The sequence below is a fragment of the Dyella sp. genome, assembly GCF_035503745.1.
Classification (GTDB): Bacteria; Pseudomonadota; Gammaproteobacteria; order Xanthomonadales; family Rhodanobacteraceae; genus Dyella_B.
In genome coordinates, this window is record NZ_DATJTC010000005.1 from 1 (window position 1) to 55,107 (window position 55,107).

Below are 55,107 nucleotides of genomic sequence, written 5' to 3' on the forward strand. Positions count from 1 at the left end.
CGGCCACCACCAGCGGCGCTTGCGGGGCGGCGTCGGCATCGGCCGCACCACCCGACGGCCGTGCTTGAGCGCGCCGGCAAACCCCCACCACAGCCGCCACGCCAGGCGCGTCCGGCGCGGCGTCATTTGCCGTGCGACGCGCCGGATCACAATGCCCGGTGGCAGCGCGTACACGCCCCAGCGCCACCACGCCGCCGCCTGCCGGTACGCGTGCTCCCAATCCTCCGCCTCGGCCTGTGTGCCCCACATGGAGCCGAGCACGACCATGTGGAACGGCCGCTTCCCCCAGCCGTGGGCGCAGTGCTGCGCGAAGCGCCGATCGGGATCCACGGACTGGCCGATGTAGACGAACCTCCGCACGTCATCGAACACCAGCGCGTACAGGAATCGCTCCCGCCGGTGGTACTTCTCCGAGCGGCCGTAGGGCGTTCCTGCCATGCGGATCTCCCACTAAGGCCCCGGTGGTCACACCGGAGCCGCAGCGTCAGCGATTACCAGCCGTAGCCGATGCCGACCCCAATGGAGCGCTCGCTGCCGGCGATCGCGCCCTGGATGGACCAGGACACCGCCTTGCTCTCGGAGATGTGGCGGTAGCCCACCGCGATGCCGTTGTGCCCACCGGACAGACCCAAGCCCACGGCGAAGGAGTTGGGCATTTCTCGGAAGTTCGAGGCCATGGACGCGGAGGCCGCGCTGGCCGCCATGACGCGGGAGATGCGGTCGTTGAGACCCGACACCGCTTGATCCGTGTACGCCTTGGCCCAGTTTTCGGACTGGCGCACCGCACCGTACAACTGCGCCCCATTCACGGCATCCGTCGAGGTCGGCGAAATGACGCCGGGGGCCACGTTGGTGATGGTGGTGCCGTTCGCGCCCTGCAGCGTCACTGTGGAATCGGTGCTGTCGTCGTAGTGCACCGCGTTCGGATCGGTGCTCGACACCGGGCCCGTCGGTCCGGTCGACGTGGTGCCGTCCAGCCCGTAGAGGAAGTTCAACGCCGCGCCGACGTTGTTGAAGGAATGCGCGCCGAAGGTGTAGTTCGGGTTGACGATGGCCCCGGAGTTCATGCCCGCGCCGCTGCCGAAAATGCCCAGCGCGCCGGTCAACTGCGAGACGTTGACCGCGTCGTTGGGAGCGACACCCGCCGCGACGTTGGTGATGCGCGTGGTGAAACCGAGCCCGGCGTTGCCGACCGACAGTGTGTCGGCCTGATTGCAGGCGGCGAGGGACCCGATGGCGGAGCACCCGTTGTCGGCCGAAGCGTTGGCACCGATCGCGAGACCACCACCGGTGCCAACCTGCGCACCGGTCCCAATGCCAATGCCGCCGGCGCCCTGCACGTTGACGCCCTGGCCGAGCAGGATCGTGTTCGCGGCGTTGGTCGTGGAGCCGGTGCCGATGAGGACGCTGTTGGTGCCGGTGTTGGTGTTGCCCGACCCCATCACCACGGCGCCGGAGGCCGACACGGTGTTGTTGTTGCCGAACACGCTGGCGCCGTCCAGGCCGTTGGTCAGCGTTCCCCCGCCGTTGACGTTGTTGTTGACGCCGAACACCGAGTCGTCGAACCCATTTCCCGTGGAGTTCGCGCCCACCACGGTGGACTGAAACCCGTTGGCCGCCGCGCCGTTGCCGATGCCCACCGCGTTGGTGCCCGGCGCGACCGCGCCGCCGGCGGCGTACGAGTTGGTCCCCGTTGTCTGCGCCAGCAGCGCGGTGGGGGCGAGCAGCGCCAGCAGACCGGCGCACACAAGAGATCGACGAAGGACGTTCATGACGGGGTGGTTCCAGGGGAGGGGATCCATCCAGCCAAGCAGATTCCGACGCGGCGTCAAGGCTTGCGGTCAGGGCCGCATGTGCTGGCGTGGGCTAACGATCCAAAAGAGAAACCCCCGCCGGGAGGAGGGGGTTTCCAATGGGCGGCGCACCCCGCGGTGTCACCCCAGTTTCGTCCGGGAACCAAGCGGACGAGGACGTCGTGTGTTGAGCCGGCCCACATCCAACGTAGCAGGCTTGGCCGGTGCCGCAAGACACCCGGTTGGCCACACGCGGCTCCCATGGCGTTTCGGCCGATCAGCGGTATGTGTTGACGACACCCGTCACGCGCCGGAGCCGACGATGCCCACACTGCCCTCCTCCTTCGGTGACGCCCTACGGTGGGCCGCGCACCAGGGCCATGCCGACATCCTCGCTGTGTTGCTGGCCACCGCCGATGGACGGCGGGCGATCGACGAGACCGACCACCTCGGACGCACCGCGCTCCTGATCGCCGCCGAGCGCGGGCAGGCCGTAGCGATGCAAACCTTGTTGGACCACTGGGCCGATCCCAACATCGCGGACCTGGTCGGGCGCACGCCCGAGCACATCCTGCAGGGCCACCTGATCCAGGTGCAGCCCGACCAGGAGGAGGCGCAGGCCGACCTCGAGGCCCTCATTGCGGCCACCCCGGCCGACAACGCCGAAACCTCAGCGGCCGGGGAGCGGGTCCGATACCTTATTAATAGGGGCGCTCTGCCGGGCCGGTGGCAGGCGCGCGGCGGAACCTGCCTGCACGAAGCCGTGGCGCGCGGCCAGCGCTCAATCGTGCGGGCCCTCTTGGAGCACCCCGACAGCATCCAGACGTCCCTCAAACAAGACCGGTTCGACCGGTCCCCTCTGCTCCTGGCCGTCGAGGTGCACGCGACCGACGAACTTCTGGATGACCTGATGTTCCGGGGCGGGGCGCACACCCAACTTGCCGACGCCGTGGCCGCGGCCACCACCCTCGGGGCGCCGGCGCGGGCGGCGCGGCTGCAGCGGATCCTGGAGCGCGATCAAGCCGAGGAGCGGCGGATGGCGCTGGAACTGATGGCCGTGTGAGCGGGGCTCACATGATCGGCCCGCGTTTTCGCGGGTGATCGGAGGTCAGGTCCGCAACACCCTGAAGTATGGCGGCCTCATCCAGGCTGACGAGCGCGCTCACTTCCGACAAAATATCCTGCAGGACGACCCGACTGCGCTCCATCCACTTCAACATGCGCGGACCAATGTTGGTCATGCGCGATCGGCGGCCGACCGGGACCAGCGCGGGAGGAAGAACAGGGCGATCATCGGGGCGGCTTCGCTCGTCGAGGGCGCGCGCCAACGCGTCGATCGGAACCAGCCACCGCTTCTCCCCTTTGCCTTTTCGGATGCCGGGGATCAGCGTTCCGGCGTCGAGTTTTTCCCGGATCGATTCGACCCGTTTTTTGGTGGCAGCGGCGTCGCCATGAATCGCTTGCGCGATCTCTTTGGGCGTGAGGGCGACGCGACCGGGAAAGCGCTCGCGGAGGATGTCCAACGTGCTCATGGGAGCAGTGTAACAGCGGGTGTCGGGGACACGGCCGGGGACACAAGAGGTGGATTTGAGGGCAAAACCGAGCGTTTCGGTGCGTTTGGCCGGTCCGGACTCTGAGTACAAAAAACCCCGAAAAACGGCTGTTTTTCAGGGTTCTTTGGGTCTTTCGATTGGTCGGGGTGACATGATTCGAACATGCGACTTCTACGTCCCGAACGTAGCGCTCTACCAGGCTGAGCTACACCCCGTGGGAGCCGCGTATCTTATCGGGCCACAAGGAGCTTGGCAACAGGGCCGGCCCTGGCGGGAGCGGGTATGCGCGCTTGCCGGCGGGTAGGGCAGATGGGTGCATCTGCTACGCTATGCGGCTGCCGTCGCCCGGCATTTTTCTTTTGCTAGCAGAGGATTCCATGGCGCTTACCCCGGCCCGTACCATGCCCGGCGTGCTCGAGCTGCTTCCGCTCGACCAGATCGCTTTCCAGCGCATGCTCGACGTGATCCGTCGCAACTATGAGCGCTTCGGTTTCCTGCCGGTGGAGACGCCGGTGATCGAATATTCCGACGTGCTGCTGACCAAGACCGGCGGCGAGACCGAGCGCCAGGTGTATTTCGTGCAGTCCACCGGCGCGCTGGAACAGGGTGAAAAGCCGGAGCTCGCCTTGCGCTTTGACCTCACCGTGCCGCTTGCCCGCTACGTGGCCGAGCACGAGCACGACCTCAGCTTCCCATTCCGCCGCTACCAGATGCAGCGCGTCTACCGCGGCGAGCGCGCGCAGCGCGGCCGTTTCCGCGAGTTCTACCAGTGCGACATCGACGTGATCGGCAAGGACAGCCTGTCCACCCGCTACGATGCCGAGTTGCCGGCGGTGATCTATAGCGTGTTCCGCGAACTGAACATCGGCGCGTTCACCATCCAGTTGAACAACCGCAAGCTGATGCGCGGTTATTTCGAAAGCCTGGGCGTCACCGATCCGGAGCAGCAGACCCTGGTGTTGCGCGAAGTGGACAAGCTGGACAAGCGCGGCGCCGACTATGTGCGCCAGACGCTGACCGGCGAAGGTTTCGCGCTCAGCGCGCAGGCGGCACAGAAGATCCTCGACTTCGTGCAGGTGCGCTCGACCTCGCTGCAGGATGCGCTGGACAAGCTCGACGCGCTGGGCGAGGGTCCGGCGTTGATGGAGCAGGGTCGTATCGAGCTGAAGGACGTGCTGAACCTCATCCATGCCTTCGGCGTGCCGGAAAGTCACTACGCGCTGAACCTGTCCATTGCGCGCGGGCTCGACTACTACACCGGTACCGTCTACGAGACCACGCTCAACGATCATCCGCAGATCGGCTCGATCTGTTCCGGCGGCCGCTACGAAAACCTGGCCGGCCAGTACACCAAGTCGCACCTGCCGGGTGTAGGCATCTCGATCGGCCTTACGCGCCTGTACTGGCAGCTGCGCGATGCGGGCCTGGTCAATACCGCGCGCAGCACGGTGGATGTGCTCATCACGCAGATGGATGCCGCGCAGATGCCGGCCTATCTCGCGCTGGCCGGCGAATTGCGCGCGGCGGGCATCGCCACCGAAGTGGTGCTGGACGGCGGCAAGCTCGGCAAGCAGTTCAAGTATGCCGATCGTGCAGGCATTCGCTTCGTCATCGTGCTGGGCGAGGATGAAATAGCCAAGAATGTGGTGACGGTCAAGGATCTGCGGCGCGAAGACCAGTTCGAGGTTGCACGCGGGGAACTGATCAAGACGTTGCGCGTCGAACTGGCGCAGGCGGAAATCGGCAGCTGACCGGTAAAGCCGATGACGTAATCGCGTCAACGCACACATGGGTTGCGAGCGCGGTTGCCCCAAAAAATCAGCGGACGCATTGACGACGTCCCCATCGTCAATGCGATCAATAACACAATGCCTGCGAGGGCACGGAGTACGCATGACCGCCAATTCGATCCTGCTGGATGGCAATAGCCTCAGCCGCCAACAACTCGTCGCCGTCGCCCGCCAAGGATATGGCGTGCGGCTCGATCCTTCGCAGTTGGAGCGCGTCAAGCGCGCGGCCGATTTCCTGGCCGACAAGGTGAGCTGCGGCGAACCTACCTACGGTGTCACCACCGGTTTTGGCAGCAATGCCGACAAGCTGCTCGGCGCCTATCGCCTGCGCGACGAATTGCCCGGCGGCAATCCGCACAAGCCCGAAGGCACGCTGCTGGAAGAGCTGCAGCACAACCTCATCACCACCCACGCGGTTTGCGTGGGCAAGCCGTTTGCCGCCGAAGTCGTGCGCGCAATGCTGGTGATCCGCATCAATACCCTGATGCGCGGGCATTCGGGCATTCGCGTGGAAACGCTCCAGGCGCTCACCGCGCTGCTCAACCACGATGTGATTCCGGTGGTGCCGGAAAAAGGCTCGGTCGGCGCGAGCGGCGACCTGGCGCCGCTGTCGCACCTGGCCATCGTGCTGCTCGGTGGCGGCGAGGCGTTCTACAAGGGCGAGCGTCTGCCCGGTGCCCAGGCGCTGCAACGCGCCGGGCTGCAGCCGATCCGCCTGTCGTTCAAGGAAGGCTTGGCGCTCAACAACGGCACGGCGCAGATGCTGGCCACCGCGGCGCTAGCGCTCGATACGCTGGAATATCTGCTTGGCGTGGCAGATCTCGCGGCATCGATGACGCTGGATGCGTTCGCTGGCCGCAGCGGTGCATTGCGCGCCGACGTGCATGCCCTGCGCCCGCATCCGGGACAGGTGCAGACGGCCGACCATGTGCGCGAACTGTTGCAGGGTTCAACCCTGGTCGATATCCCGTACCACCTGGTGCCGCGTTTTCGCCAGTGGAGTGCCGAGGCGTGGAGTACGCCGCAGGATCAGGCGCTGAGCTTCGACATCGGCTGGGACTGGGTACCCGCCAACCAGCGCCATGGCCGCGAGGCGTTCTACAGCCGCTTCCTGCCGTTCAAGGGCGGAAAAAAACACCAGCCGCAGGACGCATACTGCCTGCGCTGCATGCCGCAGGTGCACGGTGCGGTGCGTGATGCCTGGGCGCAGGCCTGCCGCGTGATCGACATCGAGCTGAATGCGGTGACCGACAACCCGCTGATTTTCCCCGACAACACCGATGCCCAGCACATCGAGGAGCAGGTGATTTCCGCCGGCCACTTCCACGGCATGCCGCTGGCGCTGGCGATGAGTTATGTAAAGGCGGCCATTCCGGTGCTGGCGTCGATCTCCGAGCGGCGCCTCAACAAGCTGGTCGATCCGGCCACCAATGACGGCCTGCCGGCCTTCCTTACCGGCAACGAGGACGGCACCGATTCGGGCTTCATGATCGTGCAGTACACCGCCGCGGCGCTGGTCAACGACCTTGCCACCCGCGCGCATCCGGCCAGCGTGTATTCCGTGCCGACCAGCGCGAATGCCGAAGACCATGTCTCGATGGGCGCCAACGAAGCGCGCCACGTGCTGGAGATGACCGAAGACCTCAGCCACGTGCTGGCGCTGGAGCTGTACACCGCCGCGCAGGCGCTGGACTATCGCCAGGAAATGCTCAACGCCGCCCGCCGCCTCGCCGCGCGCGGCGATTGGCAGGCGCTGGCATCGAAAGTCGCCAATGCGCCGCGCGAAGACAACCCGCACTACGCGCAGTTCGTCGAGGAAGTGAAGCAGTTGACGGCGGCGCTGGCCGGCGTCGGCGATTTCCACGCGGGCGGCGCGGTGCGCAAGGCGTACGATACCTTGCGCGGCCACATCGGCTTCATGCATCGCGACCGCGCGATGGACGGCGACGTGCGCACCGTTTGTGAGCTGGTGCAAAAACGCCTTTTCCCCAGCACCTAAACAAGCTCACGCCGGGCGGGCGGCGCGCATCACGCACAACGCCGCCCAGCCCAGCCAGAGCAGGATCAGCACGATCGCCAGTTTCTCCCACAAGCCGTTGGGAAGCCCCGGCACCAAAACCTGAAACCACAGTACCGAGGTGGCCGCCCAGGCAAGCACGACGCCTGCGCGGCCGCCTTTTTTCATGCGCGGGTCGCCAAGCCAGCGGCTGGACAGCAACAGCATCGCGAAGCTAAGCCACAGAAACGTCGCGGGCGAGGCGACCTGGTGGATCGTGCGGGCCAGATCGCCGAGCCTGGTCTGCCGGAACAGTTCGGTCGCCGCCACCACCGGCAAGATCAATCCCGCCGCCGCGAACAACGTTGCGGCCAGTCCGCTGCGTAGCGAGGCGGCGGTGGCGTGAAAACTCGCCCAGGCAAAGCCGAGCAGGGCCAGCGACATCAGGTAGTAGACCACCTGCACGCAGACACTGCCGGGGCCGTACAGATAAGTGCTAAGCGGAATCCGGATCCAGTTCAGGTCGGTGCGCCAGAACTGTGCTGCCGTGCAGACGCCCAGAAAGGCAAGTACGGCCAGCAGCATCAAGCCGGCCAATGCGCGGATAGCCCAAGACCTTCCGATGGCGTTCATGGTACCGACCTGTGGTGGAGAGGGGGCGCAAGTCTTTGCCCCGGCTGGGTATTGTACGGAGGGATGGCAAGCTTGCCGAGCGCGTCCCGGTGTCGTATCATGTGTTCCATTGTATTAACGCATTAGCACATTATGAAACGTCGATCGATCGATCCCGAAACGCCGGACGAATCCGCCAAGATCAGTCTGTGCCGCGCCTTGCTATCCATGAAAAACGTGGAAGAGATGGACGCGTTCCTCAACGACCTGTGCACACCCGCCGAGTTGGAAGTGCTGGTCGATCGCTGGCGGGTGGTGCCATATCTGCTTGAAGGCGTGTCGTATCGCGAGATTCACGAGCGCACCGCCGTCAGCATCACCACCATCGGCCGCGTGGCGCGCTATCTGAATCAAGGCAGCGGCGGGTATCTTGCCGCCGGGGCACGCGCGGCGCGCAGTCGCGCCACGGCCAAACGGGTGCGGGCATGAAACCGCGCGATCGTCTGCGCATTGCCATGCAGAAGTCAGGGCGCCTGACCGAGCCCGCGCTGGATCTGCTCAAACGTTGCGGGCTCACCTTCCGCCAGAGCCGTGACAAGCTGTTCTGTTTTGGGGAAGGCGAACCGGTGGACCTGCTGCTGGTTCGCGATGACGACATCCCCGGCCTTATCGCACAAGGCGTGTGCGATCTGGGCATCGTCGGCCGCAACGTGCTGGACGAATTCAAGGGTGCCGCGACGAATGCCGCCGCCATGCTGACCGAGTGGCGTCCGCTGGGCTTCGGTCGCTGCCGCCTGTCCATCGCCGTGCCGCATGACATGCATTACAGCCAGCCACGCGATCTGGATGGCCTGCGCATTGCAACCTCTTATCCTGCCTTGCTCAATGGGTGGCTCAACGCGCAGGCCGTCAACGCCGCCGTGGTGACGCTGGCAGGTTCGGTGGAAATCGCACCCAAGCTGGGCACGGCCGATGTCATCTGCGATCTGGTGCAAAGCGGCGGCACGCTGGTCGCCAATCAGCTGCGCGAAACCGAAGTGCTGTTGCAAAGCGAGGCCGTGCTGGCCGGTCCGGAGTCGCTGCCCACCGACGAGCGCGGCGACATGATCGAGCTGCTGCTCAAGCGCCTGGATGGCGTGATCCAGGTGCGCGAATCGCGCCTGCTGCTGCTGCAAACCTCTCGCACGTCGCTGGATGCCGTCACCCGGCTGTTGCCGGGCGGCCCGCAGCCGACGCTGCTGCCGGTGGCCGGGCAACCGGACCAGCTGATGCTGCAGGCCTTGTGCGCCGGCGAAGTGAGCTGGCGGCAATTGGAAGAAATCAAGAAAGCCGGTGCGCGCGAGATGTTCGTGTTGCCGGTGGAAAAAATGCTTGCGTAACGAGTTGGCTTGAATGAAACGAATTTCCTGGAATACTCTGGACGAACCGTCGCGTCGCACCGCACTGGCAAGGCCCGCGCAATCCCGGGCGGAAGAGCGGCGGCACCGTGTCCAACAGATCATCGCCCAAGTACGCGAACGCGGCGACGCAGCCCTGCGCGAACTTTCCGCTCGCTACGACCAGTGCGCGCTTGAGAGGCTTGAGGTCGATGACGCTGAATTCGCCGCGGCCGAGACAAAGCTCGCTCCGCAACTGAAAGCGGCGATCCGCGAGGCGGCCGGGCGCATCGAGGCCTTTCACCGCGCAGGTGCGCCGCAGGCCGTTGCCGTGGATACGGCCACCGGCGTAAGGGTCGAGCGTGTACTGCGTCCGATTCAGCGCGTGGGGCTTTATGTACCGGCAGGCAGCGCGCCATTGCCTTCCACGGCGCTGATGCTGGGCGTGCCCGCGCGCATCGCCGGTTGTCGCGAAGTGGTGCTTTGCTCCCCGGCCCGCGCGGATGGTACCTGCGATGAAGCCGTGCTGTTCGCCGCACGCGAAGTGGGCGTGCACCGGGTGTTCAAGCTCGGCGGCGCGCAGGCAATTGCCGCCATGGCCTATGGCACCGAGAGCGTGCCGCGTTGCGACAAGCTGTTCGGTCCGGGCAACGCGTGGGTGACCGAAGCGAAGCTGCAAGTCTCGGGCGATCCCGATGGCGCGGCGATCGATATGCCGGCCGGCCCGTCGGAGGTGCTGGTGGTTGCCGATGCGCAAGCCAATCCGGTATTCGTGGCGGCCGATCTGCTGTCGCAGGCCGAGCATGGTCCCGATTCGCAGGTGATCCTGGTCAGTCCATCATCGAGCCTGCTCGACAAGGTGTCCGCCGAAGTGGCGCGGCAATGCGCGGAGCTGCCGCGCGGGGCCATCGCGGAACAGGCGCTGGCGCAGAGCCGTCTGATCGAGGTCCAGTCGCTTGCGCAGGCGATCGAAGTCAGCAATCGCTATGCGCCGGAGCACCTTATTTTACAGACGGCGGCGGCACGCAGCCTGCTCGATCTTGTCCAAAGTGCGGGTTCGGTGTTCGTCGGTGCCTGGACGCCGGAGTCCGTCGGCGACTATTGCAGCGGCAGCAACCACGTATTGCCAACGTACGGCTATGCACGCAGCTACAGCGGCGTTTCCGTGGCCAGCTATCAAAAGCAGATCACTGTGCAAGAAGTCGATCCCAATGGCCTGCGCGCCATCGGCCCATGCACGGCAACACTGGCAGCGGCCGAACAACTGGAAGCGCACCGCCGCGCGGTGACCTTGCGCCTGGCGGCATTGGGTGTGCGGCTATGAGCGTGCTGGATCTTGCCAGGCCGGAAATCCGCACGCTGCAGCCGTACTCCTCCGCTCGGATGGAGGCCGGTGGCGGCCAGATCATGCTCAACGCGAATGAATCGGCGTGGCAGCCGGTCGGCGATATGGGGCTGGGCTGCAATCGCTATCCCGATCCGCAACCGGCAGCGCTCGTGCAGGCGCTGGCGCAACTGTATGGCGTCAAGCACGAGCAGCTATGGGTGGGGCGCGGCAGCGACGAGGCGATCGATCTGCTGGTGCGCGCTTTCTGCCGGGCCGGCGCGGATGCCATCCTGATCCAGCCGCCGACCTTCGGCATGTACGCGGTCAGCGCGCGCATCCAGAACGCGGCGGTGATCGAAGTGCCGCTCAAGGCGGATTTCAGTGTCGACGCGCAAGCGCTGCTCGCTGCCGTAACGCCCGCGGTCAAGTTGATATTTCTGTGCACGCCGAATAATCCGAGCGGCCGCTCGATTCCGCGCGCGGACATCGAACATCTTGCGGCACAACTGGCTGGAAGGGCGCTGGTGGTGGTGGATGAGGCGTATGTGGAATTTTCCGATCAGCCAAGCGTGGCCAATCTGATCGACCGTTACGAAAACCTGGCTGTCCTGCGCACCTTGTCCAAAGCCTGGGCGCTGGCGGGTGCGCGCATTGGCAGTCTGCTGGCCCATCCTGATGTCATCGCCCTGATTCGCCGCATCATGCCGCCCTATCCGCTACCGCTTCCTTGCGTGGCAGCGGCGCTGGCGGAACTGGCGCCAGCGGGACAGGCCACGGCGCGCGAAAACGTGGCGATCGTGCGCGAACAGCGCGCGATCATGCGCAGTGCGCTGACCAGGATTCCGGGCGTTCGCGAGGTGATGCCGTCGGACGCCAATTTCCTGGCCGTCCGCTTCGACGACGCAGGAACCGTATATCAGCGCCTGCTGCAGGCCGGCATCGTGGTGCGCGATATTCGTCGTTATCGCCAACTGGAAGACGCATTGCGCATCACCATGGGTACACCGGAGGAAAATGCGCGCGTGCTTACCGTGCTGAGCGAGGCCAGGGCATGAGCCGAAAGATTCTTTTCGTCGACCGCGACGGCTGCCTGATCGAGGAACCCGCCGACCAGCAGATCGACAGCTACGAGAAGCTTTCGCTGCTGCCGGGTGTTGTCGCGGCCCTGCAGCGCATCGTGGCGGCAGGCTATGAGCTGGTGATGGTGACCAACCAGGACGGCCTGGGCACCGAGCGGTTTCCGCAGGCGCATTTCGACGGCCCGCACGATTTGATGCTGCGCATCCTCGCCTCGCAAGGCATCCGGTTTCGCCAGGTGCTGATCGATCGCAGCTTCCAGCACGAAGGCCTCGATACGCGCAAACCCGGCATCGGCATGATGCGCTCCTACCTCGCTGACGACAGCTGGATCCGCGCCGAGTCGGCGATGGTGGGCGATCGCCCAACCGATCTGCAATTTGCCGCCAATCTGGGCGTGCGCGGCTTTCGCGTCGGCCGCGACGGCATCGGTTGGGACGACGTCGCGCATCAACTGCTGGACCGTCCGCGCGTGGCCGAAGTGGTGCGCCATACCAAGGAAACGCGCATTACCGTGCGCGTGGATCTGGATCGTCCCGCTGAACCGGTGGTGCACACGGGTCTTGGCTTCTTCGATCACATGCTTGAGCAGATCGGCAAGCACGGCGGCTTCGCCCTGCGGATTGACTGCGATGGCGATACCAAGGTGGACGAACATCACACCATTGAGGACTGCGCGCTGGCGCTGGGCCAGGCTTTGCGTCAGGCATTGGGCGACAAACGCGGTATCGGCCGCTATGGATTCACCTTGCCGATGGACGAGTCGCTTGCCAGTGCCGCGCTGGATCTTTCCGGTCGTCCCTACCTGGTTTTCGACGGTGCATTTACGCGCGAACGAGTCGGTGACATTCCCACCGAACTGGTACCGCATTTCTTTCGCTCCTTATGCGACACCTTGGGCGCCAATCTGCACTTGTCGGTGAAGGGCGATAACGCGCATCACATGGTCGAGGCGTGCTTTAAGGTCACCGCGCGCGTGCTGCGCCAGGCGATTCGCCGCGAAGGCAGCGAACTGCCCAGTACCAAGGGGATGCTGTCGTGAGCGTGGTCCTGGTCGATGCCGGCGGTACCAACATCGGCTCGGTGCGCTACGCCTTGCAACGGCTGGGCGTGGATGCATCGCTGACCTCCGATGTGGCGCAGATCCGGATGGCCGACAAAGTGATCCTGCCCGGCGTGGGTGCGGCCGGGCCGGGCATGGCGCGATTGCGCGAGCTTGGCCTGGTCGAGGCGATCCGCGCGCTGACACAACCGGTGCTTGGCGTATGCCTGGGCATGCAGCTGCTGTGCACGCATTCGGCCGAAAGCGATACGCCGTGCCTGGACGTCATTGCGGCCAAGGTGTCGCGCTTCGTGGAGGCGCCCGGTCTGTGCGTTCCGCACATGGGCTGGAATCGTCTCTCGCCAGTGGCCGCCCATCCGCTGACCGACCATCTGGAAGAAGGCGACTGGGCGTATTTCGTGCACAGCTATGCCGTTCCTCTGGGCGATTACACGCTGGCCAGCGCCGATTACGGCGGCGGTTTTTCCGCAGTCATCGCCCAGGGCAATTTCCATGGCATGCAGTTTCACCCGGAGCGCTCGGCGCGCGTCGGCGCCAAATTATTGAAGAACTTCCTCGAACTATGACTTTTGACGTGATACCCGCCATCGATCTGCGCGGCGGCCAGGTGGTCCGCCTGCGGCAAGGCGATTACGCGCAGGAAACTCGTTACGCGCAGCATCCGCAGCACATCGCCACGCACTATGCCGACGCCGGCGCAAGCTGGTTGCATGTGGTTGACCTGGATGGCGCGCGTTCGGGCGACCTGGCCAACCTGGCGGTGATTGCATCGCTGGCGAAGGCCGGCATGCGCGTGCAGGCGGGCGGCGGTGTACGCGCGGAAGAAGACGTGCAGCGGTTATTGGACGCGGGCGTGTCGCGCGTGGTGGTTGGCAGCGTTGCGATCCGTGAACCGGAGCGAGTCGCCGCATGGCTAAAAACTCATGGCGCCGAACGCTTTACCATCGCCCTGGATACCCGCCGGCGCGATGGCCGCTGGAGCCTGCCCAGCGCAGGCTGGACCGAGGATGAGACACGCACGCTCGACGAACTGGCACCGTGGTACGCCGCACAAGGAGCGCGTCATCTGTTGTGCACGGATATCGAGCGCGACGGCATGCTGGCCGGCTTCAATCTGGATTTGTACCGGCATCTGGCGCAGCTCGCGCCGCAGCTCGCGGTGCAGGCGTCGGGCGGAGTGCGTTCGCTGGACGATATCCGCGCCGCGCGCGATGCCGGCGCGCGCGGGGTGATTCTCGGCCGCGCGCTGTTGGAAGGGCGTTTCACGCTACAGGACGCGTTGACATGCTGAGTCGCCGCATCATTCCCTGCCTGGACGTGCGCGATGGCAAAGTCGTCAAGGGCGTGCGTTTCCGCGATCATGTCGTGATGGGCGAAATCGTCGAGTTCGCCTTGCGCTACCGCGACGAAGGCGCCGACGAACTGGTGTTCTATGACATCACCGCCAGCCCCGAGGGACGCAGTGTCGATCGCGGCTGGGTGGAGCGTGTGGCGCGCGTGATCGATATCCCGTTCTGCGTGGCCGGAGGCATTCGCTCCGTGGAAGAAGCACGCGCGGTGCTGCATGCGGGCGCCGACAAGATCTCGGTGAACTCGCCCGCGCTGGAACGCCCCGAACTGGTGGACGAATTGGCGGACGCATTTGGCGTGCAATGCGTGGTGGCAGGCATCGATTCGATGCGCGACGCCGATGGCGAATGGCGCGTGCGCCAGTACACGGGCGATCCGTCCAAGACGCGTTCGCTGGCCCGGCGAACGATCGACTGGGTAATCGAGGTACAGCGACGCGGTGCCGGTGAGATCGTGCTCAACTGCATGGACAGCGACGGGGTGCGCAAAGGTTACGATCTGCCGCAGCTCAGTCAGGTACGGGCTGTTTGTCGCGTTCCCTTGATCGCGTCGGGTGGTGCCGGTGCGATGGAACACTTTGGCGATGCGTTCATGCAGGCGCACGTCGATGGCGCGCTTGCCGCCAGTGTCTTTCACAGCGGAGCCATCGTGATACCCCCATTGAAACGGTACCTGCAGCAGCAGGGCGTGGTGGTTCGCCTGCAGGAGTGCGCCGAACATGCATGACATCACCCATGATTTCAGCCGTCTGGACTGGAACAAGTCGGATGGATTGCTGCCTGCCATCGTGCAGCACTGGCTGAGTGGGGAAGTGCTGATGCTCGGCTACATGAACGCCCAGGCGCTGGCGCGCACGCAGGAACTGGGCCAGGTGACCTTCTATAGCCGCAGCAAGCAGCGTCTGTGGACCAAGGGCGAAAGCTCCGGCCATGTATTGCAGCTCAAGTCGATCCGCATCGATTGCGATGCGGACACATTGCTCGTGCAGGCCCAACCCAATGGTCCGACCTGTCATCTTGGCACCCGCAGTTGCTTCGGCGATGCTGCCAGGCCTCCGCTGGGGTTTCTGGCCGAGCTCGATGCCCTGGTTGCCAGCCGCAAGGCACAGCTGCCCGAAGGCAGCTACACCACCCAATTGTTCAAGGACGGTACGCGCCGCATCGCGCAGAAGGTGGGCGAGGAGGGTGTCGAGACGGCGCTTGCCGCGGTGGTGCAGGGCGATGAGGAGTTATTGGGCGAAGCGGCCGATCTGGTTTTCCATCTCACCGTGTTGTTGCGCGCACGCGGCCTGGGCCTGGACGATATCGTGCGCGTGCTTGCCGCGCGGCATGGTTAAACGCGTTGCGTCGAACTCACTGGGCGGCTGCGGGCGCGCTGCTCGCCGATGCCGGCGGTGGCGCGAACGGCACCGCCGCGCCGGGTTTGACGTCTCGCCGCCACATTGCCAGTTGCTGCACGATGCCTTCGCCGATATTGATCTGCGGCTCGGATGGCGTGAGCTTGTCCTGCTTTTCCCAGCCTTCGATGTCGGTTTTCGCGTACTGGAACGCGTCGACGAAATCGTCGGTGCGGTTCATGGCGTCGACCAGCCATGCCTTGCCGAAGTAGGTGATATCCGAGTCGCTGCCGCAGCCGAATGAACTGCGATCGGTGCGCGCGGCAGTCAGCACCAGCGTGCCCGCGCTGTGCAGATCCGGAATGAAGCCGCCGGAATAGCACGCGTTTACCACCACCACCTTCCACTTGAACGGATGCTTCTTGAGGATGCCGGCAAGATCGGGGGCGCCGATCTGATCCAAGGGCAGCGGATCCATGTCGACCAGCAGGTTGTGATCCTCGTCGCCATGCGAAGTCAGGTACAGCACCAGGATGTCCTGGTCCGGCTTCATCACAGTCCAGAGACCGTCGAGTGCGCTTTCCAGGTTGCTCCAGTCCGCCAGCGGATGGGTTTGCAAGGTGGTGGGGTTGTTTTCCAGCACCAGCGCATGTGCGGTCGGACCGAAGCGCTTGGTGAACAGTTGCGCGGCGTATTCGGCTTCGTTGCGGAACACGTCCTCGCCGCCGTCGCCGGCGAAGGTGAGCAGGTAAAGGTTGGTTTTGCCGGGCACGCGCGGGCCCAGCTGCGACAAGGCTGTGTGCATCATCCCTGGCTGGGCGTAGAAGACCTGTTCTGGCGAGGGCCCTTGGTTGGGCCAGTTGTCGTTGCTGTCGCTGCTGTCGTCCGAATCGCTGCTGGAGCTGGAAGTCGCAGGGTTGTTTGCCGTGCTGGCGCCGGAGGCCATGTTGGTGGCCGAAGCGACGTGTGAAGGCGAATGCCGGCCGACCAGCGTCATCAGCAGCACACCGGCGGCGAAGGCGAGCAGGGCGGTTAGTAGGGTGCGCATGGAGGGCTCAGGGTTGGATGGCGTCGAAGTCGGTGTAGGCGGTGTGCCGGGGTTGGGCAGGCGGCGTTGACGGCGAACGCAGCAACCACCCTGTCTGCAGGCCGGCGGCAGCGGCGGCATCCAGTTCTTCCACGATATCGGAGAGGAACAGCACCTGCTCCGGGCGCGCGCCGATCGCCTCGACGATGCGAAGGTAGGATGCCTTGTCCCGCTTGGCACCGGTCTCGGTGTCGAAATAGCCGGCGAACAGCGGCGTGAGATCGCCGGCCTCGCTGTAGCGGAAAAACAGCTTCTGCGCCGGCACGGAGCCGGAGGAATACACGTAAAGGTTCAGCCCGTCGCCGCGCCATGCGCGCAGGCGGGCGGCAACCTCGGGATAGACGTGGGCACGGTACTCGCCGGCCTCGTAACCGTCCTTCCAGATCATGCCCTGCAGGGCCTTCAGCGCGGTGGATTTGCGGTCCTCGTCGATCCAGCGCAGCAGTAGCTCGATGATTTCCTGGCGCGTGGCCTCGACCAGGCCGGCCTCCTTGGCGGCCTCGTGCAGCCAATGCTGCACCGCGGGATCATCGGTATGGGTCTCGATGTAGGCGGGCAGCCGCTTGCGCGCATAGGGAAACAGCACGTCCTTGACGAAGCTGATGGAGCTGGTGGTTCCTTCGATGTCGGTAACGATGGCGCGTATGGCGGTCATGGGGGCGGTCAGGGGAGCGGGCTCCCAAGCTTAACCTGCCCCCGGTCGCGCGCAAGTTGCAGTGGTACTGAAATCAGCCAGATAGGGGAGCCGGTGCCCGTTCACCCGAACGATCGGGTCTATTCGCCCGCCGTTCGATCCCATGGTTCGGCCGTTTACGGACGGACACCCCTCCGCTCTTACTCTTGGCTGGCGCGCGGCGAACTGCGGCGCGGACCACGGTGATGGCGTGGAACGCGCCCTGGTACGCCTTGGACGGCTCAGGCGGCCGTGGCCAGGGGCTTCATGCGGGGGAACTGTCCGGCAATGTCGGACCCGGTGAAGTTGGCCACCCAGCCTTCCTTGTTGGTGAACAGGCGGATCGCCACGAAGTAGGGCGCTTCGCTCATGTCAAACCAGTGGCGGGTGCCGTCCGGCACGCCGATCAGGTCTCCCTGCTCGCACAGCACGTCGTAGACCTTGTCCTGGATATGCAGGGTGAACTGGCCCGCACCGGCGACGAAGAAGCGCACCTCGTCCTCGCTATGGGTGTGCTCGCTGAGGAATTTCTGGCGCAGGGCGGCACGGTCGGGGTGGTCGGGCGTCAGGCTGATCACGTCCACGGCCTGGTAGCCCTCTTCGGCCATCAGCCGATCGATGTCGTTGCGGTAGGCCGCAATCACCTGATCCTGGCTGGCGCCGGGAGCAACCGGCTGGCTGGCTTCCCATTGCTCGAAGCGCACGCCGACCTTGCCCAGCTCGCGCGCGATGCTCGCGTGGTCCTCGTGCACCGAGGTTGGGGTTTGCGGTTGTTCCACATCGAAAATGCGCAGACGGCTCATGCGTTCAGTCTCCTCAAATCGAGTTCGCAGCCGAGCAGGAATTCCAGCGCTTCCAGATGGCGTTGCGCCTCGGCCATGTCGCGACCCCAGGTGTAGATGCCGTGGCCATTGATCAGATAGGCGTGCAGGGGCTTGCCGGCGTCGAGCAAGGCGTCGACCTGCGCCACGAGTTCGGGCATGTGCTGGGTATTGGGAAAGACCGGAATGTCCAGCACGCTTTCGTGGGTAGCAAAGCCGTGGATGGCTTTCTGCAGTTCCCACCCTTCCAGCCGGATCACACCATCCCTGGCAAAGAGTCGGGACGCGACGCTTTGCGTGCGCGAATGGGTATGCAGCACCGCATGGATGCCTGGCCAGCGCCGGTATACCTGGGTATGCAGTTCGGTTTCCGCACTCGGGCGCGATTCGGTGCCCACGGCTTTGCCGTCCATGTCCACCAGCATGATGTCGTCGCGCCCGAGCTTGCCCTTGTCGCGGCCGGAGATGGTGATGGCAGCGTGATCGGCGTCCACGCGCATGGAGAAATTGCTGCTGGTCGCGGGCGTCCAGCCATGCTGTGCAAGTTCGCGCGCGGCGGCGGCGATGGCATCTGCGCGCTCGTGGAAAAGCGTTGCGGGAATGGTGGAGGGCAGGACTTGGCTCATGGTAAATGGACGTCCAAATGAAGTACGACTATAACATGGGGCGAAGAAACGGAAATGCGAGCTATTCGCGAAAGCGGGTGGAGCGGCCGGACGGCGTTACGATGCCGGCGGTCGCCGCATCCTGCGGCGCGCGCATGGGATATGAGGATTGTTATGTCCGGGCATGAAGATATCGCGTCACGTCGTCGTTTCCTCAAGCTGGCTGCCGGTGGTGCCGTGGCGGCTGTTCTGGTCGGTGGGTTGCCGCGCGTCTCGCGCGCTGACGATCTGCCGCACCTTTCCGAGACCGACCCGACCGCCAAGGCGCTGGGTTACGTTGAAGATGCGACCACAACCAAGAATCCCAGGCACAAGGTTGGCGACACCTGCGCCAATTGCCAATTTTATTCTGGCGCGCCGACCGGTTATGGCCCGTGCCAGCTGTTTCCCGGCAAAGCGGTGAGCGCGAAGGGCTGGTGCATCTCGCACACCGCCAGGCAAGCCTGACGAGGCAGGTATCGGACCCTTTTGCAAAGGCCGGCCATGCGCCGGCCTTTGTGTTGTGGGCAAAAGAAAAACGCCTGTACGGGACAGGCGTTTGATAAAAAACGAAGGGGTAATGCTGAAAAGGTGCTACCCGGACGCGTCAGGCTGAGGAGCTGACTCGCCTGACGCGCCGGGTCGCGATCCGGGGCCCACTGCCAAGTGATCAACCCGGGCTGGTGATGATACTCCGGTTGTTCGGAGTGGGGCGAACCGCGATCGGAAATTTGTGATGACCGTTTTAATTATTTATATAAATCAGCAATTTACGTAAAAATCCTAAAGCGTGACGTTGAAGTCATTAAAAGACTGTTCGCGGCAAATTGACCGCAGATGGCGCCATATTTCCACTTTTCCCGGAAGATCGCCGACGATCAAGCTTTTCCGGAGCTATTGGCAAGACGCAGGCGACTATGGCGAACCCCATAGGAGAAATAAATCGCAAACCCAATCACGGTCCAGACGATCATCAGCGCCCAGTTGAACCAGTCGAAGGTGACCAGCAGGGCAGCACAGCTCAGCACGCCGGCGATGCAGATCACATGCGCCCACGGCACGCGGAAGGTGCGCGGCAGGTCCGGCGAGGTGTAGCGCAGGATCAGCACGCCAGCGCAGACCGCAACGAAGGCGATCAGCGTTCCCATGGACGTAAGGTTGGCCAAGAGATCGAGCGGGAACACCGCCGACAGCGCGGCGATGCTGACGCCGGTGATCAGTGTGTTGATATGCGGCGTGCGGTGACGCGGGTGGATGCGATTGAACACCTGGGGCAACAGGCCGTCGCGCGACATGATCATGAAGATTCTCGGCTGCGCGATGATCATTACCAGGATCACCGATGAAAGGCCGATCATCGCGCCGATCTCCACGATCAGGCGCAGCCAGCCAAGCTCCGGATGCGCCTTGATCGCCGTCACCACCGGCTCGTCGGTGCCCAGCTGCGTGTACGGAATGAGTCCGGTAAGCACGGCGGCCATCGCCAGGTAGAGCACGGTGCAGATTACCAGCGACACCAAGGTGCCGAAGGGCAGGTCGCGCTGCGGGTTCTTGCATTCCTGGGCGGCCGTGGACGTCGCCTCGAAGCCGATATAGGCGAAGAACACCATGCCGGCGCCGCGCAGGATGCCATCCCAGCCGTACTTGTGATTACCTTGTGCGGCAGGAATGAACGGATGCCAGTTGGCGGGATTGATGTAGCGATAGCCGGCCACCACCACCACGATGATCAGGCCAACCTTCAGCAGCACCATCATGAGGTTGATGCCGGCCGATTCGCGAATACCGATGTAGCACACCCAGGTCAGGGCCAGCACGATCGCCACCGCGGGCAGATTCAACAGATGCCCGGTGGAGACCAGTTCGCCGTTGGTATACGCAAATGGCGCGTCAGTAAGCGTGACGGGCAGGTGGATGCCGATATGGTCGAGCAGGCTGAGGAAATAGCCCGTCCAGCTCGTGGCCACCGCAGACGCCGAGATGCCGTATTCCAGCACCATGTTCCAGCCGATGAACCAGGCCACCGATTCGCCGAGGGTGGCGTAGGCGTAGGAATAAGAGCTGCCGGAAATGGGAATCAGCGTGGCGAATTCGGAGTAGCACAGCGCGGTAAAGCCGCTACAGATCGCCGCAAGAATGAACGAAATGAGCACCGCTGGCCCCGCGTGATCCGCGGCGGCCTGTCCCGTCACTACGAAAATGCCGGTGCCGATCACGGCGCCGATACCTAATGCGGTGATACCCCAAGGGCCCAGTGTGCGGCGCAGACTGGGACCGTGGGTACTTTCGTCATCGGAAAAATCGATTTTGCGGGCGAATAGCTGTTTGAGCATAGCGCTTCCGGATATGAAGCCGGCACGGTGTGTTCACCGTGCCGGCGGACGTCAAGCGATCATACGAGAGCCTTAGGCCGATTCGGTGCCGTTGGCGAGATGGCTCTTGCGATGGCCGTACAGGTAGTAGATCACCAGGCCGACGATACCCCAGCCAAAGAACACCTTGAGGGTGGTGGTGGGAAGGTTGACGAACAGCAGCAGGCATCCGAACACCGCCAGCGGGCAGACCACCCACACCAGCGGGGTGCGGAACGGGCGCTTGCGTTCAGGCTGCGTGACGCGCAGAACCATCACGCCGATGGCCACCATCATGAAGGCGAACAGCGTGCCCGAGTTGGTGATGTCGGCCAGCTGGCCCACTGGGTACAGCGCGCCGAAGATGGAGACGAAGATGCCGGTGATCAGGGTGATGACGTGCGGCGTGTGGAAGCGCGGATGGATCTTGGAGAGCGACTCGGGCAGCAGTCCGTCGCGCGCCATGGTGAAGAAAATGCGCGTCTGGCCGTAGGTCATGGTGAGGATCACCGACGGCAGGGCAATGCTCGCGGCTGCACCGATCAGATCGCCCCAGCCGACGAAATGCAGCATGCGCAACACATGTGCGAGCGCCTCTTTGCTGCATACCAGTGCGTCGGACGCCTTGCATGCGGCGGCCATTTCCGGGCTGCCCGGCTGCAATGCCACGCCGCTTGCGCTGGTGATGGGTTGGGCGCCCACCGAGCCGATGGCGCCGTAGCTCACCAGCAGGTAGTAGATCGTGCAAACGCCGAGCGAACCGATCAGGCCGATAGGGATATTCCGATTGGGATTCTTGGTTTCTTCGGCGGCGGTGGACACCGCATCGAAACCTACGTAAGCGAAGAATATCGAGGCTGCGGCGCCCAGCACGCCGATGCCGCCCATCGGACTGCCCCAGCCGTTGGGGACGAAGGGATGGAAGTTGGTTTCCTGCACTTTCGGCAACGCGAGGATGATGAAAATGGTCAACGCAAATACCTTGATGAGCACCAGGCAGGCGTTGACCACCGCCGATTTGGAGGTGCCCACCACCAGCAGGAACGTGATCACCAGGCCGATGAGGAACGCCAGCAGGTTGAAGGCCCCGCCATCCATGGGGCCAGTGCGAAGGAATTCAGGCAGGCCCATGCCGTGAGCGGCGAGCAAGCCGTTGACGTAACCCGACCAGCCCACGCACACGGTACTGGCCGCGATCGTGTATTCCAGCACCAGCGCCCAGCCGACGACCCATGCCATGCCTTCGCCCAGCACACCATAGGTGTATGTGTAGGCCGAGCCGGCGACGGGCACCATCGAGGCAAGTTCTGCGTAGGCCAGTGCGGCAAGCCCGCAGACCACGGCTGCGATCACGAACGAAACCATCATGCCGGGGCCGGCTTTCTGTCCCGCCTCGGCGGTAAGTACGAAGATGCCGGTACCGATAATGGCACCAATGCCCAGCATCGTGAGCTGGAACGCGCCAAGCTGTCGAGTGAGCGCCTTTTTTTCGGCGGTGGCAATAATCTGGTCGAGTGGCTTGACGCGTTTGAATAGCATTTAGTGCTCCCCGTGAGGACGGTGCCTCGTTTATCGAAAACGTAGTGGAATCAGCCCGAAGGCCCGAGGCATCCGCGAACCATAGCCTAGCGGGGGGCGGAGGTACAAGCTGCATTGCGGCTGAACCTGCGGCCGTGCGTACCGGCAGCGACATGCTCGCTGCCGGATGGCACTTGCATCGTGTGGAAGATGTTGCGACGTGCGTCAGAAGACCATGTTGATGGCTGCCATAGGCGTAAAGAACGCATCGTTATTGCGCCCGGCGAAGCTCAATTGCACGCCGCCGATGACGCCGATGCGATCGTTGAAGTTGTACTCGACCGCTGGCGCCAAGCTGAAAACGTCGCGCGAGGGGCTGCGGCTTTCCCACAGCACGGCGGTTTTGCCCTGGCCTTGCATGCCACGGACCTGGGAGGCGGCATCTCGGTCATAGGCGAGATCCATGGCCAGCACCCAGCGCTGATTGATGCTGTATTCCACCGCGGTGGAGACTTCCAGCGAACTACCCAGGCGGGCGTTGCCGAGAAAGCCCCTTGGTGTGCCGTAAGCGCTCATGCCTCGCACCGTCACCGGGTCGGGCGGAAGGCTGTAGGACACGGTCGCGCGAAAGCGCATGGGTCGCCCATTGGGCAACACCACATATTGCTGCAACAGCGCGGAGAAGGTGTCGACGTTTGCACCATTGCCGATGGCGTTCAGGGGATCCTGATCGACACGGTCGTACGTGCCGGTGGGAAAACGATGCGTATAGGCTAGCGACACGGCGGGATTTTTACGGTCTTCGCCCGGTGACAGCAGCATGTATTGGGCGCCGACGGTCGTGTCGGTGGCTTGAATGCCATCCGTATGCGCGCCACCTGACATGGCATGGGCGCCGCCGATGCCCAGCTTCAGTTGCAGGCGACCGGTGACGCCGTAGTAGATCGGAATCGACGTCTGCCACTGGCGTACGCCCGGCGACACCGAATGGCGGTTGCCTTGTTCGTCGTAGAAAGCGTTGCTCTTGTAGTAAAGCAGGTAAGGCTCGATCAGCCACGTGCCGGCGGGAAGCGTTACCGCGTTCGAGGTAAGCAAGGGACCGGTAAAATAGGCAGGTGAATCCTGCGCGATCGCATGGCTTGCGAAGGCAAGGGACGAGAGCGAGCATGCGGCGAATAAACGGGTACGGCACTTGCGTTGCATCATCGGATAGACACGCGTTGAGTGGAGCGCTAAAGCTACTCATTCGATCCAAGGTGTCATATCGTAGGATTCTCTAATCCATGTCAGATCTAGTTGTAATAATTGTCCTATGAAACTGCGCTTGTCGTTGCATCGCTATGTGCAAGACCACAGTATGGATCCGCACGCGCGTGCTTGCGTGAGTTTTCTCGATGAATCGCTAAATCCATTCGATCGCGACCATGCACATGGGCATTTCACCGGTTCCGCATGGTTGGTGGATGCGAGCGGCGAGCGCGTATTGCTGACGCATCACCGCAAGCTTCAACGCTGGTTGCAGTTGGGAGGCCACGCCGATGGCGAGAGCGATCTTGCTGCGGTTGCATTGCGCGAGGCCGGTGAGGAATCCGGTTTGCGGGGACTTCGCGTCGAGCCGGAAATTTTCGATGTCGATCGGCACTGGATTCCCGAGCGCAAGCACGAGCCGGGACACTGGCATTATGACGTGCGCTATGTCGTGCGTGCAGGCGACAGCGAAGACTTCGTCGTCAGCGACGAATCGCTGGAGCTGGCCTGGGTATCCATCGACAAGCTGGCGCATGCACCGGATACGGATGAGTCGTTGCGCCGCATGGCGCGCAAATGGCTTATGCGTTCGGGTTGAGTATCAGCCGTAGCGCGCGGGCGCCGGGTTGAGGTGTCCGCACGCCTTGCAGGTGCGCGCTTCCCTGGAGGCGTAGAAACGATCGAACACCGGCGGAAAGTCGGTCTCGATGTTTTGCAGGGTGAAGTATTCCTCGTACAGCTTGTGGTTGCATTGCTCGCAGAACCACAGCAAGCCGTCTTTTTCGTGGGCGAGCCGGCGACGCTCGATGACCAGGCCGATCGAGTCGGGCATGCGTTGTGGCGAATGCGGTACGCGGGGCGGAAGGTAAAACAGTTCGCCGGCGCGGATGGGGATGTCGCGTGCGACGCCGTCGTCCTGTACTTTCAGCACCATCTCGCCTTCGAGTTGGTAGAAAAATTCGGGGCCCTCATCATGGTGATAATCGGTGCGGGCATTGGGGCCGCCTACGATCATCACGATGAAATCGCCGTCCACGATGCACCGGTTGCCGACCGGCGGTTTCAGTAGGTGGCGGTGTTCGCCGATCCAGCGTTGAAGATCGAGCGGCGGCAGCAGGGACATGCGGCAGGTCCGGCTAACAAGGCAGCCGCCACCATAACCCCGACGGCGTGCTAGAGGGAAGATGCCGCGCCCGCGACGTCGCTGACCGGCAGGAATTGCAGGAATTGACCGCCCATAAAGCTTTGTCCGTAGTCGATGACGGCGCGACGGTATTTTTCGGCGGTGAACTCGGCAACTAGGTCGGTGCGTCCGATGATCGTACCGAACAGACGCTCGAAGCTGAGGTTGCGGCCGTGGTCGGAAACTTCATTGGAAAGCAACAAGGGATGCCCGGCGGAATCCTTGCGCTGGGCCAGCAGCCACATGGCGATTTCCACGTTGCGCGCGGCATTGTAGACGCGCTGCGCGTCCAGCCCATCGATCAGGTATTGCACGCGTTTGCCGCCGTGCGCCGCGATCAGCATGTCGCCGATGCCATAGATCAGCGTACCGACGCGGTCGCCCTGAAAGTGCGGATCGAGCGCCAGTTCCATTGCCTTGGTGTCACGTACCTCCAGGCCGGGTAGGGCGGTGTGCTCGTCAATGGCGCGGCGCACCCGCGCCATGGCTTCCTCGCGGCTGTTTGCACCGCTCTTTTTCCATTCCCCGGGGTTGCGCTTGTAGAGCTTGTCCATCAGCAGGTAGAGCGCGTCGAGGTTGTCGCGTATTTCCAGGTTGGCCATCCGGTTGGGGTCGGACTGGATCAGTTGGCCTTTGGTCAGTTTCGAGGCGTGCACCATGTGGCCGTTGATGGCCGGGGTTGGTTTGCAGCCTGCGCAGACGAGCGCGAAAAGTACAAGGAGCCATGTTGAAAATGTTTTCATGCCGTATGTGCCCGTTCATGCGCGCATACGAAAATGCACCGCTCGTCGCGGTGCATTGTGTCCATACTTTGATGGCGATCCTTATCGGTGTTTGCCCCGCCGTGATGAAGGCCAATGCCTACGCGGGGCTCAGACTTCCAGCGTGGCCAGGTCGCCTTTCTCTTCCAGCCAGTTCTTGCGATCGCCGGCGCGTTTCTTGGCCAGCAGCATGTCCATCAGCTTGGCGGTGCCGTCGCTGTCTTCCACGGTGAGCTGCACCAGCCGGCGCGTATCGGGGTAGATGGTCGACTCGCGCAATTGCGCGGGATTCATCTCACCCAGGCCCTTGAAGCGCGTGACGGTGACCTGCCCCTTGATCTTTTCGCGCTCGATGCGCTGGAGCATCGCGGTTTTTTCGTTTTCGTCCAGGCAATAGAACACCTGCTTGCCCACGTCCACGCGAAACAGCGGCGGCATCGCGACGAACACGTGCCCTTCGCGCACAAGTGCGGGGAAATGGCGCAGGAACAGCGCGCTGAGCAGGGTGGCAATGTGCAGCCCGTCGGAGTCCGCATCTGCCAGGATCACGACCTTGCCATAGCGCAGGCCGCTCAAATCGTCCTTGCCCGGATCGCAACCGATCGCCACGGCCAGGTTGTGCACTTCTTCGGATGCCAGTACCGAGGTCGATTCCACTTCCCAGGTATTGAGAATCTTGCCGCGCAACGGAAGGATCGCCTGGAATTCCTTGTCGCGCGCCTGTTTGGCGCTACCGCCGGCCGAATCGCCTTCGACCAGGAACAGTTCGGTGCGGGTGAGGTCGGTCGCGGTGCAGTCGGCGAGTTTGCCGGGCAGGGCCGGACCCTGCGTGATTTTCTTGCGCACCACTTGCTTGGCGGCCTTCAGGCGCGCGCTGGCGCGTTCGATGGCCAACTGCGCGATGCGTTCGCCCAGATCAACGTGCTGGTTGAGCCACAGGCTGAAAGCATCGTGCACCACGCTTTCCACCAGCGCGGCCGCGTTGCGCGAGGATAGGCGTTCCTTGGTTTGTCCGGCGAACTGAGGATCCTGCAGCTTGGCCGAGAGCACGAAAGCCAGCCGTTCCCACACGTCTTCCGGCGCCAGCTTCACGCCGCGCGGAAGCAGGTTGCGGATATCGCAAAATTCGCGCACCGCGTTGGTAAGGCCCGTGCGCAGGCCGTTTACGTGCGTGCCGCCTTGCACGGTCGGGATCAGGTTGACATAGCTTTCCTGCACCAGCTCGCCTTCCGGCAGCCAGGTGAAGGCGACATCGAGGCCTTCGGTGTCGCGTGCCACATGGTGCACGAACAGGTCCGCGGGCAAGCATTCGGCGCCGTCCAGTTCGCCGCGCAGGTAGTCGCGCAGGCCGTCTTCGTAGTACCACTCGCTGACTTCGCCGCTGGCTTCATCGAGCAGCTTCACATTCAGGCCCGCGCACAGCACCGCCTTGGCGCGCAGCAGGTGCTTGAGCTTGGACAAGGAAATCTTCGGCGAGTCGAAGTATTTCGGATCGGCCCAGAAGCGCACCGTGGTGCCGGTTTTCTTTTTGGGGACACTGCCGATGGTTTCCAGCGGGCTGGCACGATCGCCGTGGGCGAAGGTCATGCGGTGTTCGCTGCCGTCGCGGCGGATGGTCACTTCCACCTTGGTCGACAGCGCGTTCACGACCGATACGCCCACGCCGTGCAGGCCGCCGGAGAAGTTGTAGTTCTTGCCGGAGAATTTGCCGCCCGCGTGCAGGCGGGTGAGGATCAGTTCGACGCCGGGAATGCCTTCTTCGGGATGGATGTCCACCGGCATGCCGCGGCCGTCGTCGGTCACTTCCACCGAGCCGTCGCTGTGGACCACCACTTCGATGGACTTTGCATGGCCGGCCAACGCCTCGTCGACCGAGTTGTCGATGACTTCCTGCGCCAGATGGTTCGGGCGCGTGGTGTCGGTGTACATGCCCGGACGGCGCTTGACCGGGTCAAGGCCGGAGAGGACTTCGATATCGGCGGCGTTGTAGCGACTGCTCATGCGGAGGTGCGGACTTCCATGGAAGTTAAGCGTGGGAGGATGGGTTGCGCTTGGACCCAGGTCAAGCGCATGCCCTTACAGGTTCAAAGCGGCGCGCAATGTTTTTCCAGCCAGGCGAGGTCGGCATCCTCCACCAGCGGCGCGACAGCCGCGCGCACGGTGGCGTGGTAATCGTCCAGCCAGGCCCGCTCTTCGGGGTTCAGTAGGCCCGGCTCCAGCACGCGCCGGTCGAAGGGACACAGGGTAAGGGTTTCGAAGGCGTAGAACTCGCCGAATTCGCTCCGCTCGGCCTCGACCACCACCGCCAGGTTTTCGTGGCGGATGCCGTGGCGTGCGGGTTTGTAGAGTCCCGGTTCGATCGAGCTGATCATGCCCGGCTCCAGCGCCACCAGCGTGCCGCCCGAAATCGGCGGGCGAATGCCGTGGGGGCCTTCATGCACATTGAGGAAGTAACCCACGCCGTGCCCGGTGCCGTGACCATAATCCATGCCCGAGGCCCACAAGGGCGCGCGGGCGAGGGCATCGAGTTGCGGGCCGCTGGCGCCTTTGGGAAAGCGCGCACGGGACAGGGCGATCATGCCCTTCATGACCAGGGTGGCGTCACGGCGCTGCTCGGCGGTGGTCGGGCCCAGTGCCAGCACGCGGGTGATGTCGGTGGTGCCGCCCAGGTACTGGCCGCCGGAGTCGACCAGCAGCAGGCCGTGGCGTTGCAGGGTGTTGTGCGATTCGGGCGTGGCGCGGTAGTGCGGCAGGGCGCCGTTTTCCATGTAGCCGGCAATGGTGGAAAAGCTTTCGCCGACGAAGTCCGGCTGCGCGGAGCGTTCTTCGCGCAACAGGGTGTCCACGTCCAGTTCGGTCTGCGCCATGCCCGCCGCGAGGCGCTCTTCCAGCCGTCGGAACGCGCGCACCAGCGCCGCACCGTCGCGTCGCATGACTTCGCGGATGTGGTTCAGTTCCGTGGTGCTCTTGCAGGCCTTCAATGCTGTCGACGGATTCGCAGCCTCGATGCGCTTGGCCAAAACCCCGGCCGTCTGCAGTACCGAGCTGACGACGCGGCCGGCGTCGAACAGCAGCGCATCGCCGGCGCCCAGTTCGCCCAGGGCACTGCCCAGGGTGGTGTAGCTGGCGACCCGGATGCCGTCGGCGGCCAGCGCGCCGACCAGGCTGTCGCTCAACTTGGCGCGGTCAACGAACAGCGTGGCCTGGCCCTCCGTCTCGACCAGCAGGTGCGCCAGGAACACCGGATTGCATTCGACATCGCTGCCGCGCAGGTTGGTGAGCCAGGCGATGTCGTCGAGACTGGACACCAGATGATGCGTGGCGTGCTGCTTGCGCAAGGCATTGCGCAGTTTCTCGAATTTATCGGCGCGCGGCGTACCGGCGTAGGCGAGCGGATGCTCGACCACCGGTGCCTTGGGCAGCGCGGGGCGCTCGGGCCAGATGCTGCCAGGCAGGTCCAGATCGACGCGCAGCTTGGCTCCGGCCGCTTCCAGCAGGCGTTCGATCTGGCGCTGGGTGGCCACGGAAACGCTGTCGCCGGCCACCGCGACCACTTCGCCCTGGTGCATGTGCTGCTGCAGCCAGGTGAGATGTTCAGGGGCGTGGGCGATGCGCTGCTTCATCAGCGCAATGCCACTACCGGCAAGTTGCTGTTCGGCTTGCGAGAAGTAGCGCGAGTCGGTCCACAGCCCAGCCTCGCTGGCGGTGACGAGCAAGATACCGGCCGAACCCGTGAAACCCGACAGCCACTCGCGCGCCTGCCAGTGGGCGGGCAGGTATTCGGACAGGTGCGGATCGGCGGTGGGAACCAGGCAGGCGGCGACACCATGCTTGACCATGGCTTCGCGCAAAGCGGCTACGCGTGCGGGAATCGGGTGGCTCATCGGCGCATGGTAGCAGGGTGCCGTGTCGTTGCCGCGTGCGTGCGATGGGGTGCTTTTCGCTTGCGTTATCGCGCAGATCCCATCGCGCAGATCGATCCTTGGCACGTAGCGGGCTTGCGAACGTCGGCGAAAAAATGATAGGCGGTATCGAAAACCGCGACATCTTGTCCCTGGGCTGGTCAATGCTTGTTGCGGCGCGATATTCTATGCAGGTCGTCCCCGCGACAAATCCTATCAGCCTGTCTAAGAGTCGTTCGTGAACAAGCGTGCCTTTGTGTCCGCTTTGCGCTGGTCGTGCGCAAGCGTTGCCGTGTTTCTCAGCGGTTGCAGTTTGGATGTTCTCTCGCCCAAGGGCGATATCGGGATGCAGGAAAAATCCCTGATCCTGATCGCCACGGGTTTGATGTTGGTGGTGGTGGTGCCGGTCATTGCCATGACCCTGTTCTTCGCCTGGCGTTACCGGGCGTCCAATGTCAAAGCCACCTATGCACCCAAATGGTCGCATTCCACGGCCATCGAGGCGGTGGTGTGGACCATCCCGTGCATCATCATCGCGATCCTCGCCACGTTGACGTGGCGCACCACGCATGCGCTTGATCCGTACAAGCCGCTGCAGTCGCAGGCCAAGCCGATCACCGTGCAGGCGGTGGCGATGGATTGGAAGTGGCTCTTCATCTATCCGGACTACGGCGTGGCCAGCGTCAACGAATTGGCGTTTCCGACGAATGTGCCGGTGCATTTTGAAATCACCTCCGATTCGGTGATGAATGCGTTCTTCATTCCACGCCTGGGCAGCCAGATCTACGCGATGGCGGGCATGGATACGCAGCTCAACCTGATCGCGAACGAGCCGGGCCGCTACGCGGGACTGTCGTCCAATTACAGCGGCGCGGGTTTCTCGGACATGCACTTCACCGCGATCGCGACCTCGCAGCAGGGCTTCGCGGACTGGATCAAGAAGGCCAAGGCCAGCACCGGCAATCTTGACGATACGACTTACCACGCACTGGCGCAGCCAAGCGAGAAGGTGCCGGTGTCGTACTACGCCAGCGTCAGGCCGGGCCTGTTCCAGGGCATCATCAACCAGCACATGGGCGATATGTCGATGGACAAGATCGGCGCGCCGTCGCCGTCGCCTACGCAAGCGAACGCGATTCCATCGCCCAACGATCACGCCAAGGCTTCGGAGTAGGCCATGTTCGGAAAACTTTCTCTATCGGCCATTCCTTTCAATGAGCCGATCATCATGGGCACCCTGTTGATGGTGTGCCTGGGCGGTGCCGCACTGCTCGGCTGGGTAACCTACCAGCGCAAGTGGGGCTACCTGTGGAGCGAATGGTTCACCACGGTGGACCACAAGCGCATTGGCGTCATGTACGTCATCATGGCGCTGGTCATGCTGCTGCGCGGCTTTGCCGACGCGCTCATGATGCGCGCCCAGCAGGCGATCGCCGCCTCCGACGCGGCCGGTTACCTGCCGCCTCACCACTACGACCAGATCTTCTCCGCGCACGGCGTGATCATGATCTTCTTCGTCGCCATGCCGTTCGTGGTGGGGTTGATGAACCTGGTGGTGCCGTTGCAGATCGGCGCGCGCGACGTGGCTTATCCGTTCCTCAACTCGCTCAGTTTCTGGCTCACCGCTTCGGGCGTGGTGCTGGTAATGCTGTCGATGTTCGTGGGCGACTTTGCCGCGACCGGCTGGCTGGCCTATCCGCCGCTGTCGGAGCTGAAGTTCAGCCCGACCGTGGGCGTGGATTACTACATCTGGGCCCTGCAGCTGTCAGGCCTGGGTACGACGCTCAGCGGCATCAACTTCGTCGTCACCATCCTGCGCATGCGCGCACCCGGCATGACGCTGATGAAGATGCCGGTGTTCACCTGGACGGCGCTGGTCACCAATATCCTGATCGTGGCCGCTTTCCCGGTGCTGACGGTGGCGTTGGCGTTGCTGGCGGCCGATCGTTATCTGGACATGCACTTCTTTACCAACGAGCTCGGCGGCAACGCCATGCTCTACATCAACCTGATCTGGATCTGGGGCCACCCGGAGGTGTACATCCTGATCCTGCCGTGCTTCGGCGTGTTCTCCGAGGTCGTGTCCACGTTCTCGGGCAAGCCGCTGTTCGGCTACAAGTCGATGGTGTACGCCACGGCGGGCATCGGCGTGCTGTCCTTCGTCGTGTGGCTGCACCACTTCTTCACGATGGGCTCGGGTGCGGACGTCAATGCCTTCTTCGGCATCACGACGATGATCATTTCGATTCCCACCGGCGTAAAGCTGTTCAACTGGCTGTTCACCATGTATCGGGGCCGCATTCGCTTCACCGTGCCGATGCTGTGGACGGTGGGCTTCATGGTCACCTTTACCATCGGCGGCATGACCGGCGTGCTGATGGCCGTGCCGGGCGCGGACTTCGTGCTGCACAACAGCCTGTTCCTGATCGCGCACTTCCATAACGTGATCATCGGCGGCGTGATCTTCGGCTGCATGGCCGCAATCAACTACTGGTTCCCCAAGGCGTTCGGCTTCAAGCTGGAAGAGCGCTTTGGCCGCTACTCGTTCTGGTGCTGGCTGGTCGGCTTCTACATGGCCTTCATGCCGCTGTACGTGCTGGGCCTGATGGGCATGACGCGCCGCATGAACCACTACGCCAACCCGGCATGGCAGCCGTACCTGGTCGTGGCCGCGGTCGGCGCCGGCATTATCGCGCTGGGCATCGGCTTCACCATCCTGCAGATCGCGGTAAGCATCCGCCATCGCGCGGAGAACCGCGACCTGACCGGCGATCCGTGGGGTGGCCGCACGCTAGAGTGGTCCACCAGTTCGCCGGCGCCGTTCTACAACTTCGCCGTTGTGCCGCACATTGAAGAACTGGATCAGTTCCAGGCCGACAAGGAACACAAGCGCGCCTATCAGCTGCAGACCCAGTACGCGGACATCCATATGCCGCGCAACACTGGCGTGGGCATCTTCATGGCGGCGTTTGGCACCGTGCTGGGTTTCGCCATGGTGTGGCATATCTGGTGGCTGGCGATTTTCGGCCTGGTCGGCATGGTCGCTTCGTTCATCAGCCGCGCTTACGACACCGACGTGGATTACTACGTGCCGGGCGCCGAAGTGCTCAAGACCGAACGTGCACGCCTGGTGCCGCTGCGCAAGCTGATCGAAAACGTGGATCCGGCATCGGCCGGCCAGAAGGTGGCTTAATCCATGAGTACTGCAATAACCGCCAACCACGGCGACGTCGCGCACGGCGGCGCCCACGAGCATCACGACGATGGTTCCAAGACCCTGCTGGGGTTCTGGATCTACCTGATGAGCGACTGCCTGATCTTCTCGGCACTGTTCGCCTCGTTCGCCGTGCTGTGCAACGCCACCGCCGGTGGCCCGATCAGCAAAGAGCTGTTCGAGCTGCCCTATGTGCTGGGCGAAACCATGCTGCTTTTGTTCAGCAGCTTCACCTTCGGCGTGGCGATGCTGAACATGCACGCCGGCAAGCGCAACAAGGTGATCGCCTGGTTGATGATCACGTTCCTGTTCGGCGCGGGCTTCATCGCCATGGAAGTGCACGAGTTCGCGCATCTCATCCATGAAGGTGCCGGCCCCAGCCGCAGCGCGTTCCTGTCCTCCTATTTCGTGCTGGTCGGCACGCACGGCCTGCACGTCAGCGCGGGCCTGATCTGGATCGTGGTGATGATGCACATGGTCGGCAAGTTCGGCTTGAACGATGCCGTGCAGCGCCGCCTGTCCTGCCTGAGCCTGTTCTGGCATTTCCTGGACGTGGTCTGGATCTGCGTGTTCACCATCGTCTACCTGCGGGGAGTGCTCTGATGTCGGCCCACCACAGTCATGCGCATGCCGCGGACCACGCGCATGCCGATCACGGTACGCTGAAGTCCTACGTCATCGGCTTCGCACTCTCGATCATCCTTACCCTGCTGTCGTTCGGCTGCGTGATGTCCGGTGCGGTGCCGCACCATCTGGTCATGCCGGGCATCATGGTGCTGTGCGTGGCCCAGATACTGGTGCAGCTGATCTTCTTCCTGCACCTGAGCGCCAAGCCGGGGCAACGCGACAATCTGTCGATCGGCGTGTTCACGGTGCTGATCATCGCGATCGTCGTGGTCGGCTCGCTGTGGGTGATGCACAACATGAACATGTACATGATGCATCCGGTCTCCCACGCCATGTCGTCCAGCATCGGTTGATGCCTGTACGTTGTTGCCTGGCACACGGAGTCCCCAAAAACCCTTCCGACTGGAAGGGTTTTTTTATGGGCATCGCGTGCATGGGCAGGGGTTTTGCAAGCGGGGCGGTGCCGGCCTCAAGCGGCATCGATGACAGCGCTACCCCTTCACTTTGCCGCGCACCGAAGCGTCGTGGCCGACGGGACGCCCGGCCGATCGGGTTCGGCAGATCCAGATGGAGGGCAGGGAGCGTCAGCCATGGGGGCGGCTTGAGGTGTAATATGGGTGGCTAGGTGATATATTGTCCTATAGTAACTTTTTGAAGCATAGTAACCAAAATGAAACCAGGCACCGGTTTGCCACGGAAGAAATCAGCCGAGGCGTCTCAGCTCGTCGTTGATGAAAACTGCCCTCCCAGGCGCATCCACGATGTCATCGGCCCCAAGTGGACATCGATGGTCATGTATGTGCTCAGCTTTGGTTCTTTGCGAACGGGAGCGTTGCAGCGCGCGTTGCCGGGTGCTTCGAAAAAGATGCTGTTTCAGACGCTGCGCGAACTGGAAATGGATGGGCTGATCAATCGAACGGTCTTCCAGGTCGTGCCCCCCATGGTGGAGTACAGCCTGTCGGAGTTGGGGCAGCGCTTTGTCGAGCCTTTGATGGCGCTTTACGAGTGGGCGGAAAAGAACAGCGCGCTTCTGGACGAGTTGGAGCAAAGGCAAACGGCCCGGACGGCGCAAGAGCGCTAATGCCTTGGCGTGAATCATGTTCTGCGGGATGGCATCGCATGGCCCGGCGATGCATCGGACTTTGCCCCCACTTTTAAGCGACACCCAAGTTCAGAACGGATCTGTTTCCCTCGCGCGTGAAGACCTGCGCGGGCTATGCCGGCAGCTCTCGCAGTTGGAACGATCTGCCGCTAAAATGCCGATTTCCAGCACGGCTGCTTTCCATGACCCCCCTGATTTTCGTCACTGGCGGTGTGGTGTCCTCGCTTGGCAAGGGCATCGCGGCGGCGTCGCTTGCGTCCATTCTCGAGGCCCGCGGCCTCTCGGTCACCATGATGAAGCTCGATCCCTATATCAATGTGGATCCGGGCACCATGAGCCCCTTCCAGCATGGCGAGGTCTACGTGACCGACGACGGCGCGGAAACCGACTTGGACCTGGGCCACTACGAACGCTTCGTTCACACCCGTCTCACCGGCAAGAATTCCATCACCACCGGCAAGATCTACGAATCGGTGATCCGCAAGGAGCGCCGGGGCGACTACCTGGGCGCGACCGTTCAGGTCATCCCGCACATCACCGACGAGATCAAGCACTGCATCCACGAAGCCACCCGCGGCTTCGACGTGGCCCTGGTGGAAATCGGCGGCACGGTGGGCGATATCGAGTCGCAGCCGTTCCTGGAGGCGATCCGCCAACTGCGCATCGAGCATGGCCCGGAGAAGTGCCTGTTCATGCACCTCACCCTGGTGCCGTACATCAAGGCGGCCGGCGAGATCAAAACCAAGCCGACCCAGCATTCGGTGAAGGAGCTGCGCTCCATCGGTATCCAGCCGGACATCCTGCTGTGCCGCTGCGAGCAGCCGCTGCCGGACGGCGAGCGCCGCAAGATCGCCCTGTTCACCAACGTGCCCGAGCAGGCGGTGATCAGCGCGGCCGACGTGGACATCATCTACAAGCAGCCGCTGTGGCTGCATCAGCAGGGTCTGGACGACATCGTCGTCAAGAAACTGGGCCTGGACGCCAAGCCCGCCGACCTGTCCGGCTGGCAGCGCACGGTCGATGCCGTGGAGCGTCCCAAAGACGAAGTCAACGTGGCCATCGTCGGCAAATACGTGGAGCACAAGGATGCCTACAAGTCGCTGGGCGAAGCCCTGCGCCACGGCGGCATCAAGCAGCAGACGCGCGTAAACCTGCAATGGATCGACTCCGAACAGATCGAAGCCGAAGGCGCGGCCAAGGTACTCGGCGATGCCGATGCGATCCTGGTGCCCGGCGGTTTCGGCAAGCGCGGCTTCGAAGGCAAGGTGCTGGCCGCCCGGTATGCCCGCGAACACGGCGTGCCGTACTTTGGCATCTGCTACGGCATGCATGCGGCCGTGGTGGATTTCGCGCGCAACGTCGCGGGTTTCACCGATGCCGATTCCAGCGAAAACGACCGCCACACGCCCAACCCGGTGATCGCGCTGATCACCGAGTGGACCACGGCTGCCGGTGAAGTGGAACAGCGCAGCGAGCGCTCCGATCTGGGCGGCACCATGCGTCTGGGCGCGCAGGAATGCCGTCTCAAGGCCGGCACGCTGGCGCGCCAGCTCTACGGCCAGGACATCGTGCGCGAGCGTCATCGCCATCGCTACGAATTCAACAATCGCTATCGCCAGGCCTTCGAGGATTTAGGCATGGTGATCTCCGGCAAGTCGATGGACGATCTGCTGGTGGAAATCGTCGAACTGCCGTTGCAGAAGCATCCCTGGTTCCTCGGTTGCCAGGCGCATCCGGAGTTCACCTCCACCCCGCGCGACGGCCATCCGCTGTTTATCGGTTTCGTGCACGCCGCGCGCGAGTACAAGGCAGTGCGCGACGGCCAGAAGCTGGCGAAGGAGTCGGTGGCATGAAGTTGTGCGGTTTCGAGGTCGGGCTGGACAAGCCGCTGTTCCTGATCGCCGGTCCTTGCGTGGTGGAGTCCGAACAACTGCAGATCGACACCGCCGGCACATTGAAAGAGATCACCGGCCGACTCGGCATCAACTTCATCTTCAAATCCAGTTTCGACAAGGCGAACCGTTCCTCAGGTGCCAGTTTCCGCGGCCCCGGCATGGAAGAAGGCCTGCGCGTGCTGGGCGAGGTCAAGCGCCAGCTCGGCGTGCCGGTGCTCACCGACGTGCACGAATACACGCCGATGGATGAAGTGGCCGCGGTCGTCGATGTGCTGCAGACGCCTGCGTTCCTGTGCCGGCAAACCGATTTCATCCAGAAAGTGGCGCGTGCCGGCAAGCCGGTGAACGTCAAGAAGGGCCAGTTCCTCGCCCCGTGGGACATGAAGAACGTGGTCGAAAAGGCCAAGGCCGTCGGCAATGACCAGATCATGGTATGCGAGCGCGGCGCCAGTTTCGGCTATAACAACCTGGTTTCGGACATGCGCTCGCTGAGCGCGATGCGCGATACGGGCTGCCCGGTCGTGTTCGATGCCACCCATTCGGTGCAATTGCCGGGGGGGCAGGGCACCAGTTCCGGCGGCCAGCGCGAATACGTGCCGGTGCTGGCGCGCGCGGCCGTGGCCGTTGGCGTGGCCGGCTTGTTTGCCGAAACGCATCCGGATCCCAGCAAGGCGCTGAGCGACGGTCCCAACGCCTGGCCGCTCGGCAAGATGGAAGCCCTGCTAAACACACTGCTGGAACTGGATGCCGTGACCAAGCGCCACGGCTTCCTGGAACAGACTGTCTGATGCGCGCGCGGTTATCGCGCGCCAGCATCTTTTCACTCCCCTGAAATGGATAGGACATGAGCACCCAAATTACCCATATCCACGCCCGCGAGATTCTCGATTCGCGCGGTAACCCCACGCTCGAAGCCGAAGTGACCCTGGCCGATGGCGCCTTTGGCCGTGCGGCGGTGCCGAGCGGTGCGTCGACCGGCACGCGCGAGGCGGTGGAGCTGCGCGATGGCGACAAGTCGCGTTATCTGGGCAAGGGTGTGAAAAATGCGGTGGGCCATGTCAACGGCGCGATCGCCGATGCGCTGAAAGGCTTCGATGCCGCCGACCAGAAAGGTCTCGACGCCAAGCTGATCCAGCTGGATGGAACGCCCAACAAAGGGCGTCTGGGCGCCAATGCGCTGCTGGGCGTTTCGATGGCCGCCGCGCACGCCGCGGCCGCCTCGCGCCGCGAGCCGCTGTGGAAGTACTTGTCCAACGGTAAGCCCGGCGCGCTGCCGGTGCCGATGATGAACATCATCAACGGCGGCGCGCACGCGGACAACAACGTGGACGTGCAGGAGTTCATGGTGCTCCCGGTCGGCTTGCCCACCTTCGCCGAAGCCCTGCGTGCCGGCGCGGAAATCTTCCACGCGCTCAAGAGCGTGCTCAAGGGCAAGGGCCTCAACACGGCGGTCGGCGATGAAGGCGGTTTCGCGCCGAACCTGCGCTCCAACGTCGAGGCGATCGACACGATTCTGGAAGCGGTCAACAAGAGCGGTTTCAAGATCGGCAGCGACATCCTGCTCGGCCTGGACGTGGCCAGCTCGGAGTTCTTCAAGGACGGCAAGTACGATCTGGAAGGCGAAGGCAAGGTCTATACGCCGGCCCAGTTCGTCGATGTGCTGGCCAGCTGGGCGCAGCAGTATCCGATCGTCTCCATCGAAGACGGCATGGCCGAAGGCGACTGGGACGGCTGGAAGCAGCTCACCGACAAACTCGGCAACAAGCTGCAGTTGGTGGGCGACGATCTGTTCGTCACCAACCCGGCGATCTTCCGCGAGGGCATCGAGAAGAAGATCGCCAACGCCATCCTCATCAAGGTGAACCAGATCGGCACGCTGTCGGAGACGCTGGAAGCCATCGCCATGGCCGAGGCGGCCAAGTACGCGGCCGTGATCTCGCATCGTTCCGGCGAAACCGAGGACACCACCATTGCCGACATCGCCGTGGCCACCACCGCCACCCAGATCAAGACCGGTTCGCTGAGCCGCACCGACCGCGTGGCGAAGTACAACCAGCTGCTGCGCATCGAAGAGCTACTGGGCAGTGCGGCGCGCTATGCTGGCCGCAACGCGTTTCCGAACCTGGCTCATCTGCCGGGCTAAGGCGCGCCCACGCTCAAGAGGTAAATGGCCACGATGTTGCGCTGGATCGCTTTGATCTTGCTGCTGCTGTTGATCGGACTCCAGTTCAAGCTGTGGTCCGATCACGGTGGCATGTCCGAAGTGAATGGCCTGCGCATTGCGGTGAAAAAGCAGAGCGACGAGAACGATAAACTGACCCAGCGCAACCAGGCACTGGCAGCGGATGTCGCCGACCTCAAGCATGGCGAGCAAGCGGTGGAAGCGCGCGCGCGTGGCGAGCTGGGTTTGATCAAACCGGGCGAAACTTTCTATCAGGTGGTGGAAAAGCCTGCCCATGCCGCCAGCACAGCCGCCCCGGCGGCCACGGTTAGCACGGGCAACTGAGCGGGCTTTGTTCTTCATCGCGGCGACCGTGCCCGGGTCGTGTTTCCTCCACAGCCAGTGACGCTCACGACAGAGTCGCCAGAATCGGTTCCATGACATCCGAATCAGAACTGCCCCGCGCCCACGGCGTACCGCCCTTGATGGCTAAGTTGCGCCACGTGCCCGAGGATTTTCGCGTCGAGGAAATCTTAGGCTACGACGCCGACGGCGAGGGCGAGCATGCGCTACTGTGGGTCGAGAAGCGCGAAGCGAACACCGATTGGGTGGCGCGCGAGCTGGCGCGCTTTGCCGGTGTGCCGCCCATGAATGTGGGATACGCCGGACTGAAGGACCGCCATGCGGTAACGCGCCAGGCCTTCACCGTGCAAATAGCGGGCAAGCCCGATCCGGACTGGACGGCTTTCCCGCACAACGAGGTCAAAGTGCTGGCCAGCACGCGGCACAAACGCAAGCTCAAGCGCGGGGCGTTGCGGGGCAACCGCTTTGTGCTGGTGCTGCGCGAGGTGCGTGGCGATCGCGGGCGTGCCGAGCAGGTGTTGCAATCGATTTCCGAGCGCGGCGTACCCAATTACTTCGGCGAACAGCGCTTCGGCCGCGAAGGCGGTAATGTAGCGCAGGCACGCGCCATGTTCGCCGGGCGGCGCGTGGATCGCGACAAGCGTTCCATCCTGCTTTCCGCGGCGCGCTCGCATATTTTCAACAGCGTGCTGGCCGCGCGCGTGGAACGCGACGCCTGGGACCGGCCGCTGGACGGCGAAATCTGGTCGCTGGCCGGCTCGCGTTCGTGGTTCGGCCCCGAACCGTTCAACGACACGCTTGCCGCGCGCCTTGCGCAGGGCGATATCCATCCGTCCGGACCGTTATGGGGGCAGGGCGAATCGCCCGCCACGGCGGAGGCCGGCAAGCTGGAGCACGAGATTGCCGCCGCGTTCGCCGATCTGGCCGACGGCCTGGTCGCCGCGCGCATGGATCAGGAGCGCCGCCCGCTGCGCCTGCTTCCGAAAGAACTACGCTGGCGCTGGCTTGACAAGGACACGCTTGAGCTCAGTTTCGAGCTGCCCGCCGGCGCGTATGCCACGGTAGTGGTGCGCGAATTGATGGATTGAACCGTCGCCACCCGCCAAGCCAATCAATTGGATGCCGCCGAATGCACCAGCGTCGCTATGTCGTTGATCAGCGCACCGTGCGTGGTGGCCGGTTGTGGTGCCCATAAGCGGTCGTCGGCCTTGCCGAAGGTACGGCTGCGCGGCAACCAGTAGGGGGCCGTTACATAGAACGGCAGGCGACGCAACGCGTCGGCGGCGGGCGCCCGTGCAAAGGGGACATGGATGGTGGCGGAGGCCGCGGACCGATCGGCCGAACCTGGGATGGATGCGCTGCGTTTCCAGTCATAGCTTTGCGCGGGGCGCGTGCTCCACGCGTGGGCGCCGGTATCGGCGATGGCAGGTGCTGGCATGCTCTTCAACGCGGGCAGCAGGCTGTCGCTGTTCTGTGCGCTAGCGTGCGAGGGCAGCGCCAGTGCGAGAACGAACCCGGCTGCGACGACGATCCCGTTCTTCATTGATACGCTCCCCACCGGAACACTCCTTCGTCAAGCGACCCTACGTTACCGTTTGACAGCCACCTGCGCCGACTGCAAGCCATTGTGCCGCCCTCGCTCGCAAAAAGGGGGCATCGGCATGACGCCCTTTATACGCGCGCCTTGGATTTGAGCAGCACCACCACTGCCCCGGTTCCGCCCTGCATCGGGCGCGCCGAGGCGAAGGCGATCACATCGTCGCGCCGTCGCAACAGGCGGTCGGTCAGCACTTTCAACACGGGTCCGGCGGCTTTCGATCGCAAGCCCTTGCCATGCACGATGCGCACGCAATGCAGTTCGCGTGCCTTGGCCTGGGCCAGGAAGTCGGCGATGGTCGCCTGCGCCGCGGCGGCGTTCATCTGGTGCAAGTCGATCTCGTCCTGCACGCTGTACTGACCGCGCTTGAGTTGGCGCAGCAGCTTTGGCGGATAGCCGTCGCGCAGATAACTGAGTTCCTCGCCGACCTCCATCAGTCCGGGATCGAAAGCCATGGTCAAAAGCTCGCGCGGCACGGCGGCTTCGTCGGCGTCCAGCATGTGCGGGTGGGGTTCGGGCTTGGGGCTTGTTGGCGGCGGCGCGACCGGGTCCATGCGCCGCACCTCGCCAATGGCCTCACGGAACAGTCGGCTGTCGTCGTCGTTGACGGTGGCGGGCGTGCGGCGCTTCATGGTGTGGATCGTAGCCAATGGCGACTGTGGCGGCGAGATTCCCGGCGGCAACGGCGGCTGCGACGATGAAACCGGCGGTCCGCTCGGTTAGACTCCAGGGTTCAGGGAGCGTGCGATCAAGCCCTCGGGCCGCACACCGTAAAACAGGTTTGAACGGATCACGATGCGAGTACTCGTTTCTAACGACGATGGCGTGGACGCCCCGGGCATCCGCGTGCTCGCCGAGCGCCTGGGCGCGGTCAGCCAGGTCACGGTGGTGGCGCCGGACCGCGACCGTTCGGGCGCAAGCAATTCGTTGACGCTGGACGCGCCGATCCGCGCGCTGCGCATGGAGAACGGCTATTACCGCGTCGCCGGCACGCCCACCGACTGCGTGCATCTGGCGCTGGCCGGCCTGATCGACCACGAGCCGGACATCGTCGTTTCCGGCATCAACAACTCCGCCAATCTCGGCGACGACGTGATCTATTCCGGCACCGTTTCGGCGGCGATGGAAGGTCGCTTCCTGGGGCTGCCGGCCATCGCCGTTTCGCTGGTCAGCAGGGACCATCACGGCGAACACTACGAATCGGCCGCAAAGGCCGTATTGCTGTTGATGGAGCGCCTGCTGATCGATCCGCTTCCCGCCGACACCATTCTCAACGTCAACGTGCCCGATCGCCCGTGGCATGAAATTCACGGCTTCGAAGTGACCCGGCTGGGCAAGCGCCACCGCTCGGCACCGTGCATCAAGCAGACCGATCCGCGCGGCAAGACCATCTGGTGGATCGGCCCGGCCGGCGACGTCGACGACGCCGGCCCCGGCACCGACTTCCACGCCGTGCAGCGCGGCTATGTGTCGGTCACACCCATTCACGTGGATCTCACCCGCTTCCAGGCGCTGGAGAAGGTGAGCCGCTGGGTCCATGCTCTTAGCGAGGGCATGACCGATACATCCGACGGCAAGGCCGCGTGAGGTAACCGTGCATCCATTGCCTCCATCCGCACTCAAAGGCGAAGGCATGACCTCGCAGCGGGCGCGCGACCGTCTTGTGGCCAAGCTCAAGGAAGAGGGCATTCAGGACAAGCGTGTGCTCGACGTCATCCGTCATCTGCCGCGCCATCACTTTATCGACCAGGCGCTGCACTCGCGCGCCTACGAAAACACCGCGCTCCCGATCGGCCATGGCCAGACCATCTCGCAACCCTGGGTGGTGGCGCGCATGACCGAGGCGCTGCTGGAGCCGTTCGACCAGAAGGACGGACGGCCCAGGAAGGTGCTGGAAATCGGTACCGGCTCCGGTTACCAGGCCGTGGTGCTGGCCAGTCTGGTGCCGCAGTTGTACACGGTCGAGCGCATCGAGGAACTGCTGCGCCAGGCGCGCCGCCGTTTTCGCCAGCTCGGTCTGGAGAACATCCGGTCGCGGCATGACGACGGCAAGCTGGGCTGGGCCGCCGAGGCGCCGTTCGATGCGATCATTCTCACCGCCGCCGGCGATGCCATTCCCACCCAGATACTTGATCAATTAAGCCCCGACGGCGTGCTGGTCGCACCGGTCGGTTCTCCCAGCAGTCAAACCCTGATCCGCATGCGCGGCGACGGCCAAGGTGATTTCGTGCAAGAGGAACTGGCGGCAGTGAGTTTCGTACCTTTGTTGGGTGGCATCGGCTGATGCGTTTATTCGAAAAGCTTTATGCGCGCGTTCTGATCTGGGCGCGCGATCCCAGGGCGATCTATTACCTTTGCGGCCTGAGCTTCGTGGAGGCCTTCATCTTTCCGGTGATGCCGGAGGTGATGCTGGCGCCGATGATGCTGGGCAAGCGGCATCGCGCCTTCTTCTATGCCAACATCAGCCTGCTGTTTTCGCTGCTGGGATCGCTGATCGGTTACGCACTGGGACATTGGGCGTTCCACGTGCTGACACCCTTGCTGCAATCGTTGCATCTTTACGATCCGATCCAGCGCGGCGTGGAAAGCCTGCATTCGCAAATGAATGCGCACTGGATGGAACTCTTGCTGGTGCTGATGCTTGCCGCGCTGCAGCCGGTAGTACCGATGAAATTCGTTACTTGGGCATCGGGTATCGTTGGCGTGCCGGTGGTGCCGTTCCTGGTTTGCATCCTGCTTGGACGCGGCAAGCGCGTGTGGCTGCTGGCGCTGCTGATCCGCCTGTTCGGCGAACGTGCCGAGCGAATCATCCACAAGCATATCGAATGGATCGGATGGGCGGCGCTGGCCGTGCTTGCGGCGCTTGCCGCATGGTGGGTGCTTAAGCATTAGAGACACCATCAAGCATTAACGCACGGCAATCTTTTCCGAAGGGGTCGTATGAAAACTCTGCGTGACCCCGTTATGCTGCCGTGCATGACAGGATTGATGCGATGGTCCGTACTTGCCACGACTGCGTTGTTCATGACCGCCTGCAGCACGGTCGTGGTGCAGCAGCCACCCGCAGGCGCCACTCCCAGGCCGCGCGCGCAGGGTGCCGGAGCGATAGGCAGCTATACGGTCGTCAAGGGTGACACCCTTTATTCCATTGCCTTTCGCAACGGCACGGATTTCCGTGACCTGGCCCAGGCCAATGGCATTTCCGCGCCCTATACGATCTGGCCGGGGCAGGTGCTCAAGGTACCGCCTCGCGGTGGCGTTCCCATGCATGCGCCCACCACCGTGGTAGTGGCCAAGGCACCGCCGCCCGCGCCGAATCCGGGTTTCCAACCGGTTGAATCTTCACCGCGGCCTCCTGCGTCTGCCCACGCGGCAACCGCGGCCCCCGCGGTGGTGGCAGCAAATTCCGCAGCGCCCGCTGCCCTGGCACCCCCAAGTGCACCGCCGCCGGTTGCGACACCGGTCGTGGCCAGCGGCGCTACCCGCGTCGTGGGCGGCGTGAAGTGGCGCTGGCCGGCGTCGGGCCAGATCGTGGGCAGGTTCCAGGCGAGTGCAGCGATACCGGGCATCGACATCGCCGGCAAAGAAGGCGATCCGGTGGTCGCCGCGGCAGACGGCGTCGTGGTGTACAGCGGCAACGGCCTGGTCGGCTATGGCGAGCTGATCATCATCAAGCACAACGACAGCTTCCTGTCCGCCTATGGCCACAACCGCAAACGCCTGGTGACCGAAGGCCAGCAGGTGAAGGCCGGCCAGGAGATCGCCGAGATGGGATCGAGCAGCAGTCCGCGCGACGAGCTGCAGTTCCAGATCCGCAAGGATGGCAGCCCGGTCGATCCGCTCGACTACCTGCCTTCGCGCTGAGTCTTTTACTTGCCAGGAAGAATGAAGGCGGCGATAACCCGTCGCCCTTCGGCGGCCAGCAGCCCATAGGTGCGCGCGGCGGCGGCATTGTCCATGACTTCGATGCCCACGCCCCGGCGCAGGAAGCCGGCAAGGAAAGATGCCTGTGGAAACTGCTGACGTTCGCCGGTGCCCAGCAGCACCAGCTCGGGTTTCAATTCAAGCATGCCGGCCACGTGGCTTTCGTCCAGCTCCAGCGCGCTGGTGACGGGCCATGACTCGACGACGCGATCGGGCGCCAGCACGAAACTCCGGCTGAGCGGGCGATCGACTACGGTGACGGTGGTGGGTGTGACGCGGCGGACGAACAAAAAACCGTCCGGCCGGTCCAGCGACAAGTCCATGATGCGTCCTTAGCGGGGCAGCGCGAGGCGGGGATCGTCTTCGTTGCGGCGGAACAGCACCACGGTATGGCCGATCTGCTGCACGCTTTCGGCGCCGGTGCCGTCGATCAGGAAATGGATCTGGGCCTCGCGTTCGTCCTTGTCGCCGCCGGAAAGCTTCACCTTGACCAGTTCGTGATGGGACAGGGCGAGGTCCAGTTCCTTCACCACCGCTTCGGTCGCGCCCTTGGCTCCCAGCAGGATCACCGGATGAAGATCGTGGGCGAGGCTGCGCAGGTAGCGCCGCTGGGACGGGGAGATGGCCATTCGTTCAGTCTCGGATTCGCGACGAGGGGATCGCAAAGGGTATCATGGGCACCCCTGTTCCCGGCCGTTGCCGACCATGCCTCGCAGCAAGAGCAGTTCCCGCTGGCTGCGGGAGCATTTCGACGATGTCTACGTTAAGAAAGCCCAGGCCGAAGGCCTGCGTTCGCGCGCCGTCTACAAGCTGGAAGAACTGATCGAGCGGGATAACCTGCTCAAGCCCGGGATGCGGGTGGTGGACCTCGGCGCCGCCCCCGGGGGCTGGTCGCAGCTGGTTCGTCAACGCTTGGGTGATAGTGGTACCGTGGTGGCGCTGGATATCCTGCCGATGCAGGGTATCGCCGGGGTGGATTTCCTGCAGGGCGATTTCCGCGAGGAGAACGTGCTGCATGCCCTGGAGTCGCGCCTGGACGGCCAGAAGCTCGATCTTGTGCTGTCTGACATGGCCCCCAATATGAGTGGTGTGGCCTTGGCGGACCAGATCCGGGCGATGGATCTGGCCGAACTGGCGCTTGATTTCAGCCGGCACTGGCTCAAACCCGGTGGCGCGTTTCTAATCAAGCTGTTCCAGGGAACGGGCTTTGACGATTACTTACGAGGCTTGCGCGCAGAGTTTTCGCGCGTAAGCATGCGTAAACCGAAGGCCTCCCGCGCGCGTTCGCGGGAGGTGTATGCGCTGGCAACCGGGTACAAACCGGCAAGCCGGCAAAATGGCGAGAACCGCGCATGAATGAGACATGGAAAACCCTGTTGCTCTGGCTGGTCATCGCGGTGGTGCTTATCACCGTGTTCCAGAGCTTCAACCCGCACGGTGGCGCCTCCTCGGACCTGCCTTACAGCAGCTTTGTGCAGAGTGTGGACAGCGGCAACGTCGCTACCGCCACCATCAGCGCCGAGAACCCCGCCACCATCAGCGGCAAGCTGAAGGACGGCAGCAACTACCGTACGGTGGCGCCCGTGCTTGGCTTCTCCACCAGCACGGTGGTCAAGCAGATGCAGGACAAGAACGTCATCGTCACCCAGGATTCGGGCACCGGCTTCTCGCTGATCGGCCTGCTGGTGAACTGGCTACCGGTCATCCTGATCGTGGGCGTGTTCATCTGGTTCATGCGCCAGATGCAGCAGGGTGGTGGCGGACGCGGGGCGATGAGCTTCGGCCGTTCGCGTGCCAAGCTGCAGGGCGAGGACCAGGTCAAGGTCAATTTCAGCGACGTCGCCGGCTGCGACGAAGCGAAGGAGGAAGTCGGCGAACTGGTCGAATTCCTGCGCGATCCGGGTAAATTCCAGCGCCTGGGCGGCAAGATCCCGCGCGGCGTGCTGATGGTCGGCCCGCCCGGCACCGGCAAGACGCTGCTCGCCAAGGCGATTGCCGGCGAGGCCAAGGTGCCGTTCTTCTCGATCTCCGGCTCCGACTTCGTCGAGATGTTCGTCGGCGTGGGCGCATCGCGCGTGCGCGACATGTTCGACCAGGCCAAGAAGCACGCGCCGTGCATCATCTTCATCGACGAAATCGATGCGGTGGGCCGTCATCGCGGTGCGGGCCTGGGCGGCGGCCACGACGAGCGCGAGCAGACGCTCAACCAGTTGCTGGTGGAAATGGACGGTTTCGAGGGCACCGAGGGCATCATCGTCATCGCCGCCACCAACCGTCCGGACGTGCTGGACCCGGCACTGCTGCGCCCGGGCCGCTTCGACCGCCAGGTGGTGGTCGGCCTGCCGGACGTGAAGGGCCGCGAACAAATCCTCAAGGTGCACCTGCGCAAGGTTCCGACGGCCAGCGATGTGGATCCGATGGTGATCGCACGCGGTACGCCGGGCTTCTCCGGCGCGGACCTGGCCAACCTCGTCAATGAGGCCGCCCTGTTCGCGGCGCGCGAAAACGCCCGCGAAGTGCGCATGAGCCATATGGACAAGGCGCGCGACAAGATCCTGATGGGTACCGAGCGCCGCTCGATGGCCATGAGCGAGGACGAAAAGAAGCTCACCGCCTACCACGAAGCGGGCCACGCCATCGTCGGCCGCCTGGTGCCCGAGCACGATCCGGTCTACAAGGTCACCATCATCCCGCGCGGCCGTGCGCTGGGCGTCACCATGTACCTGCCGGAAAGCGACAAGTACAGCATGAACCGCACCGCCATCGAATCGCAGCTGTGCTCGCTGTACGGCGGCCGCGTGGCCGAAGAGCTGATCTTCGGTACCGACAAGGTGACCACCGGCGCATCCAACGACATCGAGCGTGCGACCAAGATGGCGCGCAACATGGCCACCAAGTGGGGCCTTTCCGATGAACTCGGCCCCGTTACCTACGGCGAAGAAGAAGACGAAGTCTTCCTGGGCCGTTCGGTCACGCAACACAAGAACGTTTCCAACGAGACGGCGCGCAAGATCGACGAGGTCGTGCGTGACATTCTCGACCGTGCCTATGGCCGTACCAAGCAGATCCTGACCGACAACATCGACAAGCTGCACGTAATGGCCGACGCCTTGCTGCAGTATGAAACCATCGATGCGCGCCAGATCGACGACATCATGAACGGTCGCGTGCCGGGACCGCCGGCGGACTGGTCCAAGACCGCTTCGTCCGGCCCGTCGGTGCCGCCGCCCCCGCCGCGTGGCGATGCCGGGGCCAAGGTGGGCGATCCGGCCACGCAAAGCCGCATCTGATGATGGATGGACAATGTGAAAAGGCCGCCTCAATCGGGCGGCCTTTTCATTTGCGCAAGCGTGTGCGCGATGGAGTCTGGACGGTACCCGGCAGACGCATCGGTCTTGCCAGCCCGGTTGCGCAGGCAGACGTCAGAGGATCTGCAACACGGCTTCGGGCGGGCGTCCGATCGCCGCCTTGCCGTTCGCCACCACGATCGGCCGTTCGATCAGGCGTGGATGCGTAGCCATCGCCTGGATCAATGCCTCGTCATCGAGCGAGGCGTCGTCCAGGCGTAACTGCGCGTAGACATCCTCGCCACGGCGCAACAATTGCCGTGCTGTGATGCCCAGCAGTAACAGCAGCGCTTTCAGTTCGTTGGCGCTGGGTGGCGCGTCGAGGTAGTTGACGATCTCGAACGGTTTGCCGTGCTCTTCGAGCAAGGCCAAGGTGCTGCGTGATTTCGAGCAGCGAATGTTGTGGTAAATGCGGATCATGCCCTGCGTGGGTACCCGCGATCAGCGGTTGCCGGAACGATTGCCACCGCCGCCGCCATGAGGCCGGCCGCCACCGTGCGGGCGGTTGCCGCGACCCTGCGGGCGTCCGCCCTGACCGGCGCGACCGCCCTGGCCGCCACGGTTATTGCGATTGGTGTTGCCACCGGCGCCAAAGCCGCCATACGGATTGGCATTGCCCGTGCCACCGCCACCACGGCGATTGCCATAAGCATTGCCGCCACCGCCACCGCCACCGCCACCGCTACCGCTACCACTACGTCCACCTTCGCGGCTTTCGCCGGCGAACCAGGTGCGGGCGGGGGGCAGTTCCTGACCGGGGCCGATGCCGCGCTTCTTCTTGTTGCGGTTCTTGGCGGGCCGTTCGGGGCCGGCGACGTTGCCGTTCACTTCACGATTGGGATTGGCACGGCGTCGCTGCTGCTTGCCGCGCACGGGTTCTTCGCGGATGCGATCGAATGCACGCAATTCGCGCGCTTCGTCGTGATAGCCGCCGCTCCAACCGGTGCTGCTGCCTTTTTCGGGACGATATTCGGTGACATTGCGCGGTGCGCGGCGTTGGTGCAGCACGGGGCTGAGCGTGAGCACCGGTTGCGGCGCGCCGAGGCCGGCGACCTTGCGCAGTTCCTTCACCGATTCTTCGTTGAGCGCTTCGCAGTCGCTACGGCGCAGGGTGCGCGGCAGCTCGATGTTGCCGTAGCGGATACGCTTGAGGCGGCTCACCAGGAAGCCTTGCGAATCCCACAGGCGGCGTACTTCGCGATTGCGGCCTTCGCGAATGACCACGCGGAACCAGCTGTGACTGCCGCCGCGGCTGATGATGGCGATTTCGTCGAAGCGGGCGGGGCCGTCTTCCAGCTCCACGCCGGCTTTTAGCTTTTCGATGATTTCGTCGGGTACTTCGCCGTGCACGCGGCATAGATATTCGCGTTCCAGGCCGCTGCGCGGGTGCATCAACGCATTGGCGAGCTCACCATCGGTGGTGAGCAGCAGCAGGCCTGTGGTGTTGATGTCCAGGCGCCCCACCGCGACCCAGCGCGCGCCTTTCAGTCGCGGCAGCTGCTCGAATACGGTTGGGCGGCCTTCGGGGTCTTCACGCGTGGTCACCACGCCTTCGGGCTTGTGGTAGACCAGCACTTCGGCGTCGTCGCGGTTGTCGGTAGCAACGACGAACTGCTTGCTGTCGACCACGACGCGGTCTCCGGCGCGCACACTGGCGCCGATGTTGGCGGGCGTGCCGTTGACCTCCACTTCACCGGCCTGGATGCGTTGTTCCAGCATGCGGCGCGAGCCGAGGCCGGCGTTGGCGAGCACCTTGTGCAGGCGTTCTTCGATTTGCGGGGTGTTTTCGGCCGGCGCGGCGCGCTTGAGGCTCAATACGGATTTTTGCGGCGCATTCATGCGCGATACTCCTCGGTGTCTTGCGTGTGGCTGCCTTCATCGGCATCCGCACTGTCCGCTGCCTCGTCGGCAGTGGAAGGGTGGGTTTGGACCGCTTCGTCCGCCTCGCTGGCGGATTCGTCGTCGTGATGGGACTGGGCATCCACGCGATCGTGGCGATCGTCTTCGACGGGGTCGTGAGGGGTTGGGTCGGTGCGATCTTCGCTTTCAGTACCTGCGTCCGCCTCGATGGCGGGCTCGTCGTGGTGAGACTCGGTTGCCACGCGATCGTAGCGGTCGTCCTCGACGGGGTTGGGGTGGGCTTCTTGGCTGTGCTGTTCGTTTTCGGAGCCTTCGCCGGCTTCGGCTCCAGCTACAGGCTCTTCGGCGTCCGGATCGATGGGCAGGTCGCGAATGACGCGGGGCGGGAAAGGCTCGTCGTCCAGGCGTAGTTGCGGGTCTTCCATGTCGCGGATTTCGGAGAGCGGCGGCAACTCATCCAGCGATTTGAGGTTGAAGTAGTCGAGGAAGGCGCGGGTGGTGCCGAACAGGGCCGGCTTGCCGGGCACGTCGCGGTGGCCGACCACGCGGATCCATTCGCGCTCCTCCAAGGTCTTGATGATGTTGGATGACACCACCACGCCGCGGATCTGCTCGATCTCCGGTCGCGTGATCGGCTGGCGGTAGGCGATCAGCGCCAAGGTTTCCAGCAGTGCGCGGGAGTAGCGGCTGGGTTTTTCGCTCCACATGCGCGATACCCAGGGGTGCACGTCCTGTCGGACCTGATAGCGAAAGCCCGAGCCCACTTCCTTCAGTTCCACGCCGCGGCCGGCGCAATCTTCGGCAAGCGCCTGGAGCGCCATGGCGATCTGGGCACGATCAACGCCGTCTTCTTCAACGAACAGATCGCCCAGTTGCACGACGCTCAACGGCTGGCTGGCGGCGAGCAGGGCTGCTTCGATAATCGTTTTCAGTTGCTCGATCTGCATACGCTTAGGATCGGGATTCCATGACAGGTTGTGCGTTACTTATTCGGTGCCCGAAGCACTGTGCTGCTCTTCGTCGAAGGCATCGTCGTCGGCGGCCACTTCGGCCTCTTCCATGGCCGAGCTGGCGTTGGCCTTGACGTAGATCGCGGCCAGCGGTTCTTCCTGCACGATGTTGATCAGGAACTCCTTGGCCAGTTCCAGCATGGCCAGGAAGGTGACCACCACGCCCAGGCGTCCCTCGGTCACGTCGAACAGGCTCTCGAAACGGTGGAACTGGTCGTCGTCCAGCTTGCTGAGCAGCTCGCCCATGCGCTGGCGCACGCTCAGTGCCTCGCGCTTGATGGCGTGATGCCCAAACAATTCGGCCCGGTGCAGCACATCCTTGAGGGCCAGCAGCATTTCCTTCAGATCGAGCGGCGGCGGCAGCTTGATCACGTTGCGCTCGCCCACCTCGGCCTGCACGGCCACCGTGTCGCGCTCCATGCGGGGCAGGGCGTCGATATCCTCGGCGGCCTTCTTGAACCGCTCGTATTCCTGCAAGCGGCGGACCAGTTCCGCACGGGGGTCTTCTTCCAGGCCTTCTTCCGTGGGAGGGCGAGGCAGCAGCAGGCGAGATTTGATCTCCGCCAGGATCGCCGCCATCAGCAGGTACTCGGCGGCCAGCTCCAGGCGCATCACATCGCGCATCATGTCGATGTATTCCATGTATTGCCGGGTGATTTCGGCAATCGGAATGTCCAGGATGTCCAGATTTTGCCGCCGGATCAGGTAAAGCAGCAGATCCAGCGGTCCCTCGAAGGCTTCCAGGATGACTTCCAGCGCATCCGGGGGAATGTAAAGGTCCTGCGGCATTTGCAGGATGGGTTCGCCGCGCACGATGGCCAGAGGCATCTCCTGCTGCTGCGGAACCCCGGCAAACGCATCTTGCGTTGCTTGTACAGGCTGAGACTCGGTTGGCTCAGTGCTCATCAATGCATGTCATTGGGCCGCCCGGCAGGGCTGGCGGTTCGTTCTGTTGATGATCGGAACCTGTCTTACGATGCTAAATCGAAGAAAGGCTCGTACCCGGAATGCCTTCGGTTGCGCAGGCCATTCCCGTGAAACCAGATCTTGCGATGCCCAGCCGGGCTGCGGGTTTCCCGCAATGGCAACCCCTGACGAAGCCACAGGCCGCGGTTCGGTCAGGTGTGCGGTCGCTGGTGCCGGGCCGGTCGTGACGGAAGCGATCAGGCTGAAACCACGCGTGACGCCGCCAGCGTCGCCCGCGAATCGTAAAAGTCGGCTGAAAACATCGGGTGGAGGCCAACCCGACCAGGATCCCCGGCGTGCATCCGTGCGTGGCTCCACACGCGGGTGACAGATTAACTGCAGTACGCAAGCATGTCCAGCGAAGGCTTCAGCTGCGGGTAAGGGTTGGCGAAGAGGCCGCGCGGAGCCGGCAGCCAGTTACGGCAGCATGTGACCTATCGCGTCGGCTCCCGCGACGGCATGGTGCTGAAATACACCCGATGGGTCTTTGAAACGCAGCTGTAGCAGTGGCATGCAGCTTGCATCATCATACGGAGATATCCGGATAAACCGGCTTAAAAGGCCGGCGGCGCGCGTTAGAAGCGCCAAGCCCGAGGGCCTGGCCCATGGCGCGACCGGAACAGGGGATGGCGTAAGGCGGCAACGCTGCGCGGTATGGAGGGTGAAAGACATGATGACTGAGGGTGGAGATGCCATGGAAGGTTCCGACAACGAGCATCTGCGTCCGGCGCGCATGCGCATCAAGACGACGGTTCTGATGAGCCATGGCGATGCGTCGCATCCGACCGACCTGATCGACATTTCCGCAACGGGTGTGCTGCTGCGCCGGCCGCGCGAATGGGGCGGTCAACCGGGGGAAAGCTGGGTGCTGGACATGATTTTCGGCCACGACCTGCATATCCATCTTGAGGCCAAGGTGGCACGGGTGTCGGAAAAGCACATTGGCTTTGCCTACACGCGCATTCCCGAAGACAAGCAGGTGCCGCTGTGGAACCTGCTGGGCGGCTACGCCGATATCCTTGAGATGTGGCACGACGAGTAAGCGTACCCGCACCCCGCCAGACGCGGGGTGTGCATGGGCATGCCTCGATGGCTAGCGATCAACCGGCGGCGACGGCCTTCTTTTCGTCGCGCAGTTCGCGGCGCAAAATCTTGCCTACGTTGCTCTTGGGCAGCGCATCGCGGAACTCGATAATCTTCGGCCGCTTGTAGCCGGTAAGGTTTTCGCGGCAGAACTCCTTGAGCTGTTCGGTCGTCAAGTTCGGGTCCTTGCGCACCACGAACAGCTTCACGACTTCGCCCGAGTGCTCGTCCGGCACGCCGATCGCGGCAACCTCGGCCACGCCCGGGCACTTCATCACGGTATCCTCGATCTCGTTCGGATACACGTTGAAGCCCGAGACCAGGATCATGTCCTTCTTGCGATCGACAATGTAGATGTAGCCGGAGGTGTCCATGCGCCCGATGTCGCCGGTGCGCAACCAGCCGTCGGCGCTGAGCACCTTGCTCGTCTCGCCCGGCTGGTTCCAATAGCCCTTCATCACCTGCGGGCCGTGGATGCAGATCTCGCCGACTTCGCCGATGTCCAGCTGCTTGCCCTCTTCATCCTGAATGCTGATGGCCGTGGAGGGAACCGGCAGGCCGATGGAGCCGTTGAATTGCGCGCCTTCCACCAGCGGATTGATGGTGGCGACGGGCGAGCTTTCGGTCATGCCGTAGCCTTCGATCAGCACGCAGCCGGTGACCTTATGCCACTTTTCGGCCACGGCACGCTGCACGGCCATGCCGCCGCCGAAACTCATGCGCAGGCTGGAGAAATCGACCTGGTCGAAACCGGGCGTATTGAGCAGGCCATTGAACAGCGTGTTGACCCCGGTGATCGCGGTGAACTTGGTTTTGCTTAGCTCCTTCACGAACGCCGGCATGTCGCGCGGATTGGTAATCAGGATGCTGCGGCCGCCGAAGCGCAGGAAGATGAAGCAATTACAGGTCAACGCGAAGATGTGATAAAGCGGCAAGGCCGTGATGATGGTTTCCTCGCCAGGCTTGATCTTGGCGCCGAACCAGGCGCCGGCCTGCAGCATGTTGGCGATCATGTTGCCATGCGTGAGCATCGCGCCCTTGGCGACGCCGGTGGTACCGCCGGTGTACTGCAGGAAGGCGATATCGTCATGCTTGAGCGAGGGCTTGGTCACTTCGTGCCGAGCACCGCGCGCGAGCGCTTCGCTGAAACGCACGGCGTGCGGCAGCGAGTAGGCGGGCACCATCTTCTTGACATGCTTGAGCACGAAATTGACCAGCACGCCCTTGGCGCCGAGCAGGTCGCCGATGCCGGTGGTCACGATGTGCTTGACGCCGGTCTCGCCGACCACCTCCTGCAGCGTCGCGGCAAAATTGTCCAGCACCACGATCGCCTGCGCGCCGGCGTCGGCGAGCTGATGCTTGAGTTCGCGCGCCGTATACATGGGGTTGGTGTTCACCACCACCAGTCCGGCGCGCAACGCGCCGAACAGGGCGATGGGATACTGCAGGATATTGGGCAGCATGATCGCCAGGCGATCACCTTGCTTGAGCTTGAGTTCGCCGGTCAGGTAGCCGGCGAATTGGCGGCTGAGCGTGTCGATCTGGCCATAGCTGAGGCTTTTGCCGAAATTGCAGAAGGCGGTGCGTTGCCCATAACGCTCAAAGGCCTCTTCCAGCACCGCAGCCACGGACGCATATTGGTTGATGTCGATGTCCGCGGGTACGCCATCCGGATAGTGACTCAGCCACGGATGCTCATTGCTCATGTTCAATCCCAAGCTCCAATAAGTGACGATCCGATGGTGGCGACGGCGGGCATCGGGCATCATGCGGGCGAGGCATTGGAGCATACGCCCGCGTATAGCGGCAAGCGGCGCTGCAGCGAGATTCGAGCATGTCAAAACTAAACCGGTGGGGCGGCTGGGTATGCCTGCTGGCGGTCCTGGCCGTGAGTGTTGCCGGCTGTCGTCGGGCGCCCGACGACGTGTTGATCCGGCAAGCCCTCGACAAGGCCGCGCAGGGCGTTCGGGCGGTTGATGCATCGGCCGTGACGGCGCAGCTTACGGATGACTTCGATGGCAACGACGGCGAGATGGGCCGCAAGGACATCGGCAATCTTTTGCGCGTGGCGAGCTTCCGTGGCGAGACCTTGCACGCTGTGCTCGGACCGGTGGACGTGCAACCGCGGGGCGACCGCTACTTGGCCGACTTTACCGTCACGCTCACCAGCGGCGGCAAGCTGTTTCCCTCGCAACTGGGTGTGTATGCCGTCCAGACGGCATGGAAGCGCGAGGGGCACGTTTGGCGTTGCTATCAGGCTAGCTGGAAACAGCAACTCTAAACAGCGTCCATCCAGGCGAAGACGCTGCCCCGCAAGGCAGCGTCTTCGCGGCGGGTATCAGGCGGCCTTCTTGCTGGCCAGCTGACGCAGCACGTATTGCAGGATGCCGCCGTGGCGGAAAAACTCGCGTTCCTTCGGCGTCAGCAACAACACTTTCACCGTGAACGTTTTTTCGCCGCCATCACCCTTGGCCACGACCGTGGCCTCTTTCGATTC

57 protein-coding genes and 1 tRNA gene (1 of these 58 only partly in view) are annotated in these 55,107 nt (G+C 63.6%); 32 read left to right on the top strand and 26 right to left on the bottom strand.

From position 1 onward, the window contains the following. Together VME63_RS00970 and VME63_RS00975 are read right to left on the bottom strand one after the other, a co-directional pair. Window positions 1-438: hypothetical protein (locus VME63_RS00970; protein ID WP_325429331.1), on the bottom strand; the 438-nt coding region annotated here is incomplete at its 3' end. A gap of 53 nt (window positions 439-491) precedes the next feature. Beyond that, on the bottom strand, window positions 492-1,772 hold the full coding sequence (locus VME63_RS00975) for a YadA-like family protein (protein WP_325429333.1): 1,281 nt from the start codon (window positions 1,770-1,772) through the stop codon (window positions 492-494). 343 nt (window positions 1,773-2,115) lie between these two features. Between VME63_RS00975 and VME63_RS00980 the strand changes: the two genes are divergently transcribed. Continuing rightward, window positions 2,116-2,856, top strand: coding sequence for an ankyrin repeat domain-containing protein (locus VME63_RS00980; RefSeq protein ID WP_325429335.1), 741 nt, complete (start codon window positions 2,116-2,118; stop codon window positions 2,854-2,856). Window positions 2,857-2,863: 7 nt separating this feature from the next. Here VME63_RS00980 and VME63_RS00985 read toward each other — a convergent pair whose 3' ends face one another. Together VME63_RS00985 and VME63_RS00990 are read right to left on the bottom strand one after the other, a co-directional pair. Next, entirely contained in the window at window positions 2,864-3,325 is a 462-nt protein-coding gene (locus VME63_RS00985; RefSeq protein WP_325429337.1) for a hypothetical protein, read from the bottom strand. 159 nt (window positions 3,326-3,484) lie between these two features. Continuing rightward, window positions 3,485-3,561, bottom strand: a tRNA-Pro gene (locus VME63_RS00990). Between the two features lie 162 nt (window positions 3,562-3,723). On the opposite strand from VME63_RS00990, the gene hisS reads away from it, so the two are divergent. Further along, the gene (gene hisS / locus VME63_RS00995) at window positions 3,724-5,097 is read left to right on the top strand and encodes a histidine--tRNA ligase (protein WP_325429339.1); all 1,374 of its coding nucleotides are present in this window, start codon (window positions 3,724-3,726) and stop codon (window positions 5,095-5,097) included. A gap of 142 nt (window positions 5,098-5,239) precedes the next feature. Beyond that, entirely contained in the window at window positions 5,240-7,135 is a 1,896-nt protein-coding gene (locus VME63_RS01000; protein ID WP_325429341.1) for an aromatic amino acid ammonia-lyase, read from the top strand. Between the two features lie 6 nt (window positions 7,136-7,141). Here the strand turns inward: VME63_RS01000 and VME63_RS01005 are convergent, their stop codons facing one another. Further along, a complete protein-coding gene (locus tag VME63_RS01005) occupies window positions 7,142-7,765 on the bottom strand; it encodes a DUF998 domain-containing protein (protein ID WP_325429343.1) in 624 nt (207 codons plus the stop codon). A gap of 132 nt (window positions 7,766-7,897) precedes the next feature. Between VME63_RS01005 and VME63_RS01010 the strand changes: the two genes are divergently transcribed. From VME63_RS01010 to hisIE, 9 genes are read left to right on the top strand one after another with little or no spacing between them, the layout of a single operon-like run. Next, window positions 7,898-8,233: a YerC/YecD family TrpR-related protein gene (locus tag VME63_RS01010; RefSeq protein ID WP_325429345.1), complete on the top strand. Its 336-nt coding sequence runs from the start codon at window positions 7,898-7,900 to the stop codon at window positions 8,231-8,233. Continuing rightward, the gene (gene hisG, locus VME63_RS01015; protein ID WP_325429347.1) at window positions 8,230-9,123 is read left to right on the top strand and encodes an ATP phosphoribosyltransferase; all 894 of its coding nucleotides are present in this window, start codon (window positions 8,230-8,232) and stop codon (window positions 9,121-9,123) included. Before VME63_RS01010 ends, hisG begins: the two co-directional genes overlap by 4 nt. Window positions 9,124-9,136: 13 nt before the next feature. Then, window positions 9,137-10,444, top strand: a complete 1,308-nt coding sequence (gene hisD / locus VME63_RS01020) for a histidinol dehydrogenase (RefSeq protein ID WP_325429349.1) — start codon at window positions 9,137-9,139, stop codon at window positions 10,442-10,444. After that, complete coding sequence (hisC, locus tag VME63_RS01025; protein WP_325429351.1) at window positions 10,441-11,502, top strand: histidinol-phosphate transaminase; 1,062 nt, start codon at window positions 10,441-10,443, stop codon at window positions 11,500-11,502. Before hisD ends, hisC begins: the two co-directional genes overlap by 4 nt. Beyond that, a complete protein-coding gene (hisB, locus tag VME63_RS01030) occupies window positions 11,499-12,566 on the top strand; it encodes a bifunctional histidinol-phosphatase/imidazoleglycerol-phosphate dehydratase HisB (protein ID WP_325429353.1) in 1,068 nt (355 codons plus the stop codon). Before hisC ends, hisB begins: the two co-directional genes overlap by 4 nt. Beyond that, window positions 12,563-13,153 carry an imidazole glycerol phosphate synthase subunit HisH gene (hisH, locus tag VME63_RS01035; protein ID WP_325429356.1) on the top strand — a complete coding sequence of 197 codons (591 nt, stop codon included), beginning with the start codon at window positions 12,563-12,565 and terminating at the stop codon, window positions 13,151-13,153. Before hisB ends, hisH begins: the two co-directional genes overlap by 4 nt. Beyond that, on the top strand, window positions 13,150-13,878 hold the full coding sequence (gene hisA / locus VME63_RS01040; protein ID WP_325429358.1) for a 1-(5-phosphoribosyl)-5-[(5-phosphoribosylamino)methylideneamino]imidazole-4-carboxamide isomerase: 729 nt from the start codon (window positions 13,150-13,152) through the stop codon (window positions 13,876-13,878). Before hisH ends, hisA begins: the two co-directional genes overlap by 4 nt. Beyond that, on the top strand, window positions 13,872-14,663 hold the full coding sequence (gene hisF, locus VME63_RS01045; protein WP_325429360.1) for an imidazole glycerol phosphate synthase subunit HisF: 792 nt from the start codon (window positions 13,872-13,874) through the stop codon (window positions 14,661-14,663). Before hisA ends, hisF begins: the two co-directional genes overlap by 7 nt. Continuing rightward, complete coding sequence (gene hisIE / locus VME63_RS01050) at window positions 14,656-15,273, top strand: bifunctional phosphoribosyl-AMP cyclohydrolase/phosphoribosyl-ATP diphosphatase HisIE (RefSeq protein ID WP_325429362.1); 618 nt, start codon at window positions 14,656-14,658, stop codon at window positions 15,271-15,273. Before hisF ends, hisIE begins: the two co-directional genes overlap by 8 nt. Before the next feature lie 16 nt (window positions 15,274-15,289). On the opposite strand, the gene VME63_RS01055 is transcribed toward hisIE, so the two are convergent. From VME63_RS01055 to VME63_RS01070, 4 genes are all read right to left on the bottom strand, one after another. Next, window positions 15,290-16,321, bottom strand: a complete 1,032-nt coding sequence (locus VME63_RS01055) for a C13 family peptidase (RefSeq protein ID WP_325429364.1) — start codon at window positions 16,319-16,321, stop codon at window positions 15,290-15,292. 7 nt (window positions 16,322-16,328) lie between these two features. Beyond that, window positions 16,329-17,015, bottom strand: a complete 687-nt coding sequence (gene mtnC / locus VME63_RS01060; RefSeq protein WP_325429366.1) for an acireductone synthase — start codon at window positions 17,013-17,015, stop codon at window positions 16,329-16,331. Window positions 17,016-17,275: 260 nt separating this feature from the next. Beyond that, the gene (locus VME63_RS01065; protein WP_325429368.1) at window positions 17,276-17,836 is read right to left on the bottom strand and encodes an acireductone dioxygenase; all 561 of its coding nucleotides are present in this window, start codon (window positions 17,834-17,836) and stop codon (window positions 17,276-17,278) included. After that, entirely contained in the window at window positions 17,833-18,480 is a 648-nt protein-coding gene (locus tag VME63_RS01070; protein WP_325429370.1) for a methylthioribulose 1-phosphate dehydratase, read from the bottom strand. Before VME63_RS01070 ends, VME63_RS01065 begins: the two co-directional genes overlap by 4 nt. Window positions 18,481-18,633: 153 nt before the next feature. On the opposite strand from VME63_RS01070, the gene VME63_RS01075 reads away from it, so the two are divergent. Further along, window positions 18,634-18,966 (top strand): high-potential iron-sulfur protein, encoded by a 333-nt coding sequence (locus tag VME63_RS01075; protein WP_325429372.1) that lies wholly within the window; start codon window positions 18,634-18,636, stop codon window positions 18,964-18,966. Window positions 18,967-19,376: 410 nt separating this feature from the next. Here the strand turns inward: VME63_RS01075 and VME63_RS01080 are convergent, their stop codons facing one another. The 3 genes from VME63_RS01080 to VME63_RS01090 form a co-directional block, all read right to left on the bottom strand. Next, window positions 19,377-20,831, bottom strand: a complete 1,455-nt coding sequence (locus VME63_RS01080; RefSeq protein ID WP_325429375.1) for an amino acid permease — start codon at window positions 20,829-20,831, stop codon at window positions 19,377-19,379. Window positions 20,832-20,903: 72 nt separating this feature from the next. Then, window positions 20,904-22,388 (bottom strand): amino acid permease, encoded by a 1,485-nt coding sequence (locus tag VME63_RS01085; RefSeq protein WP_325429377.1) that lies wholly within the window; start codon window positions 22,386-22,388, stop codon window positions 20,904-20,906. Window positions 22,389-22,592: 204 nt separating this feature from the next. Continuing rightward, entirely contained in the window at window positions 22,593-23,573 is a 981-nt protein-coding gene (locus VME63_RS01090) for a transporter (RefSeq protein WP_325429379.1), read from the bottom strand. 106 nt (window positions 23,574-23,679) lie between these two features. Here VME63_RS01090 and VME63_RS01095 point away from each other — a divergent pair, with 106 nt between their 5' ends. After that, window positions 23,680-24,213 carry an NUDIX hydrolase gene (locus VME63_RS01095; protein ID WP_414648183.1) on the top strand — a complete coding sequence of 178 codons (534 nt, stop codon included), beginning with the start codon at window positions 23,680-23,682 and terminating at the stop codon, window positions 24,211-24,213. A 3-nt stretch (window positions 24,214-24,216) separates the two neighbouring features. On the opposite strand, the gene VME63_RS01100 is transcribed toward VME63_RS01095, so the two are convergent. The 4 genes from VME63_RS01100 to VME63_RS01115 form a co-directional block, all read right to left on the bottom strand. Further along, the gene (locus VME63_RS01100) at window positions 24,217-24,738 is read right to left on the bottom strand and encodes a 3-hydroxyanthranilate 3,4-dioxygenase (protein WP_325429381.1); all 522 of its coding nucleotides are present in this window, start codon (window positions 24,736-24,738) and stop codon (window positions 24,217-24,219) included. A 50-nt stretch (window positions 24,739-24,788) separates the two neighbouring features. Next, window positions 24,789-25,457 carry a hypothetical protein gene (locus tag VME63_RS01105; RefSeq protein WP_325429383.1) on the bottom strand — a complete coding sequence of 223 codons (669 nt, stop codon included), beginning with the start codon at window positions 25,455-25,457 and terminating at the stop codon, window positions 24,789-24,791. Window positions 25,458-25,670: 213 nt separating this feature from the next. Continuing rightward, window positions 25,671-27,560 (bottom strand): DNA topoisomerase IV subunit B, encoded by a 1,890-nt coding sequence (parE, locus tag VME63_RS01110; protein WP_325429385.1) that lies wholly within the window; start codon window positions 27,558-27,560, stop codon window positions 25,671-25,673. 83 nt (window positions 27,561-27,643) lie between these two features. Continuing rightward, the gene (locus VME63_RS01115) at window positions 27,644-29,443 is read right to left on the bottom strand and encodes an aminopeptidase P family protein (RefSeq protein WP_325429387.1); all 1,800 of its coding nucleotides are present in this window, start codon (window positions 29,441-29,443) and stop codon (window positions 27,644-27,646) included. A gap of 256 nt (window positions 29,444-29,699) precedes the next feature. Between VME63_RS01115 and cyoA the strand changes: the two genes are divergently transcribed. The 10 genes from cyoA to truD all read left to right on the top strand — a co-directional run bounded on the left by cyoA (window position 29,700) and on the right by truD (window position 39,911). Beyond that, complete coding sequence (gene cyoA / locus VME63_RS01120; RefSeq protein ID WP_325429389.1) at window positions 29,700-30,635, top strand: ubiquinol oxidase subunit II; 936 nt, start codon at window positions 29,700-29,702, stop codon at window positions 30,633-30,635. A gap of 3 nt (window positions 30,636-30,638) precedes the next feature. Then, on the top strand, window positions 30,639-32,654 hold the full coding sequence (cyoB, locus tag VME63_RS01125; protein WP_325429391.1) for a cytochrome o ubiquinol oxidase subunit I: 2,016 nt from the start codon (window positions 30,639-30,641) through the stop codon (window positions 32,652-32,654). Window positions 32,655-32,657: 3 nt separating this feature from the next. Then, window positions 32,658-33,278, top strand: a complete 621-nt coding sequence (gene cyoC, locus VME63_RS01130; protein ID WP_325429393.1) for a cytochrome o ubiquinol oxidase subunit III — start codon at window positions 32,658-32,660, stop codon at window positions 33,276-33,278. Then, window positions 33,278-33,655, top strand: a complete 378-nt coding sequence (cyoD, locus tag VME63_RS01135) for a cytochrome o ubiquinol oxidase subunit IV (RefSeq protein WP_325429395.1) — start codon at window positions 33,278-33,280, stop codon at window positions 33,653-33,655. Before cyoC ends, cyoD begins: the two co-directional genes overlap by 1 nt. 317 nt (window positions 33,656-33,972) lie before the next feature. Next, a complete protein-coding gene (locus VME63_RS01140) occupies window positions 33,973-34,383 on the top strand; it encodes a helix-turn-helix domain-containing protein (protein ID WP_325429396.1) in 411 nt (136 codons plus the stop codon). 203 nt (window positions 34,384-34,586) lie between these two features. Continuing rightward, window positions 34,587-36,257: a CTP synthase gene (locus tag VME63_RS01145; RefSeq protein ID WP_325429398.1), complete on the top strand. Its 1,671-nt coding sequence runs from the start codon at window positions 34,587-34,589 to the stop codon at window positions 36,255-36,257. Further along, the gene (gene kdsA / locus VME63_RS01150) at window positions 36,254-37,087 is read left to right on the top strand and encodes a 3-deoxy-8-phosphooctulonate synthase (protein ID WP_325429400.1); all 834 of its coding nucleotides are present in this window, start codon (window positions 36,254-36,256) and stop codon (window positions 37,085-37,087) included. The genes VME63_RS01145 and kdsA overlap by 4 nt, the downstream gene beginning before the upstream one ends. A gap of 56 nt (window positions 37,088-37,143) precedes the next feature. Further along, complete coding sequence (eno, locus tag VME63_RS01155; RefSeq protein ID WP_325429403.1) at window positions 37,144-38,442, top strand: phosphopyruvate hydratase; 1,299 nt, start codon at window positions 37,144-37,146, stop codon at window positions 38,440-38,442. 33 nt (window positions 38,443-38,475) lie between these two features. Then, entirely contained in the window at window positions 38,476-38,805 is a 330-nt protein-coding gene (gene ftsB, locus VME63_RS01160) for a cell division protein FtsB (RefSeq protein ID WP_325429547.1), read from the top strand. A gap of 92 nt (window positions 38,806-38,897) precedes the next feature. Continuing rightward, a complete protein-coding gene (truD, locus tag VME63_RS01165; protein ID WP_325429405.1) occupies window positions 38,898-39,911 on the top strand; it encodes a tRNA pseudouridine(13) synthase TruD in 1,014 nt (337 codons plus the stop codon). Window positions 39,912-39,934: 23 nt separating this feature from the next. Here truD and VME63_RS01170 read toward each other — a convergent pair whose 3' ends face one another. Continuing rightward, window positions 39,935-40,366 (bottom strand): hypothetical protein, encoded by a 432-nt coding sequence (locus VME63_RS01170; protein WP_325429407.1) that lies wholly within the window; start codon window positions 40,364-40,366, stop codon window positions 39,935-39,937. A gap of 128 nt (window positions 40,367-40,494) precedes the next feature. Further along, window positions 40,495-41,052, bottom strand: coding sequence for a Smr/MutS family protein (locus VME63_RS01175; protein ID WP_325429409.1), 558 nt, complete (start codon window positions 41,050-41,052; stop codon window positions 40,495-40,497). A gap of 163 nt (window positions 41,053-41,215) precedes the next feature. Between VME63_RS01175 and surE the strand changes: the two genes are divergently transcribed. From surE to VME63_RS01195, 4 genes are all read left to right on the top strand, one after another. Next, on the top strand, window positions 41,216-42,007 hold the full coding sequence (gene surE / locus VME63_RS01180) for a 5'/3'-nucleotidase SurE (RefSeq protein ID WP_325429411.1): 792 nt from the start codon (window positions 41,216-41,218) through the stop codon (window positions 42,005-42,007). Window positions 42,008-42,053: 46 nt separating this feature from the next. Continuing rightward, window positions 42,054-42,704, top strand: a complete 651-nt coding sequence (locus tag VME63_RS01185) for a protein-L-isoaspartate(D-aspartate) O-methyltransferase (protein WP_325429413.1) — start codon at window positions 42,054-42,056, stop codon at window positions 42,702-42,704. After that, a complete protein-coding gene (locus tag VME63_RS01190) occupies window positions 42,704-43,312 on the top strand; it encodes a YqaA family protein (RefSeq protein ID WP_325429415.1) in 609 nt (202 codons plus the stop codon). The genes VME63_RS01185 and VME63_RS01190 overlap by 1 nt, the downstream gene beginning before the upstream one ends. A 132-nt stretch (window positions 43,313-43,444) precedes the next feature. Then, complete coding sequence (locus VME63_RS01195; protein ID WP_325429417.1) at window positions 43,445-44,284, top strand: peptidoglycan DD-metalloendopeptidase family protein; 840 nt, start codon at window positions 43,445-43,447, stop codon at window positions 44,282-44,284. Window positions 44,285-44,289: 5 nt separating this feature from the next. On the opposite strand, the gene VME63_RS01200 is transcribed toward VME63_RS01195, so the two are convergent. After that, window positions 44,290-44,667 carry an Mth938-like domain-containing protein gene (locus tag VME63_RS01200; RefSeq protein WP_325429419.1) on the bottom strand — a complete coding sequence of 126 codons (378 nt, stop codon included), beginning with the start codon at window positions 44,665-44,667 and terminating at the stop codon, window positions 44,290-44,292. Window positions 44,668-44,676: 9 nt separating this feature from the next. After that, complete coding sequence (gene yhbY / locus VME63_RS01205; RefSeq protein ID WP_325429421.1) at window positions 44,677-44,973, bottom strand: ribosome assembly RNA-binding protein YhbY; 297 nt, start codon at window positions 44,971-44,973, stop codon at window positions 44,677-44,679. A gap of 76 nt (window positions 44,974-45,049) precedes the next feature. Here yhbY and rlmE point away from each other — a divergent pair, with 76 nt between their 5' ends. Both rlmE and ftsH read left to right on the top strand, forming a co-directional pair. Next, complete coding sequence (gene rlmE, locus VME63_RS01210) at window positions 45,050-45,700, top strand: 23S rRNA (uridine(2552)-2'-O)-methyltransferase RlmE (protein ID WP_325429423.1); 651 nt, start codon at window positions 45,050-45,052, stop codon at window positions 45,698-45,700. Next, a complete protein-coding gene (gene ftsH, locus VME63_RS01215) occupies window positions 45,697-47,634 on the top strand; it encodes an ATP-dependent zinc metalloprotease FtsH (protein WP_325429425.1) in 1,938 nt (645 codons plus the stop codon). The genes rlmE and ftsH overlap by 4 nt, the downstream gene beginning before the upstream one ends. A 132-nt stretch (window positions 47,635-47,766) precedes the next feature. Here ftsH and arsC read toward each other — a convergent pair whose 3' ends face one another. The 4 genes from arsC to VME63_RS01235 are packed head-to-tail and all read right to left on the bottom strand — an operon-like array spanning window position 47,767 to window position 51,467. Next, entirely contained in the window at window positions 47,767-48,111 is a 345-nt protein-coding gene (arsC, locus tag VME63_RS01220; protein ID WP_325429427.1) for an arsenate reductase (glutaredoxin), read from the bottom strand. A gap of 21 nt (window positions 48,112-48,132) precedes the next feature. Beyond that, window positions 48,133-49,530, bottom strand: a complete 1,398-nt coding sequence (locus VME63_RS01225) for a pseudouridine synthase (protein WP_325429429.1) — start codon at window positions 49,528-49,530, stop codon at window positions 48,133-48,135. Further along, window positions 49,527-50,498, bottom strand: a complete 972-nt coding sequence (gene scpB, locus VME63_RS01230) for an SMC-Scp complex subunit ScpB (RefSeq protein WP_325429432.1) — start codon at window positions 50,496-50,498, stop codon at window positions 49,527-49,529. Before scpB ends, VME63_RS01225 begins: the two co-directional genes overlap by 4 nt. 39 nt (window positions 50,499-50,537) lie before the next feature. Next, entirely contained in the window at window positions 50,538-51,467 is a 930-nt protein-coding gene (locus tag VME63_RS01235) for a segregation and condensation protein A (protein WP_414648184.1), read from the bottom strand. 754 nt (window positions 51,468-52,221) lie between these two features. Here VME63_RS01235 and VME63_RS01240 point away from each other — a divergent pair. Beyond that, a complete protein-coding gene (locus VME63_RS01240; protein ID WP_325429436.1) occupies window positions 52,222-52,569 on the top strand; it encodes a PilZ domain-containing protein in 348 nt (115 codons plus the stop codon). Window positions 52,570-52,627: 58 nt separating this feature from the next. Here VME63_RS01240 and VME63_RS01245 read toward each other — a convergent pair whose 3' ends face one another. Beyond that, window positions 52,628-54,316 carry a long-chain-fatty-acid--CoA ligase gene (locus VME63_RS01245; protein WP_325429438.1) on the bottom strand — a complete coding sequence of 563 codons (1,689 nt, stop codon included), beginning with the start codon at window positions 54,314-54,316 and terminating at the stop codon, window positions 52,628-52,630. A 128-nt stretch (window positions 54,317-54,444) separates the two neighbouring features. Here VME63_RS01245 and VME63_RS01250 point away from each other — a divergent pair, with 128 nt between their 5' ends. Next, window positions 54,445-54,891, top strand: coding sequence for a hypothetical protein (locus tag VME63_RS01250; RefSeq protein WP_325429440.1), 447 nt, complete (start codon window positions 54,445-54,447; stop codon window positions 54,889-54,891). 57 nt (window positions 54,892-54,948) lie between these two features. Here the strand turns inward: VME63_RS01250 and acnA are convergent, their stop codons facing one another. Further along, a protein-coding gene (gene acnA / locus VME63_RS01255; protein WP_325429442.1) for an aconitate hydratase AcnA crosses the window boundary here: on the bottom strand, window positions 54,949-55,107 show its 3' portion. 2,577 nt of this gene lie beyond the right edge of the window; the window shows 159 of its 2,736 coding nt (coding positions 2,578-2,736); its start codon lies beyond the right edge, outside the window; the stop codon is at window positions 54,949-54,951.

What these genes read in the sequence shown, in the direction of transcription:
- truD (WP_325429405.1), top strand. Translation starts at nt 38,898, where the DNA reads ATGACATCCGAATCAGAACTGCCCCGCGCCCACGGCGTACCGCCCTTG.
- VME63_RS01005 (WP_325429343.1), bottom strand. Translation starts at nt 7,765, where the DNA reads ATGAACGCCATCGGAAGGTCTTGGGCTATCCGCGCATTGGCCGGCTTG.
- VME63_RS01225 (WP_325429429.1), bottom strand. Translation starts at nt 49,530, where the DNA reads ATGAATGCGCCGCAAAAATCCGTATTGAGCCTCAAGCGCGCCGCGCCG.
- VME63_RS01190 (WP_325429415.1), top strand. Translation starts at nt 42,704, where the DNA reads ATGCGTTTATTCGAAAAGCTTTATGCGCGCGTTCTGATCTGGGCGCGC.
- VME63_RS01195 (WP_325429417.1), top strand. Translation starts at nt 43,445, where the DNA reads ATGACCGCCTGCAGCACGGTCGTGGTGCAGCAGCCACCCGCAGGCGCC.
- VME63_RS00980 (WP_325429335.1), top strand. Translation starts at nt 2,116, where the DNA reads ATGCCCACACTGCCCTCCTCCTTCGGTGACGCCCTACGGTGGGCCGCG.
- VME63_RS01010 (WP_325429345.1), top strand. Translation starts at nt 7,898, where the DNA reads ATGAAACGTCGATCGATCGATCCCGAAACGCCGGACGAATCCGCCAAG.
- ftsB (WP_325429547.1), top strand. Translation starts at nt 38,476, where the DNA reads ATGTTGCGCTGGATCGCTTTGATCTTGCTGCTGCTGTTGATCGGACTC.
- hisB (WP_325429353.1), top strand. Translation starts at nt 11,499, where the DNA reads ATGAGCCGAAAGATTCTTTTCGTCGACCGCGACGGCTGCCTGATCGAG.
- VME63_RS01105 (WP_325429383.1), bottom strand. Translation starts at nt 25,457, where the DNA reads ATGGTGCACGCCTCGAAACTGACCAAAGGCCAACTGATCCAGTCCGAC.
- VME63_RS00985 (WP_325429337.1), bottom strand. Translation starts at nt 3,325, where the DNA reads ATGAGCACGTTGGACATCCTCCGCGAGCGCTTTCCCGGTCGCGTCGCC.
- ftsH (WP_325429425.1), top strand. Translation starts at nt 45,697, where the DNA reads ATGAATGAGACATGGAAAACCCTGTTGCTCTGGCTGGTCATCGCGGTG.
- scpB (WP_325429432.1), bottom strand. Translation starts at nt 50,498, where the DNA reads ATGCAGATCGAGCAACTGAAAACGATTATCGAAGCAGCCCTGCTCGCC.
- rlmE (WP_325429423.1), top strand. Translation starts at nt 45,050, where the DNA reads ATGCCTCGCAGCAAGAGCAGTTCCCGCTGGCTGCGGGAGCATTTCGAC.
- arsC (WP_325429427.1), bottom strand. Translation starts at nt 48,111, where the DNA reads ATGATCCGCATTTACCACAACATTCGCTGCTCGAAATCACGCAGCACC.
- hisF (WP_325429360.1), top strand. Translation starts at nt 13,872, where the DNA reads ATGCTGAGTCGCCGCATCATTCCCTGCCTGGACGTGCGCGATGGCAAA.
- kdsA (WP_325429400.1), top strand. Translation starts at nt 36,254, where the DNA reads ATGAAGTTGTGCGGTTTCGAGGTCGGGCTGGACAAGCCGCTGTTCCTG.
- VME63_RS01240 (WP_325429436.1), top strand. Translation starts at nt 52,222, where the DNA reads ATGGAAGGTTCCGACAACGAGCATCTGCGTCCGGCGCGCATGCGCATC.
- VME63_RS01070 (WP_325429370.1), bottom strand. Translation starts at nt 18,480, where the DNA reads ATGAGCCAAGTCCTGCCCTCCACCATTCCCGCAACGCTTTTCCACGAG.
- VME63_RS01170 (WP_325429407.1), bottom strand. Translation starts at nt 40,366, where the DNA reads ATGAAGAACGGGATCGTCGTCGCAGCCGGGTTCGTTCTCGCACTGGCG.
- eno (WP_325429403.1), top strand. Translation starts at nt 37,144, where the DNA reads ATGAGCACCCAAATTACCCATATCCACGCCCGCGAGATTCTCGATTCG.
- VME63_RS01250 (WP_325429440.1), top strand. Translation starts at nt 54,445, where the DNA reads ATGTCAAAACTAAACCGGTGGGGCGGCTGGGTATGCCTGCTGGCGGTC.
- VME63_RS01085 (WP_325429377.1), bottom strand. Translation starts at nt 22,388, where the DNA reads ATGCTATTCAAACGCGTCAAGCCACTCGACCAGATTATTGCCACCGCC.
- VME63_RS01055 (WP_325429364.1), bottom strand. Translation starts at nt 16,321, where the DNA reads ATGCGCACCCTACTAACCGCCCTGCTCGCCTTCGCCGCCGGTGTGCTG.
- hisC (WP_325429351.1), top strand. Translation starts at nt 10,441, where the DNA reads ATGAGCGTGCTGGATCTTGCCAGGCCGGAAATCCGCACGCTGCAGCCG.
- VME63_RS01200 (WP_325429419.1), bottom strand. Translation starts at nt 44,667, where the DNA reads ATGGACTTGTCGCTGGACCGGCCGGACGGTTTTTTGTTCGTCCGCCGC.
- surE (WP_325429411.1), top strand. Translation starts at nt 41,216, where the DNA reads ATGCGAGTACTCGTTTCTAACGACGATGGCGTGGACGCCCCGGGCATC.
- hisD (WP_325429349.1), top strand. Translation starts at nt 9,137, where the DNA reads ATGAAACGAATTTCCTGGAATACTCTGGACGAACCGTCGCGTCGCACC.
- hisG (WP_325429347.1), top strand. Translation starts at nt 8,230, where the DNA reads ATGAAACCGCGCGATCGTCTGCGCATTGCCATGCAGAAGTCAGGGCGC.
- yhbY (WP_325429421.1), bottom strand. Translation starts at nt 44,973, where the DNA reads ATGGCCATCTCCCCGTCCCAGCGGCGCTACCTGCGCAGCCTCGCCCAC.
- cyoC (WP_325429393.1), top strand. Translation starts at nt 32,658, where the DNA reads ATGAGTACTGCAATAACCGCCAACCACGGCGACGTCGCGCACGGCGGC.
- VME63_RS01235 (WP_414648184.1), bottom strand. Translation starts at nt 51,467, where the DNA reads ATGAGCACTGAGCCAACCGAGTCTCAGCCTGTACAAGCAACGCAAGAT.
- VME63_RS01175 (WP_325429409.1), bottom strand. Translation starts at nt 41,052, where the DNA reads ATGAAGCGCCGCACGCCCGCCACCGTCAACGACGACGACAGCCGACTG.
- VME63_RS01000 (WP_325429341.1), top strand. Translation starts at nt 5,240, where the DNA reads ATGACCGCCAATTCGATCCTGCTGGATGGCAATAGCCTCAGCCGCCAA.
- hisS (WP_325429339.1), top strand. Translation starts at nt 3,724, where the DNA reads ATGGCGCTTACCCCGGCCCGTACCATGCCCGGCGTGCTCGAGCTGCTT.
- parE (WP_325429385.1), bottom strand. Translation starts at nt 27,560, where the DNA reads ATGAGCAGTCGCTACAACGCCGCCGATATCGAAGTCCTCTCCGGCCTT.
- VME63_RS01185 (WP_325429413.1), top strand. Translation starts at nt 42,054, where the DNA reads ATGACCTCGCAGCGGGCGCGCGACCGTCTTGTGGCCAAGCTCAAGGAA.
- VME63_RS01075 (WP_325429372.1), top strand. Translation starts at nt 18,634, where the DNA reads ATGTCCGGGCATGAAGATATCGCGTCACGTCGTCGTTTCCTCAAGCTG.
- VME63_RS01100 (WP_325429381.1), bottom strand. Translation starts at nt 24,738, where the DNA reads ATGTCCCTGCTGCCGCCGCTCGATCTTCAACGCTGGATCGGCGAACAC.
- VME63_RS01245 (WP_325429438.1), bottom strand. Translation starts at nt 54,316, where the DNA reads ATGAGCAATGAGCATCCGTGGCTGAGTCACTATCCGGATGGCGTACCC.
- hisA (WP_325429358.1), top strand. Translation starts at nt 13,150, where the DNA reads ATGACTTTTGACGTGATACCCGCCATCGATCTGCGCGGCGGCCAGGTG.
- VME63_RS01095 (WP_414648183.1), top strand. Translation starts at nt 23,680, where the DNA reads ATGAAACTGCGCTTGTCGTTGCATCGCTATGTGCAAGACCACAGTATG.
- VME63_RS01140 (WP_325429396.1), top strand. Translation starts at nt 33,973, where the DNA reads ATGAAACCAGGCACCGGTTTGCCACGGAAGAAATCAGCCGAGGCGTCT.
- VME63_RS01145 (WP_325429398.1), top strand. Translation starts at nt 34,587, where the DNA reads ATGACCCCCCTGATTTTCGTCACTGGCGGTGTGGTGTCCTCGCTTGGC.
- cyoD (WP_325429395.1), top strand. Translation starts at nt 33,278, where the DNA reads ATGTCGGCCCACCACAGTCATGCGCATGCCGCGGACCACGCGCATGCC.
- VME63_RS00975 (WP_325429333.1), bottom strand. Translation starts at nt 1,772, where the DNA reads ATGAACGTCCTTCGTCGATCTCTTGTGTGCGCCGGTCTGCTGGCGCTG.
- VME63_RS01115 (WP_325429387.1), bottom strand. Translation starts at nt 29,443, where the DNA reads ATGAGCCACCCGATTCCCGCACGCGTAGCCGCTTTGCGCGAAGCCATG.
- VME63_RS01065 (WP_325429368.1), bottom strand. Translation starts at nt 17,836, where the DNA reads ATGAGCCGTCTGCGCATTTTCGATGTGGAACAACCGCAAACCCCAACC.
- cyoB (WP_325429391.1), top strand. Translation starts at nt 30,639, where the DNA reads ATGTTCGGAAAACTTTCTCTATCGGCCATTCCTTTCAATGAGCCGATC.
- VME63_RS01080 (WP_325429375.1), bottom strand. Translation starts at nt 20,831, where the DNA reads ATGCTCAAACAGCTATTCGCCCGCAAAATCGATTTTTCCGATGACGAA.
- VME63_RS01090 (WP_325429379.1), bottom strand. Translation starts at nt 23,573, where the DNA reads ATGATGCAACGCAAGTGCCGTACCCGTTTATTCGCCGCATGCTCGCTC.
- mtnC (WP_325429366.1), bottom strand. Translation starts at nt 17,015, where the DNA reads ATGACCGCCATACGCGCCATCGTTACCGACATCGAAGGAACCACCAGC.
- hisIE (WP_325429362.1), top strand. Translation starts at nt 14,656, where the DNA reads ATGCATGACATCACCCATGATTTCAGCCGTCTGGACTGGAACAAGTCG.